We start from the raw sequence: 57,671 nt of genomic DNA on the forward strand, positions 1-57,671 counted from the left end.
CGCCGCAGTCCCCAAACCTTTTTCTGCAGAGAAGCAAGAAGGTTGAGGAAGCAAGGTTGAAGGCAAGGGAGCTTACTCTCGTAAGTGACCGCAGACGGAAGCCGAAGGTGACGAAAAGATTCGCCGCAGTCCCCAAACCTTTTTCTGCAGAGAAGCAAGAAGGTTGAGGAAGCAAGGTTGAAGGCAAGGGAGCTTACTCTCGTAAGTGACCGCAGACGGAAGCCGAAGGTGACGAAAAGATTCGCCGCTTATCTGCAGAAAAAACCGTTGACTTCTGAATGGGAGCAGCGTATAATAAATTTTGTTGCGGTTCACAACAACCGCACTCTTAATGCCGCGGGGTGGAGCAGTCTGGTAGCTCGTTGGGCTCATAACCCAAAGGTCGATGGTTCAAATCCATCCCCCGCAACCAATTTACATATGATAGCTGGTCTGAAAGAATGGTCCCGTGGTGTAGCGGTTAACATGCCTGCCTGTCACGCAGGAGATCGCGGGTTCGATTCCCGTCGGGACCGCCATTTTTTTTGCATAAATTGGCTCGGTAGCTCAGTCGGTAGAGCAACGGACTGAAAATCCGTGTGTCGGCGGTTCGATTCCGTCCCGAGCCACCACTTTTTATGCTGGCCTAGCTCAATTGGTAGAGCAACTGACTTGTAATCAGTAGGTTGGGGGTTCAAGTCCTCTGGCCAGCACCATGATCCCTATCCGCGCAATGGCGCAGGATAGTTTTTTTGTATATGCTGTTATCTGCCGCGCTTTTCAGTGCGGTTTTTTATTATTTCCCGGGAAATACCAGACGCCGGGAGGGAAATATATTCTTACCGGCATCTGTGATAGAATGAAGAAGGAATGCAGAGAAACAGGAGGGTTCTGTATGGACAAGCAAAAGATTCTTGTTGTAGATGATGAAAAACCAATCGCTGATATATTGAAATTTGGACTGGAAAAGGAAGGATTTGATGTCGTTTGCGCGTATGACGGCAATCAGGCGGTGGAGCTTGTAAAAGAGCACGTGCCTGCGCTGATTCTGCTCGACATCATGCTTCCTTATAAAGACGGCATGGAAGTATGCCGCGAAGTTCGCAAAACGTATGATATGCCGATCATTATGCTGACGGCAAAAGACTCGGAGATCGATAAAGTGCTCGGCCTGGAGCTTGGAGCGGACGACTATGTGACGAAGCCGTTCAGCACGCGTGAGCTCGTCGCGCGCGTGAAAGCGAACCTGCGCCGCAAGCAGAAGACCGAGGAAGTCGATACGGATACGAAGAACATTGAGATCGGACCGCTGCTGATTCAGCCGGATGCCTACCTAGTGACAAAGCGGGGAGAGCCGATCGAGCTGACCCACCGGGAGTTTGAGTTGGTTTACTACCTCGGTCGTCACATCGGACAGGTCATGACGCGGGAGCACCTGCTTCAGGCCGTCTGGGGTTATGATTATTTTGGAGATGTCCGCACCGTGGACGTTACGGTGCGCCGCCTGCGTGAAAAAGTAGAGGATAATCCGAGCAGTCCGACGTGGATTGTAACAAGACGCGGAGTCGGCTATTACTTAAGGCAGGCAGATCAGGAGAGTTAATGCATGAACATGAAAAAAATTCGTTTTTATAAATCGATCCACGTCAAAATTGTGGTCATTTATATGCTGCTCATTCTCATCGCGATGCAGGTCATCGGCGTCTATTTTACTCAGCAGCTGGAAGGCCAGCTGGAGAGCAACTTCCGCGATACGCTCAATGAACGCGCCGGACTGCTCGCCTATAACGTGGAGCAGGAGCTGACCGCTGAAGAAGAGGAAGAGGATCAGTCACTGGAAGCACGGATTTCCGCACTGCTTCGAAGCGACGTGTTTAACATGGAAACCGCTGATGTGGAAGTGATTGATCAGAACAGCATTGTGGTGGCTTCGACCAATCCTGCGCAAAGCGTCACGGGACAGCGGGCGCAGGAACTGAGTGTCAAGCAGGCGCTTCTCGGAATTGAGGATACCGAAGGAGAGATTATGCTCAATTCCCTGAACAATCACCGGACGCTCGTCATGGCGCTGCCGGTTACGTCTGACGCCGATGAGGTCGTCGGAGCGGTTTATATCCGGGCTTCAATGGAAGCGATGTATGATCAGATCAATGACATCAGCCAGATTCTGTATGCCGGGACGTTTATCGCGCTCGGTCTGACAGCAGCGCTCGGTATCTTTTTATCCCGGACGATTACTCGTCCGATCGTCGATATGAAAGAGCAGGCGGTCGTTATGGGGCAGGGGGACTTCTCCCGCTACGTAAATGTTTACGGGGATGATGAGATCGGTCAGCTTGCGGAAACGTTTAACGATTTAACCGACAAGCTGCAGGAAGCTCATGCGACGACGGAAGGCGAGCGCCGCAAGCTTGCATCGGTGCTCATGCACATGACCGACGGTGTCATCGCGACCGACCGCAACGGAAACGTGATTCTCGTAAACCGCCGTGCAGAAGAAATCTTCGGGAAAAGCCAGGAGAACCTCGCCGGCAAGGACGTGACCAGCGTACTCGGGCTCGACAAATTTATGACGCTTAACGACTTGTACCGGTTCCAGGATCCGCTGCTGCTCGATTTTGATGCACAGGAGGAAGAAATGATCATCGAGGCCAACTTCTCGACGATAGAAAAAGACAACGGTGCGGAGAACGGTCTGATTGCCGTCTTACACGATGTGACCGAGCAGGAGCGCGTAGAGGAAGAACGGCGCGAATTTGTCGCGAACGTGTCTCACGAGCTTCGCACGCCGCTCACGTCGATGAAGAGCTATCTGGAGGCGCTGCAGGACGGTGCTGTTAATGATCCGGACATTGCGCCGCAGTTTCTGGAAGTGACGTCGAATGAAACCGACCGGATGATCCGTCTCGTCAACGACCTGCTTCAGCTCTCCAAAATGGACAGCAAGGATTACAGCGTGAGCGTAGCAGAGATCGACGCGCCGCAGCTGGTGAACCACGTAATCGACCGGTTTGAGATGACGACGAAAAATCAGGAGATTCAGTTCAAGCGTCGTATTCCGGAGCAGGAAATCACCGTGCAGGGCGATCGGGACAAGCTGATGCAGCTGATGGATAATATCGTCTCCAACGCCGTAAAATATTCGCCGGAGGGCGGTACGATTAACGTATCGCTGAAGCAGGAGCAGGAGCGTCTCGTTGTCAGCGTGAAGGATGAAGGTGTCGGTATTCCGAAAGAAAACATTCCGCACGTGTTCGACCGTTTTTACCGGGTCGATAAAGCGCGGTCCCGTAACCTCGGAGGCACCGGCCTCGGTCTCGCAATTGCAAAAGAGATTGCGATGGCACACGGGGGAAATATCTGGGTCAGCAGTGAATGGGGCAAAGGCACCACCTTCTCCTTCAGCCTGCCGTATGCCCAGGAGGTGGTGACGCAGTAATGCCGTTTATCGAGAACGTCAAAACATTTGTCCTCTGGGCCATGATTTTAACGAGTGTTGTGCTGACCTACCTCGTTTCGACGTATCAGCCGGCATACAACGTTCTGGATCAGGGAGATAATTCGTATATTGAAATAGAAGACATCGGGGAAACCAAATCGTTTACCGAGCTGCTTTATCCGTCTCAGGTGATCAGTCACAGCGGAGAGGAGCGCAGCTGGGTTCATCCGGCAGGAGACAACTACCTGGAGATCATGGAAACGCTGCAGGAATTTGAGCTTGAGGAAATGGAGCTTACGGGCAGTCATCATGCACCGGGAGTGAACCGGTCGTTTAACGGCATGGAGCTCATTTTTGATGAGGCGCTTGAGGGCGACTGGCTGCAGTATCTCGTCGGTATCGATGATGATATGATCTTAATTGACCGCGTCGACCGCATTATCGTCACTGAAACGAGCGGCGGCACACCGTCTGACGTGGCGATCCGGTTTGTGGACATGGAAGCAGAAGAAGTGTACCAGTCCCCAACGTCCGTTACGGTATCAGACCTGGAATCCTTCAGCCAGGGAATCGCTTTGGAAGAAACGGAAGTGGAACCGCGCGTACTAAATGAGCGGGAAGATTCCAACTTCCAGCCGGTCCGCTATCTGCCGGTGGAGCCGGTGATGGAGCGCGTGTTCACGTACGAAACGACGCATATTGCGCCGGACGGGTTTATTCAGACGCTTTTCACCGATCCGGACTACGTACGGCAGTACTTCCAGGAAGGGGAAGACAGCTCGTACACGGACGGTACACGCATGATGGATATGACGAACCGGGGAGCCGTACTGGAATACGTCCGGCCGGATCTCACTGCCGGATCTCAAATTCCGTCGCAGACGATCGTGCGTGCCAGTCAGGAATTTGTGAACGGCCATTTCGGCTGGACAGACGATTACTACGCGACATCCTGGACGGAAGGCAGCAATAACGACCGAGCGTCGTTTACGATGCACGTGCAGGGGATGCCGATATTTGATTCCAACGCCGCAGGAGCGTCTCATTACACGATCGATGTCACCCGTTCCGGAAATGAGATCATCGAATATTCGCGTCCGATGTTTCAGCTGGAGGAACGCCCGTTTGATATCGATACGAACGTCGAACTGCCGCCGTACAGTGAGGTAGAGGCGTATATCGAGGATGAAATGTCCGCGTTTCCATTGGAAGCTGTTGAAGATGCGCGTGTCGCTTATAATATGAGCCGTCAGAATTCGATTGCCGTCTTTGAACCGGTATGGTTTGTCTATGCCCGCGGTCAGTGGCATCAGGTGGACGTAGCGGAAGAGAGCGTTACAGAGGAGGTGCTGCAGGATGGACTGGAGCAGGACTAAAACGATTTTTATCGTCACGTTTATGCTGCTCAACATCTTTCTCGGCTATCAGCTGGCTGAAAAGCAGCGCCACGGTGATATTAACGAAATCGAGCAGATGACGCTCGATACACAGATTGAGGAACAGCGCATCAACATTGAATTCGGAGAATCGGAAGAAGAGCTGTTAGGGGCTCCGATCACCGGTTTTCAGCGCGTATTTGAAGATGACATCACGTTTTTAGAGCAGACGCTGGAACGCCAGGAGATCGAGCTGATCGACAGCACAACGCTCTATTCGGAGCTTGATTCACCGTACAACTTCTCTCCGGCGAATTTGTCTGCAAGCACCGAGGCGTTCATGCAGCAGTATGTGTTCCGGGGAGAGGAATATCAGCTTGCGGCCTACGATGAAGAGGAAGGTCTGATCGGACTGTACCAGACGTTTGAAGGCAGCATGATCGACCAGTACGAGCGCGACAGCTATCACGTGGTGCTTGAGCTGAACGACAGCGACCAGATCGTTTCCTATACGCAGCGCTATTTAACGATCGTCGAGCAAGGGGTGGAAGAAGAGCTTCTGACGCCGATGCAAGTCGTTGAGCGGCTTATTAACGATCCGCAGGTCGGCATCGGTACGGATTCTACGATTTCGAGTGCGACAATCGGCTACTATAACTTGATGGAAGTCGACGCGAACTTTCAAATTTACGCTCCGGTCTGGCGGGTGATTGTCGATGAGGAACCGTTCTTCGTCAACGCCCTCACCGGAGAAGTGCAGAACATTACGAGCTAGAGCAACCAACAGGGGGATGCGCGATGAGTTTATCATTCAGCGTGCTGGCAAGTGGAAGCACCGGCAATGCGATCTATATTGAAACACCGGAGAAGAAGCTGCTCGTCGACGCAGGACTTTCCGGAAAGAAAATCGAAAAGCTGTTCGCGGATGCTTCTCTTTCCATCAGCGCGCTGGACGGCATCCTCGTAAGCCACGAGCACAGCGATCATATTAAAGGAGTCGGCATCCTCGCGAGGCGCTACGGCCTGCCCGTCTACGCCAACGAAAAAACGTGGGCGGCGATGGCGCCGATGATCGGAGCTATCCCGGCGGAGCAGCAGTTTATGTTTGAAACCGGCATGCTGCAGACGTTTGCGGACGTGGACGTCGAAAGCTTTACAGTCAGCCACGACGCAGCCGATCCAATGTTTTTTTCCTTTGTGCATGAAGGGCGGAAGCTGACGATCTTAACGGATACCGGCTACGTGAGCAGCCGCATGATGGCAGCAGCTGAAGAGTCGGACGTGCTCATTTTTGAATCGAACCACGACGTCGGAATGCTGCAGATGGGCCGCTATCCGTGGAGCGTAAAGCGGCGCATTTTAAGCGACGAGGGCCACGTGTCCAACGAGGATGCGGGCATCGCGCTTGCGGATCTCGTGCGAAAGCGCCGGGCGGATATTTACCTCGCCCATTTGTCGAAGGATAACAACATGAAGGATCTTGCACGCATGACCGTCCAGCAGACGATGGAGCTGGAAGGCGCCGCTCCCGGGGAGGATTTTAAGCTGTTTGATACCGACCCGGAAATCCCGACAAAGCTGCGCCGCATTGATTGATCGATTCAGACACTGCCAGAGAACGAGCCGGCGGTGTTTTTTCGTGGAGCACTGCGCGGTGATCTGATTACGGAAAACCTGCCGTTGTTTTTGGAAAATTATCGAAGTGGGTGCGAATAAATAGACGAAAAGCCCTGCTCTCACTAAAATAATAAGTAGAGCGGCGCGTCCGCTTAGGTATAGTGAAGGATGAATGGAATAGGGGAGGTTTTTGACATGGGTTATTATGACGGCGGCACGCGTTCAGGCAAAGAAAAACGCGGTGCCTCTTCCGGAATCGCCGGCTTTATCGGGGCAATAGTCGGTGCGTTGATCGTCGTGTTTTCAATACCCGTTCTCTCATCAACCGGCTTTCTGCCATATGATATCGGTCCTGCCGGGTCAGGCGGCGAAGAGGCAGAGGAATCGGACGCAGAGGACATGACAGAGGAGCAGGTGGAGTCGGTCAGCATTGAACATAACTCGGACGTGACCGAAGCTGTGGACCGCGTGCACGATGCGGTCGTCGGCATCGTCAATATGAATCAGAGCAGCGACATGTTCGGCGGTCCTGCCGGAGAAGGAACGGGCTCCGGCATTGTCTATAAAATCGAAGAAGACCGCGCGTTTGTCGTAACGAATCAACATGTGATTGAAGGAGCGTCTACGGGACAGACGGAAGTGGATGTGACGCTTACAGACGGCTCGCGGGTCCCTGCCGAGTTCGTCGGTGAAGACGAGCTGACGGATCTTGCCGTGCTGACGATTGACGCAGAAGAAGTCGAAACAGTCGCTGACTTCGGCTCCTCTGACACGCTTCGCGCCGGAGAGCCGGCCATCGCGATTGGCAATCCGCTCGCTTTCGAAGGCTCAGTGACGCTTGGCATCATCAGCTCGATCGAACGAAGCATTCCGGTCGATATCAGCGGCGACGGGCAGCCGGACTGGGAGGCAGAGGTCTTGCAGACGGATGCTGCGATCAACCCGGGTAATTCCGGCGGAGCGCTCGTCAACATTCAAGGAGAAGTGATCGGCATCAATTCGATGAAGATCGCGCAAAATGCGGTAGAAGGCATCGGCTTTGCAATTCCGGCCGACCTCGCCCAGCCGGTGATCGAGGATCTGGAACAATATGGAGAAGTGCAGCGTCCGCAGATGGGCATCGTCCTCCGCTCGCTGCAGGAAATCCCGTCCTTTCACTGGGAGAGTACGCTCGGTCTGCCTGAAGACGTGAAAGGCGGCGTTTATATCGAAGGCGTGCAGCCGGATTCACCGGCGCAGGACGGCGGCATGGAAGAAGGTGACGTGATCGTGGAGCTCGACGGCGAAGAAATCCGCGACGCCAATGAGCTGCGCCGCTACTTGTATACAGCTGTGGAGATCGGCGATACAATGGAAGTGACGTTCTACCGGGATGGAGAACTGCAGTCCACAGAGATTACCCTCTCCGAGCAGGTCTTTTAACAAACGAGTCTGGGGATAACTTGTCTCCAGGCTCTTTTTTTGTTTATCCCCGTGGATAAATCGGGTAGAGACAGAACTGTGGATAACTAATTGAAGGAGGGAAACGATGGTTTACAGCTGCAAGGAACACGTGGAGGAAGCGCTTGATGAAACGTTGACAGACGGGGGTCCGCCACCTGTTTTGACGGAAACAGACAGGGAGGAAGCGCATTGTTTTATTTGCGGAAAACCGGCCTTATTCCAAGTGGAAACGTAAGTTGTGCACAATGTTATACACAGTTTTCCACAGCGATGTTTTAGTAAAATAAGGAATTTTACAATATACGAACAGTGATTTCTGGAAAATCGTAGTGGAAAGCGGTTTCAAAACCGAAAGGGGAACAGAGGAAAAGCGGGAAACACCTGTGTATATGTGGATAATAATTGTGGATAACTTTATTATATGGGGATAACCTGTGGAGAAAAACCCACAGGTTATTTTTTTGCATTCTAGTCGTCGAAATCAAAAAGCGACAGCTGCTCGAAGGCAGGCTTCGGTTTTTTAGCGGAGGCTTCCTTGCGTCTGGAGTTGGAGGCATGTTTTTTCAGGCCCTGCTCCGCTTCCTTTACGCCGGCTTCGGAGTCGCGGACGGACCAGAGTACTTCGCGCGCCCGGCGGTTTGCGTCCATAACATCAACGACCGCACCGCAGTACTGACTGTGAAAGAAGGCCGGACTTTTCCAAGGCTCGTGAATGAAATCAGATGAAAATTCCTTCAGCTCGGGAACGTGGCGGCGGATGAAGCGGCCGTCCGGATCCTGCTCGCGCCCCTGCTTGATCGGGTTATAAATGCGGATTGTGTTAAAGCCGGTCGTCCCGGACTGCATCTGCATCTGGCTGTAATGAATGCCAGGCTCATAGTCGAGAAACTGGCGGGCGAGAAACTGCGCCGGCTTCTGCCAGTCGAGCAGCAACGTGTTGCAGATGAACGAGACGAGCATCGCCCGCGAACGGAAGTTGATCCAGCCCGTCTTATGAAGCGAGCGCATCGCTGCATCGATAAACGGAATGCCGGTCCGTCCTTCTTTCCAGCGCGTATACGCGTCCTCGTCCCAGTCGGTGCGGATCGTGTCGAACGCGCGGTTCATGTTGCGCTCCGACAGCTCCGGCTCATCTTCAAGCCGCTGAATAAAATGACAGTGCCAGTGCAGCCGGGAAATGAACGCTTCCAGCTGTCGTCTGTCCTGTGGATTCGGCAGATGCGAGAGCCGCCGCACACTCTCCTGATAGGCACGCCGAAACGACAGGGCGCCCCAGGCGAGGTAGGGGGACAGCCGGCTGCAGGACGTCGAGGAGGAGATCGGATTGCTTAGATGACTGCGGTACTGGTAAAAGCGGTTTTCCAGAAAATCAGTGAGCGTTTCCAGTCCGAGCGATTCTCCGCCCTGCTGCCCGTAGCGGATCGTCTCTCCGGGAAGAGCGAGCTGCTTCGGAAACGTCGTCTGCCGCGTCACTACGGCTGGCAGGGAAGCCGGCGGCGCCGGAATGGCGCCTGGGACAGGCAGGAGCGGAGCCTGCATTTTTTCCTGCCATTTTTCATCAAACTGCTTCCGGTCCCGGAGCCCGCGTGTCACGCCGAAGGAAGGATATTCATGAACCGCAAATCCGCGCTCCTTCATCCAGCGCCTCACCTCCATGTCACGCGCAAACGTATCAGGCTTTCCGTGCTCTTCGTGGGCGTATAGCGTAAGCGGCGTGCCATCCGCGGCAAGCTGCTCAAGCAGGGAGACCATCCCTGTACAGGCCGTATAAAGCTCGCCGCCGAGCCTGCGCACCTCTGTCTGCATCTCCGCGAGACACTCCTCAATGAAGCGCGCATGCCGCTCGGAGAGGTCGCCGTTTTGCCAGAGCTCCGGCTCGATGACGTACACGATCAGCACCGGACCGCCGGCGCGGCACGCTTCTGTGAGCGGCCGATGATCGTGCACCCGCAAATCCCGCTTCAGCCAAACTATCTGCATCGCTCTTCCCCCCTGTTCAAACACTCTACCCTTAACGTACTAAACTAATCTGTAAAAATACAGTATTTTGCGCAGAGCCGTTTACACGGGTGAAGAGAAGGAAAGAGACACCATACACCTTGAATTGAAAGGAGTCTGTTCATGGCACATCAGATTGAAACAGCACCCGGCGTGCATTTGCACGTGGAGGACGAAGGAAGCGGCAAGCCGGTGATCTTTATCCACGGCTGGCCGCTGAACGAAGCGATGTTCCACCGTCAGAAGCAGGCGGTAATCGAAAACGGCTACCGGTATATCGGCATTGATCTGCGGGGCTTCGGCCGCTCCGATCAGCCGGAAGAGAACTACATTTATGATACGTTTGCCTCCGACATTTTAGCGGTCGTCAAAGAGCTGGAGCTCGAGCAGTATACGCTCGTCGGCTTTTCGATGGGAGGACCGGTCGCGATCCGATATGCGGTGAAATATGCCGGTGAACAACTGGAGCAGCTGTTTCTGCTCGGTCCTGCTGCCCCAAGCTTTACGAAGCGAATGGGCTACAGCCTCGGCATGGAAAAGGAAGACGTGGACGACTTGATGGAGGCGATCGACGAAGACCGGGAAAAGGCGCTTCAGGACTTCGGCGGAAACTTCTTTTACCAGGACGTGTCTGAGGAAGCGAAGCAGGAGCTGTTTGATTTGAGCATGCAGGCATCCAAACAGGCGACGATTTCAGCAGCAGAGGCGCTCCGCGATGAGGACCTCCGCGACGAAGCCGGTCACATTCGCGTTCCCGTAACGATCTTTCACGGGCGGCATGACGCGATCTGCGAATACGGCTTCGCAGAAGAACTGGAGCAGCGCATTCCGACGGTAACTGTCGTACCGTTTGAAGAAAGCGGGCACGGACTCCACGTGGAAGAGCCAGATAAATTAAATGACGAACTGCTGCAGCGGCTGTAGGTATCAGCTCCCGGATCACGCATCCGGGAGTTTTTTTCGTGCATGACGGGCAAGCAGGCGGCAGCTTTTTCCAAAAGTCTCTGTCCGCACCTCGGCCTCTTCGCTATAATAGAGGGCAGAAGGGGGTGTCGCGGTGCGGTTCTTTTTGCTGCATGCCGGTCTGCTCGCTGCGGTGTCAGCGGTCATCGCTGTATTCGTACCGCTGCCGTTTGACCGGCCCGTATTTTACGTACTCGGAAGCGTGTTTTTCGGCTTCTATTTTTCGCTCCTGCTCTGGCCGGTTCGCACGATCCCGGTCGTATTGGCCCAGCTGACGTGGGCGCTGCTTGTGATCTGGCTGCTTCCGGCGGGGGACCCGCTGTTGCTGCTCATGGCGGTGCCGCTCATAACGGCAGCAATGCTTGATGACGTATATCCGGTGCTGACAGCGGCAGCCGGTGCGGCTTCGGTACTCATACCGGTCTTTTTTGCCGGCGTATTCGTCTGGGAGCTGCAGCTGCTGTTCCTTGTGTTTACGGCGGCGATCACCGCGCTCACGATGATGTACGTGCGCGACCGCTCCAAGGCGCATGCCGCGGAGCAGACGGCCGTGGAGCTGGAGCGGGAGAACCGCCGGCTCCGCCGCAGCGTGGAGCTGCAGGAACAGGAAGTCCGCGAAGAGGAGCGGATCCGGATTGCCCGCGATATTCATGATTCGGTCGGTCATCAGCTGACGGCGCTCCTCATGCAGGCCGGCGTCTTAAAACGGTCGCTTGCAGGAGAGGAGCAGCTGCAGCTGGACGCGGAGCGAATTGAAGCGACCGCAGGCGAAGCGCTTGAACAGACGCGCGAAGCGGTGCGGCATATGCGCAGCGAAGAGCTGCCGGCCGGCGTGCATGCCGTGCTGCATCTTCTCCGCAAGCTGGAGCGGGAATCACAGATGACGGTGCAGTGGAAGGCGGAGGACGGCTTTTTATCGGCCCCGTTTACGAATGATCAGCGTATCGCCGTATACCGCTTCGTCCAGGAGGGCATGACGAATGCGATGAAGCACGGACGTACGAGAAGCGTCAGCCTGCACGTGCAGATCCGCGGCGGCCGTCAGGCGGTGCTGACGCTGCAAAACCGGACGACGCCGGAAACAGACCGCCCGGCAGGAAGCGGACTGAGAGGCTTAAGCGAGCGCTTTGACGCACTCGGCGGCCGGCTCGTCTGGGAGCACGGCGGCGACGTTTTTACGATGGAAGCCGTTTTTCCGCTTGAAAGGAGGGAGCGCCCGTGAAGCAGGTGCTGTTAGCAGAGGATCAGCAGATGGTGCGCCAGGGACTGAAAATGATGATTGAGGAAACGGGCGAATTCCGCGTCACCGTGGAGGCTGCGAACGGCCTGGAAGCGGTCGAAAAAGGAGCTGGAGCGGCGATCGACGTCGCCGTGCTCGATATCCGCATGCCGGAAAAGAGCGGCCTGGAAGCGTGCCGGGAGCTGATTCACGAGCATCCGGAGCTGCCCGTGCTCATGCTTACGACGTTCGATGATGACGCCTATGCAATCGAGGCACTGGAGAGCGGAGCGAAGGCCTTTATGCTCAAGGACGCCGATGCGGCAAAGCTGATCACTGCCATGAAAAAGGCGATCGAGGGCGGCATCACGATCGATGAAGGGACAGCCGGACGCATCATTCCTGATCTGATGAAGCGGGAGCAGCCAAAGCCTGCGGACGTGCCGCTGACGAAACGGGAAAAAGAAATCACCATGCTCGTCGGAGACGGACGTACGAATCAGGAAATTGCGTCAGAATTATTTTTATCGGTCGGCACGGTAAAAAATCATATCTCGGTGATTTTGGATAAGCTGGAGCTTCGCGACCGGACTCAGCTTGCCATATACGCCATCCGCCACCATCTCGTGTAGCTTTCTGCTATGCGGGATTTTTTTGTGACGGAGGTCATGGGTGCAGGTTAAAAAGAGGTGACCGAAGCTACGTCCTTTTTCTGTGAGACGGTCGTACACTGAGAATAATAAAGGAGGCGGGCGCCATGCTGGAAGTGATGGACGTAACGAAAACATTTAAGGAGCGGACCGCGGTCAGCCGCGTGAATATGTACATCGAGAAGGGAGAAATCGTCGGGCTGCTCGGGCCGAACGGAGCGGGAAAGTCGACGACGATCTCGATGATATCAAGCCTCATTGCACCGACGGAGGGGGAGATTTATGCGGGCGGATTTTCGGTGAAAAAAAACCGGACGACTATCCGCCGCATGATCGGCGTCGTCCCGCAGGAGATCGCCTTGTTTCAGGATTTGACGGCGCTTGAAAATCTGCGCTTTTTCGGACGGGCCTACAAGCTGAAGGGGAGCGAGTTGAAAGAGCGCGTCGCGCACGTGCTGGACGTTGTCGGGCTCACCGAGCGGGCCGGTGAGTTTGTGAAAACGTATTCCGGCGGGATGAAGCGGCGGCTGAACATCGCCGTCGCGCTCTTACACGAGCCGGAGCTGTTGATTATGGATGAACCGACGGTCGGCATCGATCCCCAGTCGCGCAGCTACATTCTGGAAACGGTGCGCGAGCTGAACCGCACGAAGAACATGACGATTATTTACACGAGCCACTACATGGAGGAAGTCGAGTATTTGTGCGACCGGATCTACATTATGGACCACGGCGAGATCATTGCCGCCGGCACGAAGCACGAGCTGAAGGCGATGCTCATGGAAGAGGACAGCATCGTCGTCACTCTCAACCAGAGCGCCGATCAGCTTGCCGAAGCGCTGAAGGCGCGCGACGATATTACCCGCGTGCACGTCTCCGGACATGAGGCGGTCATCGCCGCGAAAAAGGACGCTCCGGTGCTGGAAACGGTCATTCAGCTGACACGAAAAAATGGGGTGGAGCTAAAGTCGGTAGAAGTACGCTCCCCGAGCCTTGAGGATGTGTTTTTGCATCTGACCGGCCGGACGCTCCGGCAGTAGGGAGGAAACGCATATGCTAGGAATGATGCTCGTAAAGGAAGTGAAACAGCTGCTGCGGGAGCGGAGCGAGCTGCTCACGCTCCTGCTGATGCCGGTTATTCTCATTACGATTTTAGGGAGCGCGCTGCAGGGCATGACGTCACCCGGTGCGGCAGGCGCCGGTCAGCTGGAAGCTGCCGTCGTCATCGAAGAACCGCTTGACGTGTCGCTTGCGCAGTTTCAAGATTTGCTCGAAGCAGAAGGCATGCCGCCTGAGATGCAGGAAACATTGCTAGAGGAAGCAGCGGCGGTATCTGTTCCCGAAATGTTTACGGAGATGCTTCAGTCACTGGAAGAGGACGGGGTGCTTGAGGTCAGCATCATAGACGACGCCGCGGATGTTCCGGATGATGCCGCCGGCGTCTGGGAGTTTGACGAAGGCTACCGCGTCGATACGTGGCAGCAGATGTTTTTACAGGACGAGGTGCCGGAGCCGGTGATCGTTCGCGTCGACAGCCAGCTCGGCATCATAGAAGGCATCACCGGGGCGTTTTTTGAGGAGCTGAACTGGCAGAAGGAAGCCGCCTATCTTGCGATGCAGGAGGAGACACCGGTACCGGAAGCGGTGCAGACGGAAGTGGAAACCCGCCAGCTTGACAACCGCTCCGTCATCACGTCCTTTGATTACTACACGGCAGGCATGGCCGTCATGTTCGTACTCTATACGGCTACGTTTCTTGCAAGCACCGCGCATACGGAACGGCGCACGTACGTGTTTCAACGACTGCTCACGTCCAACGTGCCGCTCTGGCTCTACGTTGCCGGCAAAGGCGGCGCCGGCGTGCTGCTTGCGCTCGTGCAGCTTACGGTCATTTTCAGCTTCTCCTCGCTCGTGTTCGGCGTCTCGTTTCAGAGTCTCGGTTTAACCGCCGTGATTGCGCTCGGCCTGGCCTTGACGGTCGGTTCGCTCGCGATGCTGCTCACTGCCGTTAACTACCGGCTGCGCAATGAGCAGGCAACAGCCTTATTCGCAAGTGCGGGCGTGACGATCCTCGCCTTTCTCGGCGGCAGCTTCTTTAACGTCAGCCAGCTGTCGGAGACGATGGCGTTCATCGGCCGCATGCTCCCGAACGGAGCGGCGATGCAGAGTCTGCTTGCGGTTATGGGCGGGGCCGGTGCGGAGCTGATTTACCCGATGTTCGTGTCGGTTTTCGCGTTCTGTATCCTTTGTATTGTTGCCGCAATGCTCGTATTTCCGCGAAAGGAGGATGTCTGAGATGAAAGCAGTCCTGTATCACTACGCCTGTACGATGCGCCGACGTCCGCTCGCCTTTTTCGGGAGCATGCTGCTCGCTATTTTGTTCGCAGCGGTTCTTGGCGGAGGCGGCGGGCAGCTGACCGTCCCGGTTACGAGCGAGGACTTAAGCGACGAGGCACTCGCGGAAACAGCCGAAGACTTTTCAGCCCACGCCGGCGATGACATCGTGCTGCTTCCGACATCGATGGAGCGGATGGAAGAGCGGATCCGCCGCAGCAGTCCCCCGTACGGGCTGATCTTAAATGAAGAGGAAGCGGCCATTCTGCAAGTGTACGAAGCACCGGTGACGGCGCTCTTGATGACCGAGCTTAGAAGCTATTACCGGGAGCAGGGGATGGAAGAAGCGGTCGCCGAGGTGCTCGATCTGGAAGCGTGGCAGGACCGCGTCGATACGTACGGCTTCAGCTACGAGATAGACCGGAGCGAGGGCGGCTTTCCGTATGACCCGGCGCTGCATCCACTGTTCGGCTTCATGCTCTTTTTCATGATTTACGCCGTTGCCTTCAGTATTTCGAGCATCGTCGTCCAGCGTCAGGAAGGGACGTGGGACCGGGTGATTCTGTCTCCGGTCACGAAGCTGCAGCTCTACAGCGGTCATGTGCTGTTTGCCTTTTTATTCGGCTTGACGCAAATGTACATCATTCTCTTTTTGTTCCGCTTCGTGTTTCAGGTCGATTTTCACGGCGGCTTCGGGCTGACGCTTCTCGTCGTGATCCCGTACGTGCTCGCGATCGTATCTCTCGGCATTCTGCTGAGCGGCCTCGTCAAATCCTACAAAATGCTCGACGCGGTCATTCCGTTAGTCGGCGTGACCATCGCGATGCTCGGGGGCGCCTTCTGGCCGATAGAGATTGTGCCATCCGCGCTGCTGCAGCAAATCGGCGTGTTTACGCCGCTTAAGCACGGCATGGACCTGCTCATTGGCAGCACCTACGGCGGAGCGTCGATGGAGAGTCTGCTATTGTCGGCGTCGATTCTGCTGCTCATGAGCGTTGTGTTCGCCGGCATCGGCTTCAACCTGATGGAGCGGCGGTAGCGGCATAAGAAAAAAAGCTGTTCGAACGGGGACATCCCGGGCGAACCGCCTTTTTCGTCTATTCGTATACTCGTGGCACGCGCGGGCTAACGCCGCAGACGATTTCATAATTGATCGTACCCGTTAGTTCGGCGAGCTGGTCGATCGAAAACGTGACGTGGTCATACACGCGCACGTCGAGTCCGGTGACGTCAATCATCGTCTGATCCATGCAGACGCGGCCGACGAGCGGGGCCTCCTGTCCGTTTACGGTAACGGTTGCCTGATTGGAAGCAAGCCGCGGCAGGCCGTCGGCGTAGCCGATCGGAAGCGTCGCGATGTCACGCGGCTCGGTAAGCGTATGCGTGCGGCCGTAGCTGATCGTATGGCCGGCGTCGAGACGGCGGATGGATACGATCTGAGACGTGAGAGTCATCGCCTGCTCGAGCGGAAATGCAAGCGGCATGTCAGGATCCGGGCGCAGGCCGTAAAGGCTGATGCCGACGCGCACCATGTCGAGGTGCTTATCCGGATGCAGCATCGTCCCGGCGCTGTTGCAGCAGTGCTTGACAGGGATCGCTATCCCGGCCTCATCCAGGGCGGCCGCCATCGCTTGAAAGCGGGCAAACTGCTCGTCGGTGTAAGGAGAGGACGGCGTATCGGCTTCGGCAAAGTGGGTGAACATGCCGTCAAGCGCCACGTTTTCCGCCTTAAACAGCGGCACGGCGATCGCGAGCAGCTGCTCCTTCGTCGTGATACCGATGCGGCCCATCCCGGTTTCGATTTTTAAATGAATCCGGATCCGCTGACCGCTTGCGGCGATGCGGAGCGCTTCGTCCCGTGCGTCATCGGCAAAAATGGTGAGCGCAATGTCGTGGTCTGCTGCCGTCTGCATGGATTCCGGTGCGGTGTGTCCCATGACGAGGAGCGGCACGGTGATGCCGGCCTTCCGGAGCGCGACCGCTTCATCCAAAATCGCAACGCCGAGCGACTCCGCCCCGCCTCGGAGAGCGGCTTCTGCCGCTTCCACAGCGCCGTGGCCGTAGCCGTTTGCTTTCACTACTGCCATCAGGCTGCTGCCGGGGGAGAGATGGCTGTGAAACGCACGGGCATTCTGCTCGATGGCGCTCGTGGAAATAGAGGCTGTTGTCTGTCTAAAGCTGTCTGTCTTCATCGTGGACATCCTTTCCTGATCACGTGTCCGCTGAGAAACCATGCGTTTTCAGCTCCTTTTTGTATGTAGTCGAATGAGTAAACGTAAAGAAGAGGGTGCCGGTGATGGCACCCTCTCCAATATATCACTTTTTACGCGAAAATTCCGTCTGCGCCGAGCGCTTTTTCCACGGTGACGTAGTCGTAGCCGAGATCGCGGGCCACTGCTTCGTACGTGACGCGGCCGTTTGCCGTGTTCACACCCTTTGCGAGCGCGCTGTTATCCGCTACAGCCTGGTCGACGCCTTTATTGGCAATCTGCAGCGCGTAGTTCATCGTGACGTTCGTGAGTCCGATCGTGGACGTGCGCGGCACAGCACCCGGCATGTTCGCTACCGTGTAGTGGACGACGCCGTGCTTCGTAAACGTTGGATCGTCGTGCGTCGTAATGCGGTCGACCGTTTCAATGATGCCGCCCTGATCAATCGCGACGTCGACGACGACCGAGCCGTCGCTCATGGACGCGATCATCTCTTCCGTGACGAGCTTCGGCGCTTTCGCACCTGGGATAAGCACCGCTCCGATGACGAGGTCTGATTCCTTTACCGCTTCTGCGATCGTCAGCGGGTTGGACATAATCGTCTGAATGTCGTTGCCGAACTGGTCGTCGAGCTGACGGAGACGGTCCGCGCTCAAGTCGATCATCGTCACGTCGGCGCCGAGGCCGATTGCGATTTTGGCTGCGTTCGTTCCGACGACACCGCCGCCGATAATTGTTACTTTGCCACGCTTCACGCCAGGAATACCGGAAAGCAGAATGCCTTTCCCGGACTTGGGCTTTTCAAGCAGCTGTGCGCCGATCTGGGACGCCATGCGGCCGGCCACTTCGCTCATCGGAGTGAGGAGCGGCAGCGTGCCGTTTACTTCCACGGTTTCGTAAGCGATAGCTGTCACACCGCTTTTCGTCAGCGCTTCTGCAAGCGCCGGCTCTGCAGCGAGGTGCAGGTACGTGAACAGGATCAGTCCTTCGCGGAAATAACCGTACTCGGATGCGAGCGGCTCTTTTACCTTCATCACCATGTCCGATTTTGCCCACACGTCCGCAGCTTCTGCGATCATGTCCGCTCCGGCTGCCTGATAGTCAGCATCTTCAAAGCCGCTGCCGACACCGGCACCTGCCTGTACGAGCACCGTGTGGCCCTGCTTGGCAAGCGTCATCACGCCGGCTGGTGTAATCGCGACGCGGTTTTCACTGTTCTTAATTTCTGTTGGAATACCAATAATCATGGATTCGCCCTCCCAGACTCAGATTCTATCGCAAGTATAGGGGGTGGGGCGGGCACTCCGCATTGTGAGGATCAAAAAACGTGTAAGCGTTTGTTTGTGAAAATTAACGAACGTCTGTGAGTAGTTTCACATCCATGTAAAGCCCGAGCTTTTGAATCGGGTTCTTTAAATCGACGCCGGAAATGTCCTGGATCCGCTTCAGCCGGTAGGTGAGCGTGTTGATATGGCAGTGCAGCCTTGCCGCTGCCTGCGTCATGCTGCCGTCTTCCTCTAAATAGACAGACAGCGTCTCGAGCATGTGCGAATCGTGCTCTGCGTCATACTGCTTCAGCCTGGAGAGAGCCGGATTTTCCTTTAAGTCCGGAAGGAGCCCGGACTGCTCGAGAATATCGACGTAGCGGAAGACCCCAAGCTCGTGATAAAACCAGGCGTCCGCAAGCTCATTCGGAAAGCGTGCCTTCATCGACGCGACGTTTACCGCTTCCTCGAGGCTTGCGGGAAGGCGTGAGAAGTCTTCGGTAAAGCTGCCAATACCGGTGAATAGCGCGACCTCTCCCTGGATCCGCTCCTGCAGAGAAGCCGCAAAACTAGCCGCATCTTTGGCGTCGTCGGTCGTTTTCGGGCGGATGAGCACGTAAACGTGCTGCTCGTCTTGTGTGTGGACCACAATATCGACCTGCTGCGTCGTCTGCAGCGCGTACGTGAGCCGCCGGTAGCTGTCGTTGTTCAGCCCGTCCGCATAAAGAACGGCAACGGCAAGCGGTGTCTGCGTCCGAATCGAGGCCTGCTCGAGCAGGAGGCATATGTCGTCATGGCTGCTGGCCTCTCCGGTGAGCAGCTGCCAGAAAAGCTCCTCGTGACTCTGCTCGCGCCGCTGCTTCTGACGGTTCAGCTGCAACAGCTGGTTTTTGGCCTTGGAGGCAGCGAGCTGCAGCTCCTCCAGCGCTGTTTTATCAAGGCGGCGCTCCTGGTCGATCACCCAGATGTAGCCGAGCACCTCGCCGCGGCGCCGGATCGATACCGCAACGCGGCGGCCGAGGCCGATCGTATCAATCGGATCGATGATCACCGGCTCATCCTGCTGGTTCAGCCGCGGAATGATGCCTTCCTTCCAGAAGCGGTTAATGACCTTCTCCGGCACGCGCCGGCTGATAATCGTGCGGATCCGGGCCTCGTCGGTGCTGTCATGGTGCGAGCTGTAGGCAAGCAGATGATGGTTCGCATCCTCCAGCGTCACCGGCACCTCCAGATGCGCGCTGACCGCATCGACAAATTCTTCTAACGTATCAAACGCCCGGTGGAACGGGTGGTTGGTCATGGTGAGACACCTTCCTTATGCGCGATTTCCAAAAAGCGGTGAGTTCTGCTTCAGGAAAAAAGACTTTGTAGAGAGAAAACAACGGAAGCGTTTTCAAATTGTGTATATGTACGAATGCATTCCGTTTTCCCCATGATAGAATAACACACGTGTGAAAGCCGGGGAATATGCCGGCAGACAGGGGGTCGACAGCGATGATGGACATTCTTGATGCAATTAACGCGGTGCTCTGGGGACCGCCGAGCCTGCTTCTCCTCTTCGGAACAGGCTTATTTTTAACGATTGTGCTGCGCGGACTGCAGTTCCGCAAGCTGATTTACGCGTTTAAAATCGGATTCGGGAAAGAAGATAAGGACGATAAAAACGCTGAAGGGGACGTCAGTCATTTTAAAGCATTAATGACAGCGCTTGCGGCGACGATCGGAAACGGCAACATCGCCGGTGTCGCAACCGCCATCACGCTCGGGGGACCAGGCGCGATCTTCTGGATGTGGATCGTCGGCCTGCTCGGTATGGCGACCAAATATGCAGAGGCCCTGCTTGCGGTGAAATACCGCGTCAAAAACAGCCGCGGCGAATATTCCAGCGGACCGATGTATTACATAGAACGCGGGCTCGGTCCCCGCTTTAAGCTGCTCGCCGTCGCATTCGCCGTGTTCGGCGCTTTTGCCGCGCTCGGCATCGGCAACAGCGTCCAGTCCAATACGATTGCGGGCGTAACGAATGAGAGCTTTGGTATTCCAAACTGGGTGACCGGCGTGCTGCTCGTCCTGCTCGTGAGCGTCATTATCTTCGGCGGCATTCAGCGTATCGCTGGCGTCGCGAGCTTTTTCGTGCCGATCATGGCTTTTCTTTACATGGGAGGAGCGACGATCATCCTTATTTTGAATATGGACATGATCCTTCCGGCGTTTGAACTGATATTCTACTACGCCTTTAATCCGGTCGCAGCGGCCGGCGGCTTCCTCGGAGTCGTGGTTTCAGAAGCGATCCGCCACGGCGTCGCGCGCGGCATTTTCTCCAACGAAGCCGGACTCGGCACGGCGGCACTCATCGCCGGAAATGCCCGCGCCGATCATCCGGTCAAGCAGGCGCTCGTTGCGATGACAGGAACGTTTATCGTCACGATCATCGTCTGTACGATGACCGGCCTGACGCTGCTCATTACCGGCTTCTGGGATCCGTCCGGAGGAGAGCTGTCCGGCGTGGCTCATGACGCCGGCTTAGAAGGAGGCGCGCTCACAAGCGCCGCATTCGCCTCCGTTCTCGGCGGCATCGGGGAATACATCGTCGCCTTTTCCGTCATCTTTTTCGGCTTCTCGACGATCGTCGGCTGGTACGTGTACGGGGAAAAATGCTTTGAGTACATTGCAGGACCAAAAGGAATCGCGGGCTACCGCGTCGTCTACGTCGCAGCCTGCGGCATTGGCACCGTCGCGAACCTCGCGACCGTCTGGGCATTTGCCGACATGGCCAACGCACTGATGATGATTCCAAACCTGATCGCCCTGCTGCTGCTCTGGAAGGTCATCGTCGCCGAAACAAACGACTACTTCCAACGCTTTTACGAACAAGCCGAGCAAGCTGTACGAAAAGCAGGATAAGATGAAAAACTGCCTTTGCGGGCAGTTTTTTTGCTTTGAGAGCCTTATTCGCAAGTGATGGGGACTAATCGCAGAGGGGAGGGCGTTTACGAGGTGGGAACCCCGCTTTATGAGGAGGGAATTGTCGTTTACGAGGAGGTTCTTGCTTTTTATGAGGAAGTAGACGGTGTTTATGAGAAACCGGGAACAGCACCGGGCAGGGTAGGACCGCTTTCGGCCGCTACCGAAAGCATCGACTGTAGAAGCGCTATTCGTAAGTGAAGGGGACTAATCGCAGAGGGTAGGCCGTTTATGAGCAAGGAAACCCGTTTTATGAGGAGGGAAACGTCGTTTACGAGGAGGTTTTTGCTCGTTATGAGGAAGTGCACGGTGTTTATGAGAAACCGGGAACAGATCGGAGCAGGATCGGACCGCTTTCGGCAGCGGCCGAAAGCATCAACTGTAGAAGCGCTATGCGTAAGTAAAGGGGACTAATCGCAGAGGGGAGACCGTTTATGAGCAAGGAAACCCGTTTTATGAGGAGGGAAACGTCGTTTACGAGGAGGTTTTTGCTTTTTATGAGGAAGTGCACGGTGTTTATGAGAAACCGGGAACAGATCGGAGCAGGATAGGACCGCTTTCGGCAGCGGCCGAAAGCATCGACTTTTGGAGCGCTATTCGTAAGTGAAGGGGGACTAATCGCAGAGGGGAGGGCGTTTATGAGCAGGGAAAGCCGCTTTATGAGGAGGGAAACGTCGTTTACGAGGAGGTTTTTGCTTTTTATGAGGAAGTGAACGGTGTTTATGAGAAACCTACTAACAAAAAAAGGCTTCCGGTCCGTTCTGGAAGCCTTTTCGTTACGTCTCTGCCTGCCGTTTTTGCCCGGGGGACTGCTTAACATTGCGGTACAGTCCTCGTCCAAGCCGCAGCAGCACATAAAAGCAGAAGACGTTAAGCGCCAAAGCAAGCATATCTACCGAGGTGCGGCCGCTGATCGGCTGAATGAAAATCCATTGAGCAGGAATTCCGTAGCTGCTCGCGCTTAGGTGGCTTGACGGGACATAAATAAACGCTGTAGCGAGCGTGAGTACATAGCCGATAAAGGGGAGGTTTGTGTGCAGGCGCATGTTTCCACCGAATACGTACACGCCTAAAATCCCTAAAAGAAAAGCAGCGATGATACTGATTGTGACGAAGAAACCGACGGACAGTCCGAACGGTCCGAGACTGAATAGAATGCCGAACAGGACGACTGTGAGTAAAAACAGCACCTGTCGATCCACGTTCATGATGCATCACTCCGTTAGTGTTTTCCATTAGTATGGTAATTGTAACATAATTGGGAAATACCTGCAGGCCACTGCCTTTGCTATACTGAAGGCAGTTTAAAGAAAAAGGAGACAGCCTATGCAATCAGAAAAGGAACTAATGCTAGCAGGGGAGATGTACCGCCCGGAGGATCCGGAGCTCGTGCGGGACCGCGAAATCATTCGCCAGCGTGTACAGGACTACAACTCGACAACGATTGATGAAACGGAAAAGCGGACGGAGATGCTGAAAGAGATGCTCGGCTCGACCGGAAGCACAGTCGTCATGGAGCCGAACGTCCGCTTTGACTACGGCTATAACACCCACGTCGGCGAGAACTTTTTCGCAAACTTCGACTGCACCATTCTTGACGTGTGCGAGGTGCGTATTGGCGACAATTGCATGATGGCGCCGAGCGTGCATATTTACACGGCGACGCATCCGCTTGATTCCGTGCTGCGCAATTCCGGCCGCGAGTTTGGCAGACCGGTGACGATCGGAGACAACGTTTGGTTCGGCGGCGGAGCGATCGTCAATCCGGGTGTCACGATCGGGGATAATGCCGTGATCGCCTCAGGTGCTGTCGTCACAAAGGACGTGCCTGCGAACACTGTTGTCGGCGGTAATCCCGCCAAGGTTATTAAACATATCGCGCCGAACGAATAAACAGCCGGGGGGGGATGCCCTCCGGCTGTTTCCTTATGACTCTAGGTGAAGTTCGCCGCCGGACGTGTCCAGCTGGGTGATCGCGCCTGATTCATCCAAGCTGTAGCGGTACCATTCGCGCGGCTCATTGTAAAAGGATACCTTCGTTACGTGCGCCTTGCGCTCTTCCAGCACGTAGTCGTATTTCGTGTGGATCACCGTGTAGTCCCTTGCCTCATAGCCCATTTCCTCTTCCAAATAGCGCACCGTTTCCGCCTCGACCTTTTCAAGCTCCGCGTCTGTCGATTCCACCGTAATCGCGTAAAAGCTGACGGCAGCGAGGCAGAGGACGAGCGCTGCTATGATTCCCTTCTTCATCCGCATCCGACCTTTCCGAAAAACATCTGTCCATACTTTACGTAATCAAGTAAGCAACTGCAACAGGTGGAGCGGAAAAATATATTAGTACACTAATATTAGTCGATCGTTTCCCAGAACGATTCCGCAAGATCAACCGCGTAGCTGCTGCCGCCGACGTCCTCGGCGTTTTGAATCATAAAGGTTGCGACATACTCATCGTCGTAGCTCGTAAACCAGCCAATCTGCTCGCCGTCCTCGACGGTCTGATCGCTCTTTAGCTCAGCGGTACCGGTTTTACCGGCAATGTCACGCGCCCAGCCGCTGCGATAGGCCGTGCCGTCTTCCTCCTGCGTCACCGCCTCGAGCGAGTCATGCACGACCGCGGCCGTTTCCGGACTGAACAGCTCGGTTTCGCCGCCGTCGCCGAACAGCACCGGCTCAATCATCGTACCGTCATTGACGAATGCGGTATAAAGAGCCGTGATATGCACCGGAGCTATTTCAACTTCCCCCTGGCCGTAGCCGGAGTCCGCCAGCAGAATCTCGGTATCGAGTCCGTCATTTGCCAGCTGGGCGTCATGTACCGGAAAGTCATAGCTGAAGCCGCCGTCCATCCCGAACGTTTCCCCCCAGCTTTCCATAGCATCCGCTCCGATTTCAAGCGCCTCCTGAGCAAAATAAATGTTGTCGGACAGCTGCATGGCGGTCGTGAGATCCACCTCGGTTTCGCTGTCATTCACGCGCGTAATCGAATAGCCGCCCCAGCTGTCGTCCGCCTGCCACTGCTCGCCTTCGATCGTGCGCGTCGCTGACGGATCGAGCGTTTCTTCCTCCAACCCGATCGCGGCCGTAAACGGCTTCCAGATCGACCCTGGCGAATACGCGTTTTGGAAACGGCGCTCAAACAAGACATCGGTCGTCTCCAGCTCATCGGCGCGCGGGTCCGGGAGCTGCAGGTAGCGCAGATTGGCGTCAAAAGCCGGAGTGCTCACAAGCGCGAGCGTGTCGCCAGTTTGCGGATCGAGCACGACCGCCGCACCGGAGTCTTCCTCTAAAATCTCATAGACGTCCGCCTGCAGCTCCGCGTCAATCGTGAGCGTCACGTCTTCGCCGTCTACGGGCGCTTCCTCCTGAATCACGTCACGCACGTCGCCGTCCTCATCGGTCACCGCAAGCCGGAAGCCGCTTTGTCCGCGCAGCTCTTCTTCAAGCAGAAGCTCGACGCCGTTTTTCCCGATATACGACTCCGACTGGTAGCCGGTCGTCTCCTCCAGCTCCTCTCCGGTGATCGGACCGATGTGGCCGACCAGATGCCCGGTTTCTGCACCATACGGGTATTCCCGGCCATCTTCACGGTTTAAGAGCACTCCGGGAATTTCCGTCAGCTCGTCAACGCGGTCGTCGGTGAGCGCGATCGTCTGAATCGGTGCGAACCAGTCCGGGTTGTCCGGATACATCTCCGCCCGGGCGAGCGCATCTTCGGCGTCAATGCCGAGTACGTCCGCAAAGGCTTCAGCGCTCTCCTCAACGTCCTCTGCTGCTTCCGGCACGATGCCCGCTTCATAAATCTCACCGTTGACCGCAAGCGCTTCGCCGTTTCTGTCCCAAATCTCGCCGCGGATCGGTTCCTCGCGGCTGATCGCAAGCCGGTCGTTCGGCTGCTGCATCCCATAAAAGAAGTGCGCCGGCTCCCAGATGACTTGCCACTCGGTTTCCTCATCAGCTACTTCCACCTGCTCCACGAGCACGTCTGTCGTAACAGAAATATCGCCGGCTTCAGTCGTAAACACCGTTTCGACTTCGTAGGTGATGCTGTCGATTTCGCCGTAGTCCGGCGGTTCTTCTTCCGTGTACTCCGGCGTTGTGACGCTGCCAGTTTCCAATTGAATACCCGCGTCCCCGTACACCGTTTCATAGCGCTCCGCAAACTCCCAGTCAATATCAGCTATCGAATCCGCATCAATTTCTGCTTCCATTGCCTCGAAGTCACCGGACGACCAGGCGTTTATGTAAGGTGTGAGCGTCGTTTCCTGCGGGTTTTCCGGCTCCTCCGAGCAGGCCGCAAGCAACACGACCACACCAAGTGCTGCAGCTTTTTTCATGCTGAATGCCCCCTTAAAGCGATCTCTACTACGTACTATACAGGAGTATAGACGGAAACTCGATGCAGAAGGGTGCGCAACTCCGGAAGAAAAAGGAACCTTTATCATTCATGTAGATGTGTAGACGAGTCTACATGTAGATGATAAGGAAACGTGTTGTTTCACGTGAAACAGGTTAAACCCGATATGGTAAGCTGAAGAAAATAAACGGGAGAGAGGGAAAGTCATGCAGATCACGATTATCAGCGTCGGCAAGCTGAAGGAGAAATACTTGAAACAGGGGATAGCGGAATTTGAAAAGCGGCTCAGCGCCTACTGCAAGCTGCAGCTTGTGGAAGTGAGCGACGAGCAGGCACCGGAGACGATGAGTGAGAAGGAAATCGAGCAGGTGAAGGAGAAGGAAGGGGAGCGGATCTTACAGAAGATCAAGCCGGGACATTACGTGTACGCGCTCGACCTAGGCGGAAAGCAGCGCACATCAGAAGCCTTCGCCGATGAACTCGACAAACTCTCCATCCACGGCAAAAGCCAAATCGCCTTCGTCATCGGCGGCTCCAACGGCCTAAGCGAAAGCGTGCTTAAGCGAGCAGACGCCAGCATCAGCTTCTCAAAAATGACCTTCCCGCACCAGCTCATGAAACTGATCCTCATCGAGCAAGTGTATCGCGCGTTTCGGATAATGAAGGGAGAGCCTTATCATAAATAAAAGGTGTTTTTACGGTATAGTGATACTCCAAAAAATAAAATAAACTGTGATATGCTGTGAGTAATAAATCTACGTAAGCCTGCATTTCGTTGAATGGAGATAAATAGATGAGAGATGTTAGCACTTGGTTAGTTACAGGGTATGGTGAAAATAGTACGTTGGAGAAGTTAGATCTCCTTTCACCAGACCATGAAGATTATGTCATTAAATTCCCGCGAGATTTGATGGAGAGAGAACAAATTGGGAAGACGTAAATGAAGTAATTGCAGCAAAAATTGCCTCTCTGTTAGATATACGTTCAGTTGAGGCAGAGGTAGCTTATCGAGATGGTAGAAGAGCATGTTTAATGAGAAATTTCAGATCTCAATTAAATGCGGAGATGGGCGAAACGGCAGCTTCTTTGTTTTACAGCGAATTGGGAGAGAAGTATACTCACTTACAGAATAGTACGGATAAAAATGAGAAATTAATGAAACAGTTTTTTGAGCTGTTTGAATGGTTCTCATTAAGCAAGGTGTTAAAAGAAGAATTTATTTAAATGAATCTATTTGATATTTTGATCGGGAACCAGGATCGGCACGGACATAACTGGCAGATCCTTCATATTGAAGGAAGAAGAGTATTTGCTCCGCTATATGATAATGGAGCTTCCTTAGGGTGGCAGCTCTCTGAAGTAGAAGTAGAGTCATTAATAGCTGATGAAGTGAGAATGAATACATTTTTTAAAAAGACCCAGGTTAAAATGGGAATGGATAATAAAGAAACGCCCCGTATAAAAGCGAAGCAAGTTTTAGTTTATATTTGTGCGCATTATAAAAAAGAAGCTAATACTTTTTTTGAGCGATTGTCCCAATTTGATATGGAAGAGTATCGACGCTTTTTAGAAGGATTTCCTTTAATTACTCCAGAAAGAAAACAATTTTTACACAAGCTAATCGAATTTCGCAAGGCGAAAATGGAAGAGATCTACAGAAAGGAGGGGGTTTAAATGAAAAAGGTTAAATCATTGCTAGTAGTGTGGAAAAACTCAGTGAACAACTTATATTATCATGTTGGCACGTTGACCTATAATGGAGAAAACTACTCGTTCCAGTATACTCATTTTAGTGATTCTCCTAGGACAGTAAAAGAAGCTCAGAAGGAAGGCTATCAACTTCATCCTGCCTTCCCAGAGTTGAAAAAGAAGTATGAATCTCCCGATCTGTTTCCAGCTTTTGATCGTCGTATTCCGGATAAATCCAGGGTAGGTTTTCAACATATACTAAACGAACTTCAGCTTTCCAGTTATGCCGATCGAATGGATATATTAAGAGAAACACGTGGAGCTTTAGCTGGTGATCCTTATACGTTTGAAGAGCCACTCCGTTTAGAGGACAATAAGATAAACAGTCGATTTTATATTAACGGAATGCGTCATCAGGATCTGCCTAAAACGCTTTTTGAAAACCTTACTATTGGTGAAACCTTAGCCGTGGAAATCGCGGAGGATAATCCAGTAGATAAATATGCAGTGAATATCTTTACCTCTCAAGGACTTTTATTGGGCTTTGTACCAGGTATTTACGCTCAAGCTATTTATTCACTATTGAAACAAGGAAAAGAAATTGACCTTCGTATCAAAGCATTAAAGCCAAATTATGCTCCACAATGGTGGGTTCAAGTCCAATTAGAAACGTTTCTGGATCTTAGTAAAGATGATAGAGAGCAAAAGAAAATTTTCGAGAGCTTTCTTTTTCAGGATACGGCCTGACTTAGTTAACTGTTCGAATCAAATATGTTGCTCATCATTGAAACTAATAAAAGGGGATGCCCGGTCTATTATATAATTGACCGGGCATCCCCTTTTCACGTCTTTGCACGCATTTACTTTTCTTTCCTGCAATTGTATAGTATGTGTGCTTACGTTTACGGAAGATGGGGTGAGGTTGTGCGTATTTTACTGGTGGAGGATGATCGGACGATTGCGTCGGGGCTGGAGTATTCGCTGCAGCAGGATCAGTTTGAGACGGTGCTTTGTGTGGATGCGGCGTCGGCGAAGCGGGTGATTCGGGAGGAGCATGAGACGATCGGGATGACGCCGAAGTCCTTCAGAAAGATGATCAACTACGAGAGCATCTTTTACGGCATCAAGGCACTGCTTTACGGCATTCCAAGCAGCATTGGCATCATGTACCTGATTCATCTGTCTGTGACAAATACCTTTGACTACGGCTTCACACTGCCTTGGATGAGTCTGCTGTACGTTGGACTGGCCGTCTTTGCCATCGTCGGGGCCGCTATGCTCTATTCATTTTCAAAGATTAAAAAAGATAACATCATTGAAGCAAGAGAACATCTAATTTAAGTAATTTATTCAGCAAAAATAGAAATAACAGAGCCACTCATGCAATCACAAACCGCACCATGAAAGATGAACATTACGAACGCTGTGGAACGAAGGCGAGGACACCCAAAGGATTAGCGCAGTGCGAGAATCCATGTTGGCGACACGCTCTTTCGCCAATAGTAGTCGGGAACAAGTACTTGGGTAAGCCTTCGCCGAGAGTGGAACAGCTTGATGTACGTTGGTTGAACGAGCAATTTTCAAGGTAGGGGTTTAGATTATGCCTTTTGTTATTTATTATTGTAATTAGATATAAATAATTACGTATTGATCATTGATTCAAAGGAGCGGTACTTAAAATGAGTGACTATAAATATAAAGGGATTCCTTTAAGTCCTGGAATTGTAGAAGAAATAATTGTTTTACTTTTTGATAAAAAACGAGTTAGCAGGGATGAAATAGTAACCTCAGTGTTAGAATATCACCGTAAACAAGGTGGAGCAGAGCCTAAATCTGCTAATTTTCCAGCCTCCGTAAAAAAAGCTCTTCAAAATTTAGCGAGAAAAGAAAATGCTAATAATATTAAACAGGGGTATTGGGAAATATCAATGGCTAATGATAATAGTGAAAAGGATTTGAATCACGAGAAACTTCCCGCCATTTCTACATATTCTGAAGTACCACAGAATTACGTTCCTGAAAAACTACCTAATGAACTGGACGTTAGATATAAATTTGGTGAAGGAAATTCATCTGTTTACTTATACTATTTCGATAGCTACAAAGAGCTTGCTGAAAGTAAAAAGCAATCAAGTTGGGCTTGTAAAATTGGAATGTCAGATCGACACCCTGAAACTAGGATTTTATCTCAATTTGGAACTTCTTTACCAGAAAAGCCGACAGTAGATTTTATTATGTATACGGATAACGCTCCCTTAATTGAGTCGATTATTCACTCGATCTTAAAAATCCGTGGTAGCGTGAGAACAGAGGCACCAGGTAAAGAGTGGTTCAACACAAATCCTGAAGAAGTATTATCCATTATTAGCTTTTTAGAAGATAAATAGATAAATATAAAGTGTTTTCTTTGACTCATGAGAACCAATAACGATTGTAAATTATGAGTTTTTAGGTATTGATTATTTATAAAAGACAGCTCCCGCTCTGGAAGCTGTCTTCTCTTCTTTACATCTTAAAGTCGATGACCATCCGGCCTTGGATTTTGCCTTGCTCCATCTCTTCGAAGATGTTTTGTACGTCCTCGAGCGGTCGGGTTTTGACGACGGGAACGACTTTGCCTTCAGCGCCGAACTGGAAGGCTTCTTCGAGATCTTTGCGGGTGCCGACGAGGGAGCCGATGACCTCGATGCCGTCCAGCACGAGCCGCGGGATGCTGAGGTCCATCGTTTCCGTCGGCAGACCGACAGCAACGACTTTGCCGCAGGCGCGTACGGCATCTACAGCGGAGTTGAAGGCGGCTTTAGAGACGGCGGTTACGACAGCGGCATGGGCACCGCCGCATTGCTCCTGCATGATTGCTGCGGCGTCTTCTGTTGCAGGATTAATTGTCATATCCGCGCCGCTTTCTTTAGCGAGCGCCAGCTTGTCGTCGTTGATGTCTACCGCAACGACATTTGCGTTAAATACGTGCTTCGCGTATTGAATCGCCAGGTTACCAAGGCCGCCGCAGCCGTAAATTGCGATCCATTCGCCCGGCTTGGCGTCTGCGACTTTGATCGCCTTGTACGTCGTGATGCCTGCACACGTGATGCTGCTTGCCTGCGCCGGGTCTAGTCCGTCCGGCACCTTCACGGCATAGTTTGCGGTCACGATGCATTTTTCCGCCATGCCGCCGTCGACGCTGAAGCCGGCGTTCTGCACGCTGCGGCAGAACGTTTCGCGGCCGGTCGTACAGTATTCGCAGCGTCCGCACGCTTTATACAGCCAGGCGATGCTGACCCGGTCGCCGACAGAGAGACTCGTCACGTCATCTGCAATTTCCGTGACGATCCCGATACCCTCGTGGCCGAGCGTGCGTCCGGCTACGTCGCCGAAATCACCGGCAGCTACGTGCACATCCGTGTGGCAGACGCCGCAGTACTCAATTTCGACTAGTGCTTCCCCGGACTCAAGCGGACGAAGTTCCTTTTCCGTGACTTCCACATTGGCTCTGCTCGCTGGATTAACCGTAACTGCTTTCATTGGTGATCACTCCTTTTTTAGGTAGAAAACACGACAGCTTTTACACCTTTACTATAGCACGCAATTGGTAAAATATGATTGTGAAATATTGAACAAATTCGTAACGTTTCGTCGGATGTTTTAACAAAAAAAGAGCCGCTCACTGCGGCCCTCCGTTTGCCTCGTGGCAGGCTTCCATGCGTTCATACATGTCCTCGTGAAAGGCCTCCCAATCTGCGTCCTCCATGTGGGTTTCCCAGTCATCTCCATACATCATCGGTCCGAAACGCTCTCCCATCATGCGTCCGTACTCCTCATCCATCATGTGGCCGCGGCCGTTCATCATCCCGCCGCCCTGCATCATCTCACCAGGCTCTGCGTCCTCCATCATGTCGTCATTCATCATTTGCCCGTGTCCGCCCGTCATCCACGGCATGCCAAAGGTTCCGTTTGGCTGTGCAGCGGTTGCACCAGCTGCAAGCAGACCAATCACAACAATCACAACGATGGCAATGATCCAGTTTCGCATGCTGACCGCCTCCTTTTTTAATTTCAGGAAGGAGATCCCTTCCTTCTGTCTCCAGTATAGAAAAGAGTTATGTAGATCGTATGAAGATGCGGCCGCTTTTTTCATTTGCATGCTATACTTTTGCTAACAACTCAGCGGGGGAGGGGAGCGGCATGCACGTGCTTGTGATTGAGGATGATCCGACGATGGCCGAGGTGATGGAAGCATATCTGAAGCGGGAAGGGCACGAGGTGACATGCGCCGCCAACGGGCAGAAGGGTCTCGACCTGTTTCGAAGCCTCCACCCGGATTTTCTTATTTTGGACTTGATGCTTCCGGATCTGTCCGGAGAAGCAATCCTCACCGCCGTGCGCAAAGACTTTGACACACCGGTGCTGATTTTAAGTGCCAAATCGGCAGAAGAGGAGCGCGTGCAGGGCATGGTGCTCGGCGCGGACGATTATGTCGTGAAGCCGTTCAGCCCGCGTGAGGTGATCGTACGCATGCAGGCAATCATGAGGCGCGTTGGAAAACGGGATACAAGTGAGGTCTGGTCCTTTGCCGGTAAAGCGCTCGTCATTCACCTGCGGGAGCGGACGGTCAGCGTAGAAGGCAGCGAGGTCCACTTGACCCCGATCGAGTACCGGCTGCTTACCGCCATGGCGGCGCATCCGGGCTGGGTGTTTGAACGGGCAGAACTGCTGGAGCGCGTACAGGAGGATTTGTTTTTTGACGGCTATGAGCGGAGCATTGACGTGCATATAAAAAATCTGCGTAAAAAAATCGAATCCGATCCGAAGCACCCCCGGTTTATCGAAACGGTATTTGGCATGGGCTATCGCTTTAAAGGTGAGCGCGATGTTTAATACCGTGCAAAAGCAGACCTTTTTCTTTGCCATGCTGATCGCCGTTTCCGGCATTCTGCTCATGGGAGCGGTGCTGCTTTGGGCAGTGGAGCGAAACTTTGGCGACTACGTCAGCGACCGTCAGGAGCAACTCGTTGAGGAGGCGGCTGCTCAGATCGAATCGGAATACGCCGAGCGGGGATCGCTCGAAAGCATTCCGCCGATGCTGTTTCATTCCCTCATGATGGAAGAGGGGATGAGTGCGAGACTTTATGATGAAGCAGGAAATCCGGTGCAGACGGGCATGATGCATCAGCAGATGATGACCCAGGGGGACGGGGAAGAGAGAGCCTACCGCCTGGAAGCAGACGGTGCTCTGATCGGCGTGCTCGAAGTGACGTATCCGTCGGGGCTCGGCGGAGCGGAACAGCAGTTCCTGCAGGACATGGTGCTGTCGATGCTGATCGTTCTGCTCGTGCTGATCGGTGCCGCTGCATTTTTCAGCCACGTCGCTTCACGCCGGCTGACCGGCGGCCTGCGAAGCGTAGGGGAGGATGTCCTCGCGCTGCAGCATAAAGAGCGGCAGATTCCAAACAGGACGTACGGTGTTCAGGAGCTGGATGATCTGGCGGCCGGTGTCGCAGCACTCGCCCGCTCGCTGGAGGAGGAGGATGAGCGCAGACGCCGTTTTACCGGAGACCTGGCACACGAACTGCGGACACCGCTCGGGGCGCTGCGAAGTCAGCTTGAAGCATTTCAGGACGGCGTGCTCGAGCCGACGGAGGAGCGGCTCGAGCGCAGCCACGACGAGCTGATGCGTCTCGTTCGTCTCGTCGGAGAAATGGAGCAGCTGTACGAGTCGGAGCGGGAAGACAAGCCGCTGCAGCAAAAGCGCGTCGATCTTCGTGCCTTTATCCGGTCACTGGAGGCTGACATGGAGGCGATTTTTCAGGAGAAGGGAGTCGCGCTGCAGACAGTCTGTGACGCTGATGCCGTGCAGGCCGACCCGGATAAGCTGAGGCAGATCGTGACCAACCTGCTGCATAACGCCTGGAAGTTCACTCCGGTATCAGGAACCGTCGTGCTTGAAGCGAGAGAGGAAGCAGATCACGTCGTGATACAGGTAGCTGACGAAGGTCCAGGCCTGTCCCCGGAGGAGGAGCATCGCGTGTTCGACCGGTTTTACCGCGGCGACGCCTCGCGCAGCCGTGAAAAGGACGGTCTCGGCATCGGGCTCTCCATCGCCGCTGCACTTGCCAGAGCCCACGGCGGCATGATAACCGCTGAGAACAAAGCAGCAGGAGGAGCCGTGTTTCGCCTCAGCCTGCCGAAAGAAACGTAAAGCCCCGATCATTCGCTCAATGATCGGGGCTTTTTAGAAGTGTTTCACGTGAAACGCGCTTTAGAAGATACGTCATCGACTGCGTACTTTTTTTCTTAAGCCCCGAGGTATACTTTCCTGTATGATACACATATACACATGAAAACGAGGAGGACGAGGCGATGGCGGACAAGAAGGCTGCGGAGCTAGTGGGAAAGCTGAAAAAAGAAGAACTGCTGGATCTCGTGCGAACGTGGATGCATGCATATCCGGAGCTTGAAAAGGACGTGGAACTGCGGCTGGGTGACGGAAAAGATGAGGTGAAGCTTGCGGGGGAGCTGATTACGAAGCACTTTACCAGTGCCAAGGGCTCCTATGGCTTTATCACTGCTTCCCGCTCTCATGAGGCATTTTCCGGTATTTACCAAGTGTTGGAGCATGCAAAGGCCCTTGCCGATCAAGGGGAATACGAGCGGGGGGTGAAGCTGAATCTGAAGGTGCTCGGCCGTGCGGTTGATTCCCTGCAGTTTATGGACGACTCCAATGGAGAAGTATCGACTGCAGCCAGTCTGACGATGAATCAGTTGACGCGCTCTGCCGAGGAGGCAGACGACAGCACGGCAGGCACGCTCTTAACGCTAATACTGAAAGAGGCACGTTTGAAACGCTACAACGGCTGGAGCGATTTCCGCATCGAGCTGCTCCGAGTTTCCCTGCCTGTGATGCGTGGCGAGAAAAAACGGCACGAGAAAGTAGAAAAGGCGCTGGATGACGCGGCAGAGGCGGCGAGGCAAACGTCTTATCCGGATTACGAGCTGGAACAGCTGGAGCTGCTACGCGCCTGTATCCTTGATGAAGCGGAGGGAAAAGAGGCAGGAAATGCCTTCCGTCAGGAGCGGATCAATGAGCATCCGGACTTCGTGCTGGAGCTCGCTGCCTACTACCTGGATCGGGAAGAGTGGGACAATGCCGAGGCGATGATCGAAACGGGAAAACGTCATAAAAAGCTCGTGCACATTCAACAGTCCCTGCTGGAAACGGAGCGCCGGCTTTACAGTCTTACCGGCAACCGAGAGAAAGAAAAAGAATCGCTTCGGAACATGCTCCTGGCACGAAACATGATGCTGGAGATTGAAAAGACGTATCAGCAGTGGAAGGAACTGCACGAGGATAGCGAGTGGGAGACTGCATTGAAGCAGCTGTTAAACGAGCTTTCTGCCAGTGATCCGCTCGCGATTCATATCGGTATGGAAGAGGACAAGCCGGAGGTGCTGCTTGCTGGCTGTGAAAAGGATTTGTGGAAGATTCGGGAGCTCGGTCCACGTCTGCAGCCGGTTTATCCGGACATAGTGCGGGAAATGTTCAGCCAGCTAGTTGATCACGGAGCTAGGATGGCAACGAACCGCAAGCAGTACCGGGCGCTCTGCCGGCTCGTGAAGCAGTGTGCCAAAGTAAATGGCAAGGCGCAAGGAATCGAGCTGATCGCCAAGCTTCGAAACGAGTACCCAAGGCGGTCAGCCTTAATGGAAGAACTCGAAAAAACAGAACAAGCCGTCGCCCGTTTCACGTGAAACGGAAACATTGCCCGGGGAAAATCCCGGGCTTTTTCGCGCTGGATGAATTCCAGTAAAAAGCCTGTAATAACAAGGGTTTCCACCGTTCAGAATCTTGCAGACAATTCTGAACCTATTCGGAATGTAAGCGTATTCATTTTTTGTGAAAGCCCTTGTATACTTTGATTACAGCAGGGAGGTGAGCAACGTGAATGCGAGAAGGCGTCAGCTGGTGCAGATGATGATCAACGGCCAGATGCAATTTAAGCTGAAGGACTGCGAGGCGATGTTCAACGTCGGGGAGCGGACGGTCCGCTACGATTTAGAGCATGTAGCCGGATGGCTGGAGGATTATGACGTGACGTTTACGCACGCATCGGGACAAGGCTACTGGGAGCTTGCCAGAGCACTTGATGCAGATAAACGGCGCGAGCTGGATGAAGCGATGAACCTGTACGGAAGATCCGACGCAGCAGAAGAACGATACCTGTTAATTGCGTACGAGCTGCTTATTGAAACGCGCAGTCAGTCACTTAGGGAGCTGGCAGAAGAGCTGGAGGTCAGCCGCGGAACGGTATTGCAGGAGATGGAAAAGGTTGAGCAGCTGACAGACATGTTTTCATTAACGTTGGAACGGGGACGCAAAGGCTTTACCATTCTCGGCTCTGAAAAAGCGAAGCGGCTCGCGCTTCTAAGTGTGATGAGCAGATTAGAAGCAGCCTGGAACAGCATGAATCCGGTGCCGTACCTGAACTGGTCGGAAATTTCGATGAAGGAAATGGAGAAAGCCGTCGCGCTGACAGAGGAACTGCCGGAGACGATCAGTCCGACCGCCTTTTTAAAGGTCTGGATGCTGCAGCTGCAGCGGATGCGGTCAGGCGAGCTGCTGCAGGAGGAACAGCCGAAAGCGGAACCTTGGTTTGAAGAGGTGTGGCACGAGTTTTGCCGGACGGTCGGAGTTGATACGACAGAGCGGAATATGGCGTTTGCCTGCTGTTATTTGAAAGCGACTTCAAACCTGTATCCGAAGGACGTGCCGGACTACAACGACGATCCAGTGTTTCTTGCGTTCGTTGAAGAAACCAGTACGCGTATGGGTTTGACCGGCTACAGCGACGAACAGATCCGCTACATTTACCGCGAATGGCAGGCGTTTCACTACGCCGGCGAATGTAAGATCCGCTATTTGCATCCGCTGAAAAAGAAAGTGGAAGAACAGTATCCCTTCATCGTCTTCCACGTGCAGGAGGCGCTCGGAACCGGTCCCGAACGAACGGCTGATGACATTATTCCCATTGCGATGAGCTTTGCGGCGATTTATGAAAAGGCTTCCTTTGACAATGAGCGCTACCAAATCTGGGTTATGTGCCCGGGCGGTATCGCAGCGGGACGATTGTTAACTGCGTCTCTTATGAAGCATTTTCCGGAGCTGGACGTCAAGCGCACCGCAGCGGTGTCGATGCTGCATAAGGATAACGGCTGGGACAAGCCGGACTTTATCGTTTCCACCGTGACGCTGCCCGATTCTCCGTACCCGTACGTGACGATTAATCCCGTCATGACGCGTGATGAGATCACCAAGGTCGAACACTTTATGAAAGACCTCGAGGAGAAAAGGGGCGCTGCCAAGCTGACAGAGACGACGCCTTCTGTGCAGGCACTGATACCGGCGTCGCGCACGGCGGTAATGGACACGACCGACCTGGACGAGATTTTGGAAACCGGTGTGGCTCTGCTAAAAGAGGATGACATCGTCGAAACGGCTTTTCTGGAGGACATTCGCAAAACGGTGATCGACAAGGCGTACTTGTACGAAATCGTCCCGGGACTTCTGTTTGTACACACGCACTCTAATCACGTGAACCGGCCCGGCTTCAGCCTCGTGCAGCTAGAAGCGCCTTACCGATCGGAAAAATTGCATTCACACGCTGTCCTGTTTATGGCAACACCGGACAAGTATGCACACCTTCCGCAGCTGCAGTATTTGTATCAGCTGCTTACAAACAGCGATAGTATGCAGCAGCAGCTGCACGGCGAAATAAAACATGAACAATGAGGTGGAACAATGATGACAGATTTTCAAGTGGATACGCGCTGTATCCAATGGCAGAAAGAAGCGGTCAACTGGCGCGAGGCGATTGCCGTAAGCGCGGAGCCGCTTGTCCAGAATAACTATGTCGCTGATTCCTACGTCGAGGCGATGATCTCCAACATCGACGAGCTTGGACCGTACATTTTGATCGCACCGAATGTGGCGCTGCCGCACGCACGTCCGGAAAACGGCGTGAGCCGGGCAGGCATCTCACTGACGGTGTTTCAGGAGCCGGTTCCATTTCCGGCAGACAGCGAGGGCTCGGTGAAAACGGCGCGGGTGTTTATCTGTCTAGCGGCAGTCGATTCCGATTCCCACCTGAGCATGCTCCAAAAAATTTCCGGGTGGATCGATGACAGCAATCTGATGAAGGACCTGCTTCATGCAGGCTCCGAAGACGAAGTGAAACAGCTGCTCACAAGCAGCCAAAATTAAACGAAGAGGTGACGACCATGAAAGTATTATGTGTATGTGGAATGGGATTTGGATCAAGCTTGATGTTGAAAATGACGGCAGAAAAAGTGCTGAAAAACAAGGACGTAAAGGCAGACGTGGAGGCCGTCGACTTTGGAACGGCGCAGAGCGTTACGGCGAATCTCATTTTGACGAACAATGAATTTGCATCCCAGCTGCAGGGCGGCCAGGCATTTGTTAAAGCGATCGTCAACATGGCAAGCGAGCAGGAAGTAGAAAGTGCGATTGAGGAGTTTTTGAGCAAATAGGCTTTAAGGGGGCATGATCGAGAATGGGGTTCTTTGAATTTTTGATGAATGAGATTTTGAGCCTGCCGGAAGTGCTGGTCGGTCTGATCGTCATGACCGGGCTGCTTCTGCAGAAGGCTGACTTCTCGAAGGTATTCGCAGGTACAACGAAAAGCATCATCGGCTTCCTGATTCTTGGTGCTGGTGCCGGCGTGGTCATTGGGTCACTCGACTCTCTCGGCGGCATCATTCAGGACCGGTTCAACATTCAAGGGGTTATTCCGAACAACGAGGCGATCGTCGCGATTGCCCAGCAGACGCTCGGAACGGAAACAGCGCTGATCATGGGCTTTGGTTTTCTGGCTAACATTTTGTTCGCGCGATTTACACCGCTGAAGTACATTTTCCTGACTGGTCACCATACGTTTTTCATGGCGGCACTGTTATCCGCGGTGCTCGGAACAGCCGGCATGAGCGGGATTACGCTTGTGACGACCGGGTCACTGATTCTAGGCGGGGTGATGGTCCTGATGCCGGCACTTGCGCAGCCGTTTATGCGTAAAGTAACCGGCGGCGATGAAATCGCGATGGGTCACTTTGGCACGATCGGTTACTTTTCTGCAGGACTTGTCGCAAAAGCAGTCGGCAACGAGAAGAAGACGACAGAGGACATTAAAATTCCAGAGCAGTGGTCCTTTTTACGGGACTCCCTTATTTCAACGGCACTCACGATGGTTGTCATGTTCCTGATTCTTGTTCTCATTGCCGGTCCTGAGGTTGTCGGCACGTATGCAGGCGACCAGAACTATATCATGTTCGTACTGATGCAGGGGATCACGTTCGCAGCAGGCTTCAGCATCATCATGTACGGGGTACGCATGATCCTGACAGAGATCGTACCAGCGTTCAAAGGAATTGCTGAAAAGCTTGTTCCCGGTGCGAAGCCGGCGCTTGATGTACCAATCATTTTCAACTATGCGCCAACAGCCGTGATCATCGGCTTCATCTCCAGCTTCATCGGCGGACTGATCGGCATGGCGATGCTCGGCATCTTCTCGCTGGCGCTCATCATTCCAGGACTCGTGCCACACTTCTTCACAGGTGCAGGAGCCGGAGTCTCGGAAACGCCGTCGGCGGACGCGTCGGAGCCGCGGCAGGCGGATTCACAAACGGGATTCTTATCAGCTTCATCCCGGCCTTCCTGCTGCCGGTGCTTGGCGGACTGGGCATTGAAAACACCACGTTCGGCGACTCCGACTTCGGTGTCATCGGTATTCTGATTGGCTCACTCGCCAACTTATTTGGCGGATAATAAAAACGACCGGTCTGCACGAAGCAGGCCGGTCGTTTTTTGTGACGGACAGTATGTTATGGATACAGACCAGGTGACAAACAGAAAATTCTTCGATCGTCGAGGGCGGGGAGCCGGCGCAGTCAGCTCTGTTCCGGATACTTCTTGCCGTTCTTCTTTATCTTTTCCTCAATGATCTCCTGCACGTCGAGCTCGAGCTCGTCGCACATCATCAGGGCGTAGATCATGACGTCGGCGATTTCGTCGCGGATGTTGTCGATGTTTTTCGTTACAGCGTCCTCGCTTGAAAGCCACTGAAAATCCTCCAGCAGCTCAGCTGCCTCAATCGAGAGGGACACGGCGAGATCCTTTGGATTGTGGTACTGCCGCCAGCCGCGGGCATCGCGGAAGTCGTTGATCTGATTGATTAACTGCTGCCAATCATTCATTGTCGTTCCTCCTGTAGTTCCAGCATACGTTCGCGCAGACATGGGTCGGTCGGATAGATGCAGAGACCGTGAATGCCGCGCTTCATGAGCACGTTCAGGGAGTTCAAAATGATCTGCTCCTTTACTTGCGCGATCTCTTCTTGCGTCATGTCGTTTCTCGACTGAAAGGCACCGGTATCCCGGTAGGCGTTCGTGTCAATGCGGATGCGGTCGTTTTCTTTATCATAGCGGATCGACGGTCCGAGTACGACCCCCGTGTAGTTCAAATCAAAGCCCTGCACCGTATAAATAGAGCCGACTTCATAAATCGTTTCCGGCTGTTCGGCCCACGTCACATCATCCTGCGTGCGGTTCCACGGCATGTTAAGGCCGGCTTCATCGACGAGATAATCTGCTCCGTCTTTTTTATGCAGATAGTCAAATGTCGAAACAATCCTCGCGAGGCCATACGCCTCATTATGCGCTTCGATCTCCTTGCGAAACGCATCCGGATCGGCAAATACTTGCAGCTGAAAGGTTGTATCTGTACGATCGGGAATTGGCTTCAGTTCTTTCGCGACAAATGCGTCGATCCATGCCTTAGCGGGAGCATCAATGTTCATACGCATCTGGTCGGTCAGCCGCATTCGCTCAGCCTGATATGTGCCCGTAATTTCTTCCATCAGCCGGTCGTTCCAGTAGCTTTTCAGCTTCAAAACCTGCATCCGGTCAAAAATGACGATCGTGACGCGGCTCCGTTTAATAATTTCCTGCAGCTGATTGTCATAGTGAAAATTGTTGTAGGCGTCGGGCTTTGAGAGCAGCAGGTGTGCTTCGTCAACGAGCACGATATCCGCCTTCGCATCGTCTCTGTCCATTTTGTTAATAAACGAAGTCGGCTTGTCAAAGTGCTTTTTCTTCAGATTGGGCAGGCTCCCGGTCATGCTTTTGTATGTTTTCAGCATTTCCCCGTGATTGACGAGCAGCCGGTTTTCCGTTTGATAAAGCGAAGAAGAAGCCTCATCGGCAAGATCCTGAATTGTGTTAAACAAGGAGCTTAGCAAGACGCTTTTTCCCGTTCCGGCATCGCCTTCGACGATAAACACGTGATGCCCGTCTGTCTGCGCGTGTTTCTCACAGAAGTCCAGCACGCGCTCCTTTACGTCCAGCTGCTCCGGCGTCAGCTCTTTGTAAGGAGAGAGCTTGTAGACGTCTTTGTTCTCAAGTGCATCAATCGTTCCGTCCACGATCTGTTCATTGCGGAGCCGCTCCCAAATATCCCGGAACAGCGTGTCGTTGTAATAGCTTTTGTCGTAATAATTATGCATTTGCCGCGACGCCGTCTGACTCACATTTTGCAGCTCATAGCGGCTGTCGGCGATAAATAAATTAATCAGCCTCGACTCAATGTTATACGTCGCCGACTGATTCAGACGGCGGTGGCCAATTAAAATCTGCTGGTCGAGTCTGCTGCGGCGGTCGTCAGCCAGGTGCTGCCGCAGTCTGCGCGCCGCCTGCACCGTCTGCCCAATGTAGGCAGCCGGCTTTTTGCGGTTGTTATGCAAAATATAGACGATCGGGTAGTTCGTCAAATGCTCCGATTCAATCCCGCTCACCGCACGCTCCTCGAAAGGTCCCGTTTCAATAATCAGTTCATCCATGGAAGAAGTCTCCTAAAAAAGAATTAAACTTATCATAGCACAGGCAGAGCATATTGATACATGATAGGCAGGTAAACTAGTCAAAATGGCATAATTATTCATCATTCATTAACAATGTTCATAAAATATTAACATTTGGGTTGTTTTATTTATTTTTCTGTTCTATACTCACTTTATACAAATTCTGATGCGTGATTGGGAAGAGATGAAGAGACAACCCATTCGTGCAGATTCTATCAAAAGATAGAAGTCTGTGCGGGTAAGGGTTGTCTCTTTTTTGTGCTTTTTGAAACCGCATACATAAACGGAGGGATTTAGCATGAAAAAGGCAACAATGGTTCTTAGTGCTTTAACGGTAAGTATGTTGGCGGCTTGTGGTGGAAACAGTGACGGAGCGGAAGGGAATGGAGATGCCGGCAGCGTAACGGTCTATTCTCCAGAAACTCCGGAAATGACAGAGGATCTGGCTCAGGCATTTGAAGAAGAAACAGGCATTGAAGTGAATGTAAGTTATGCAGGGACAAATAACCTGGTTAACCAGATGATCGCTGAAATGGATAACCCACAGGCTGACGTATGGTACGGAGGCGGCGGTATCCTCCCGTTTGAGTCAGCTATTGAGCAAGGATTTATTGAACCATACACTCCTGAAGCAGTAGAGGACTGGGAGGCATATGAGAATGATATTAAAGTGCGTCACGAGGATTGGATGTGGACTGGGGTAGAAGTTTTCGTACTAGGCCTTGTTTATAATACAGAGCTTGTAGATGAAGACGAGCTTCCGGATACATGGGATGATCTGCTTGATGAGCGTTGGACAGACGAACTGCAAATGCCAAATCCAGCAGCATCCGGTACGGCTACGCTGCTTGTTTTAAGCCAGTTGATGGAAAAAGGCGAAGAGGAAGGCTGGGAATATTTTGACCAGTTGTATGAGCAGATGAATGCGATGCCTGACTCTGGCGGCGCACCGTCTCAGGCAGCTGGAACAGGTGAAGCACAAATTGGTATCGGCTTTGATTTCATGGCGTACCAGATGCAGGAGCGAGGCGAGTCTGTTGAGTTTCACGTACCAGAGGACACTCCGATTCTCGTGAATCCAGTATCACTTGTAGAAAATGGACCTAACCCTGAAAACGGAAAGAAATTCATTGATTTTATGCTTTCTGAAAGAGGACAGGAAATCAAAGCAGACTGGAAGCATATTCCTCTTGATCCAAATGTAGAATCTCAATCTCCACTTACGATGGAAGAACTTCAGGATAATGCCATGGATCTGGATATTGACTGGGTCGTGGACAACTATGACGACGTGCGTAATCAGTGGAGAGAACGGTACCAGTAAACCGACAATATCAATTCTAGGAGGGCATCCATATGGGATCTGTCAAAGTGAAAAATCTAGTGAAAAAATACGATAAAGCAACTGCACTAAAAGGCGTGAATCTCGATATCAAAGAGGGCGAATTTTACGCCCTCCTTGGTCCTTCTGGCTGTGGGAAGACGACCACCATGCGCTGTATTGCCGGGTTTGAAAATCCCACATCCGGAGAAGTGCTGATCGGGGAGAAAGTTGTAAACAGCGTACCTGCCAATCGAAGAAACTGTGGAATGGTTTTCCAGAGCTACGCCCTTTTCCCGCACTACAATGTATTTGAAAATGTTGCTTACAGCCTGACTATTCGGGATTTATACAATGGTTCGTTTGGTCAAAGAGCGAAGACATTTGCTCGATTAATACATAAGAAGCTGGGTAAGCCATCCAAGGAAATCCAGGAAAAAGTGCATGATGCACTGAAATATGTGGAGCTGGATCATCTTGCTGACCGCGGCGTTAATGAACTTTCAGGTGGGCAGCAGCAGCGGGTTGCCTTAGCCAGAGCGCTCGTAATGGAGCCTTCTGTCCTGCTGATGGATGAGCCGTTATCAAACCTGGATAAGAAGCTCAGAAATACGATGAGAACAACAATCCGAAAGATTCAGCAGGATTTAAAGATCACGACGATTTTTGTTACACACGATCAGGAAGAAGCAATGAGCATGGCAGACCATGTCGCTGTCATGCGAGATGGGGAGATTGTACAGATGGCTACCCCGACAGAGCTGTATAGTAATCCAAAAGATCCATTTGTAGCTGATTTCGTCGGCTCCTCCAATATTTATCAAGGTAAAGTAGTAGACCGAAAAGAGAACGGTGATTCCATCGTTAAAGTGAACGACAATACGATATTAGAATCAACTACGCATACGGATAAAGAAGATGTCGAAGTGCTGGTTAGACCTGAAGGTATCGAAATATTAAAGAACGGCAGAATGGAAGACCACAATGTACTGGAAGCGACTGTTAAGATCAGCACCTACCTTGGACCAACCATTCGCTATGATATTGAACTGGCAGGAATGGAAGTGATGGTAGAAGAGGAATTCCAGCCTAATACTACGCTCTTCAAAGAAGGGGATGTCATCAAGGTTTTCCTGCCTGCTGAAAGGGTGTTGCTGATATGAGTAAAGGAACAGAGCAATCGCCAAAGCAGTCCAGGCTCAAAAATTGGCTCTTATCGATCGACAGCCTCAAAATAATGAAATGGGTTGTCTATCTGTTTTTCTTTTTGTTTTTGGTACTTCCATTAATTTCAGTTTTTCTAGTTAGTTTCACTGGACAACCAGTCAACTTATTAGGGTCTTTAGTTAATCCTGATATTATGGCAACCAATATCGAGCGTTTAAGCAATGCTTCGTTGGAACATTACGCAAGTTTATTAGGCGGGGGTACTTATTTTTCTGCCTTACAAAACAGTCTTGCTTTGGCTATTGGGGTTTCTATTCTGGTCATTATTATGTGTATCCCGCTGGCATATGCATTTGCAAGAACGACCATGCCGTTTAAAAAAACCCTTGCTGCTTTATGTACCATTCCGCTTATTGTTCCAACTTTTATTTCCGCAGCCGGGTTCATCATTATGTTTGGTCGTACTGGATGGGTCAACACGCTGTATCAGTCACTAGGGTTTGATGGTCTGCTTATCAATGCCTATTCGATGACCTCGATCGTACTGATTCAAGTATTCTTTTTCTTCCCTTTTGCTTTGTGGCCAATGGTAGCAGCGTTTAAAATCGCTGATATCTCCTTGGAAGAAGCATCCAACAACATGGGGGCTAAAAATTGGAGCACGATGGTATTTATTACGTTCCCATTAGCGATTCCCGGTATTATCTCGGCCGCATTGCTTATTTTCACAGTCAGCTTCTCTGATTTCGGGACGCCGATCATTTTAGCACCGGATGGACTCAACTTGATTGTTGTAGAAGCTTATCGTGAAATTTCCGGTTTCTTTAACTGGGCCGGTGCTTCCATCTTGACTATTGTGATGGTAGCAGTTGCAGCAATCTTTTTCTGGCTTCAGCGATTCATCACCCGGAATATGGATTATGGAACGCTCTCAGGAAAACCGAAAGGAACAAAATTAAACGACAGCAAAGTCGTGACTCGTTCCCTGTTCGTTTATACGTGCATCGTACTCGTACTGCCGATGCTGGCTATTTTCTCGGTTATGATTCAATCATTTGCAACGACTTGGGGCACGGGGCTTCTTCCGAGAGGCTTCACAATGGATCACTACACTACGGTGTTTACGCGCTCTGGTGACAACATCATGAACAGCCTCCTGCTCGCAGGTGGAGCTTTAATTATCAGTGTCATTGTAGCTACATTGGTTTCTTATTTTGTTGTACGCGAGAATACCTCGAAGCTGGATTTCATGTCTTCGATTCCGCTGATTGTGCCGGGTATTGCTCTTGGTATCGCATATATCCAAACATTTAACACGGCGCCTCTTCAGCTGACAGGCACTGCATTCCTGCTGATTGTAGCGTACGCGATTCGTCGAATGCCTTATATGATTCGTTCTACAATGGGGACGATGATGGCGATAAAATCAGATATTGAGGAAGCAGCCGTCAATTTAGGAGCTTCGAAGCTGGTGGCCATAATTACGGTAGTCGGACCGCTGATGCTTCCGGGTATTGCGGCGGGATCGATTCTCGTGTTCGTTACCGTTATCAAAGAAACGAGTATTACCGTTCTGATGGCACCATCCGACTGGGCACCGATGAGTTTAATGGTTTTCCAGAACCTTCTCCGCGGTGAAGTATACACAGCTTCTGCAATGGCGATGCTGATTATTGCACTTGTTATCATCTTGCAGAGCATTGCCAATAAAATGACGAAGAATTCCTTGTACTAATTATGGCAGGGAAAGGATTGATTGTAGACCTGGACGGCACCGTCTACTGGCAGGATACGCCGATTCCTGGAGCTGTAGCGGCGTTGAATAACTTAAAAAAACAAGGGCATCATATCTGTTACCTGACCAATAATGCGACAAAGACAACAGCAAGTTATTTAGTTAAGTTGAGAAGCATGGGGCTGGAGGTAGAGGGAAAAGATATTCTGACAGCGCCTCTCATAGCGGGCAATTATCTAAAAAATCAATTGCCTGCCTCAAGCCAAATCTGGGTAGAAGGGGAGTCGGCATTAGTTGAGGTACTGACAGAAGCCGGCCTCATTCTGGCTAAATCTCCGGAACAAGCAGAGGCTGCTATTTTTGGCGGTGGGCCGTCGTTTTCACATGAGAAGCTGACTCGTTTACTAAAGGCTTACCTTGCTGGAGCAAAGATGTATGCAGTTAATCCCGATGTGACCTGTCCAATTGAGACTGGATTGATCCCTGATACAGGAGCTTGGGCAGCTGCCTTAAAAAGTATGATGAAACCACAGGATAATATAACTATTATTGGCAAACCGTCTGAAATCACAGCAAAACAGATCTTACAGCACCTGAAACTGCCAAATCATGACTGTTTTGTTATTGGAGACAGATTGGACACAGATATTCGCATGGCAAATCAGTTCAACATGCACGGTATTTTGGTCTTGACTGGAGTATCTAACTACTCGGATGTTCACAATAAAACTACCTATAAACCAAATACTGTATTGACAGCGCTATCAGAGCTAACTAGTCTTGATAATTGTAACTAATTCAAGAGAGGCTGGTTTTGAAATTGAAAACTGAAAAATCTGACCACATTGTAGACATGGTTGAATCACAAGTTATTGCAGCTATCAGCAGAGAGGATCAAATTGAGCAAGCTATTCAAAGCAAATGCAACATGGCGTTTCTGCTGACCGGAGATATCTGCGGCATGGAAGATGTCGTTCGCAGACTGCAAAACGGAGGGATGTCTGTATTCATCCATCTGGATTTGATTGAGGGCTTAAAAAGTGACAAAAAAGCAGTGGAATTCATTGCTCAAAATATTAAGCCGGAAGGAATTATTACAACGAAGCCGTTTCTTGTGAAAATAGCGAAAAGCATGAACCTCATTACGATTCAGCGATTGTTCATTCTTGATACGACAGCTTTTCAAAAAGGTCTTCAGATGATTGAAAATTCGAAGCCGGATGCAATTGAGATTCTTCCTGGTATTATTCCAAAAGTGGTCGATCGGATTGCAAAACAGAATGACATCCCGATTATTACTGGCGGACTTCTGGAAACAAAGCAGGAAGTCATGAACTGTCTGGAAGCAGGGGCATTAGCAACTTCTGTCGGCTGCACAGACTTATGGAATACAGAATTATAAATTCAGAACGGGTAAAAAATGAGCTGTGGCTAAACTATTAGCTACTTGCTTACCATATTTCGTAACCTCTGTCTGCTGGATACTATGCAGCAGACAGATTTTATTAAAGTGTTAACGCTTTTCCTGCGTTAGTGTGATGAAGGAAGTGATCGGATGGTTCAGGAAAGCCAGGCAGCCTTCTCAATTGCTAGCGAACCGGTAAACTATCCGGAAGAGCAGTTGAAACAGGCATTATTAAACTGCGATACGATGCAATGTTATCTTTCTGGCGCTTCCAGTGTGATGCAGTTAACCCATTTTCAGAAATTGCTCATTGAGGCAAGCGGTAAAAAGGGCATGAACATCTATGTGGCCTCAGATGTTGATAGTCGTAACAATGCTTTTACAGATAATCTCTGCCGCTATGAGCAGCTTGAACCCGGGAAGCTGGATTTTCAAACTCTTATCGTGACAGAGCACATCGTTTATTTTGAAAGGAAAGAACAGCACGCAGAATCCGGCATGACGGGTCCGTTCGCTCACACGTATTATTCCAATGATGAAGAAGTGGTGAGCATTTTTGCAGCAGTGTTTAAGCAGGCCTTCCAGCCAAGTGAAGTACAAAAGGATGGATCGCTGCAGCAGGTTACCAGACAGGCAGAAGCGTTTCGTGAAGCAATCACTTTATGTATTCAATCCTTTGAGGGGTGTCTGTCCACCGAAAGACAAGCATTAAGAGAAGAGCAGTTGTCAGCCTGGAGAGAAGAAGCGAAACAAACGTTAAGATCGCATGCAGCTATTTCGGAAGTGCTTATTTCATTTAGCTCGGATACTACATACGGCGCAGATTTTGTAACAGATATTCTGCAGTTAAACCAGTCTATCGCGGATTGTCAGGATCTGCTTCATTCTGATGCATTAATCGATTCATCAGCAAGCATCGTCGAAAAAAAGGAAAATGAAGGTGCAATTCATGCGGAACTGATAGAGACACCAGACGGGGTGTATGACCATTTGATCGGCTCCGATGAAGAGGAATTTGAGTCTGAATCTTATATGCGTGAAATTGAATTGATGCTGAAAGAGCTGCAGGATTCGGCCAGAGAAACAAATTTTCAAACGTATCCGGCACACCTGTATTTATTGGATCGAATGCTCTTCGTATCGTACTATCTGCACCGAATTATCGTTTTCCTGAAATACGAATAATCACACGATCAAGAGTATGTCATTCGGGCATACTCTTTTTCATCAGCTTGACTTCTGCATATAAACACGTAAGAATGAGAAAAGTTTAAAAAGGAGTGATGAGCACATGGCGAAAAGAGAACAGGAAACGGCCCGCTTTTTACAGACCCTGGTGACAGCGGTGGTCAGATCAGAAGACGAAAAGACAGGATTGAAGACAGCGGAAGCTTGTGAAGCAGGCGGACTCACTTCGCTTGAAATTACGTTTACGACCCCGGGAGCGGCAAACATTATTCGCAGTCTGCAAACAAACTGTGATCCATCTGTCATGATTGGTGCAGGCTCCATCCTGACGAAGGAGGAAGCCGAGAGAGCCATCCAAGCTGGAGCAGAATATATCGTTGGCCCTAATTTTGATGAGGAGATTGCAGCTTTAACGATAGCTGAAGAAATTCCGTACTTCCCCGGCTGCATGACGATTAACGAAATGATTCACGCCACTAAAAATGGAGCTTCGATTATTAAGTTATTCCCTGGGAATCATTTCGGACCAGGATTTATTAAAGCAGTTCGCGACCCCGCTCCTCACTTGCAGATCATGCCAACCGGCGGTGTAAACCTCGAGAATATGGATGACTGGTTTCAAGCTGGGGCTGCAGCAGTTGGAATTGGGGGCGCCCTTAACAAGCCTGCAGCAAAGGGGAAGTTTGATGAAGTCAAAGCATTGGCAGCTAAATTTAGCGAATATCGCAACTAATTTGAAAAAAGGGTTGAAAAATGTATCCGCTTTCAACTATAATCGAATTTAATAAACCGGTTTACTAAATCGATTTATCCAATTTGGGGGTCTTAAATGAAAAAGGTAACCTTACAGGATGTGGCTGATCATGCTGCTGTTTCTAAAAGTACAGTCTCCCAGTATTTGAACGGCCGGTATACGTATATGGGAGAACGGACGAAGCGAAGGATTGAGGAATCGATCCGGACTCTTCAATATCAGCCAAATGCTATTGCAAGAAGCTTAAAACAAAAGAAGACGACGACGATTGGTGTGATTATGGCAAACATTCTGCACCGTGTTTCCACCCAGACTTCTCGAGCGATCGAAGACTTTTGTCACGCTAAAGGCTACCACGTTATTCTCTGTAACGCAGATGACGACTCTGAGAAAGAGAAACAGTATATCGAGATGCTGAAAGCAAAACAGGTAGATGGATTTATCATTTATCCTACGGCCTCGAACGAAGAAATGTATAAATCATTGCTGGATGAAAAATATCCCGTTGTTTTTTTAGACAGAAAAGTGAAAGCGCTATCTATTCCGACGCTTACGTTACGAAATGAGGAAGCGATGGACTGGGCGATTGAACACCTTAAAAATCAAGGCAATGAAAGCATCGCCTATATCAGCTCCCCCTTAACAATCAGCCCGCGAACAGAACGGTATGACGGATTTTTATCGTCGATGAAACGACACGGATTAACGATCCAGCAGGATTTGATTTATACGGACAAACTTTCTGATTCGACAAGCTTTTTAAAGAAAATATTTTCGCCAGGTCATTTCCCAGACGCCATCTTATCAAGCAACGACCGATCACTGGTACCCGTTTTGGATTATTTAAAAAAGACTTTCAAGGGAGTGCCGGAGCATTTGTCAATCCTGACGTTCGATGAAGTAGAATACGCTGAATTCTTTCAGCCGAGTATTACAACGGTCGAGCAGCCAGCGTTTGAAATGGGAACGAAAGCAGCTGAACTGCTAATTGATCAAATTGATCATGATGGACTGCAACACTTGGATGATTATTACTTTGGGTTTCAAGGCAAGCTTAATATTCGTGAATCATCACTAAAAAGAGGGAGAGATTAACGTGAAAAAATATTGGATGACACCATTGAGTATTGTTGCTGGAGCTGCTGTGCTGGTCGGATGCGGGAACGACGGAAATAACGGAGAAAATGAAGGGAATCCTGCTGATAATAATGGAGAAGCTGAGGAAAATGCAGAAACCAATGCAGATGCTGACGGAGAAAGCATCAACCTGATTGCGGCGACTCAGCTGGATGCAGAAAGTCCATTTGCAGTTGGATTCGAGACGTTTAAAGAGGTCATTGAAGAAGAAAGCGGAGGCTCCATCACAGTTGAAATTCACACAGATGGAGCGCTCGGAGGAAATGAAGACGAGCTTGTACAGAATATGGAGACAGGATCAGTAGACCTTGTTGTTGCTTCACCAGGCTTCATGGCCCAAGCTGCCAATCAAGTAGACTTTTTTGCAATGCCTTATCTCTTTGAGAGCAATGAGCACTGGGAAGAGGTCGTTGACGGAGAGGTTGGAGAATCTGTCGCATCTCAGGTGGAGGATAACTCTAACTTTAAGATACTTGGCTACTGGTCAGCCGGAGTGCGAAATTACTACGGCTTTGAGCCGATTGAAACACCGGATGATCTGCAAAATGTGCAAATTCGAACCCAGGATTCCCCTGTTGTAACAAATACGTGGGAAGCACTAGGTGCAAACCCAACAAGTGTAGCATGGGATGAGTTGTATCAGGCACTTCAGAACAGAGTAGTAGATGCATCAGAGAACGATTTCACCAACATTTATCAGGCAAGTCATCACGAAGTAACGGACAACATTTCGTTGACTGAACACGACTACACGACACGATTCTTCTTTACGTCGGATGAAATTTACAGCAACTTATCTGAGGACCAGCAGGCAGCATTTGATACGGCCGCAGAAGAGGCAACGAATGCGGCAAGAGAATCAGACAGAGACCTTGCTGATGAATCCCGACAAGCGATTGAGGATAGTGGCGTCGAAATCAATGAGGTAGATCAAACGCCATTTGTAGAAATGACAGAAGATGTGCGTCAGGATGCCGCTGAATCATTAAATATGGTTGACGAATTTGAAACTGTTGAAGCGATGAGAGAGGGAGAATAAAGGGCTGTTAAAGCCCTTTTTTCTTTACAGCTCTGAAGAATAGAGGTGGGTAGCAGTGAAAAAAGCCATCGACTTTGTTGGCTCCTTATTTTTAAAAGCAGCGGCGCTTTTCTTTCTTGTTTTTATCGTTTGCGTGATTCTCCAGGTAGCTTCCCGATACGTGCCGGGAGTGCGAATACTGTGGGCTGGTGAACTGGCAACGTATGCATTTATCTGGATGATCTTTCTTGGGGCAGCGATCATGGTTCGCGAGAAGGGACATTTCACCGTTGGACTGGTGATCGATAACATCAAGGGGCTGCCTTTGTTTCTCGTCCAGTCACTAACACATGTGCTGATCATCATCTTCGGAGCAGTCATGATTTATGACGGGTACGGGTTGACGATGCAGTTTTGGGAGTGGAATTTGAATAACCTGCCGCAAATCAGACAAGGGTATACGTGGATGGCCATTCCGGTTTCAGGTGCGGCGATGATCCTGTTCGCGATTCAAAACTGGTGGGAAGATTTATGGACCTTGAAGTCCAATAGGAAGGAGGAAACAGTATGACTGGATTATTTCTGGTTTTTCTATTTCTCTTCCTCATGATCATCGGTGTTCCAATTGCATTCGTCATTGGGATTGTCAGCTACGTCGGTTTCTTCATATTAGATGCCATTCCTTTACAGGCTGTTGTACAGCAAATGTTTTCCGGTTTAGAGTCGTTTATTCTGTTAGCCGTTCCACTTTTCATTTTAGCGGCAAATATCATGAATCAGGGGCAAATCTCTGAGAAGCTAATTCGCTTCGCGGTTTCCCTTGTCGGACATATTCGTGGCGGCCTTGCTCAAGCCAACATTGTTGTATCAATGTTCTTCGGCGGAATCTCCGGAGCATCAACAGCTGATACTGCAGGAGTTGGGAAAATACTGATTCCAAGCATGATAAAGGAAAAATACAGTCCGGGTACTGCAGTGGCAGTGACGGCTTCTTCCTCAACCATGGGAATGATTATTCCTCCAAGCATCCCAATGGTGATCTACGGAAGCATTGCCGGCGTTTCAGTAGGGCAAATGTTTATGGGAGGCGTGATTCCCGGCCTAACGATCGGGATAGCCCTCATGGCGCTGGTCGGCGTTATTTCACACCGTCATCAATATCCAAGACACGAGCGGTTGAAAGTAAAAGAAATTGCGATGCAGGGACTTAAAAGTCTGCCTCCGCTGCTGACGCCACTGATTATTCTTGGCGGAATTGTAGGCGGGATTGTCACACCGACGGAAGCAGCTGTGATTGCTTGTATCTATGCCTTCGTTTTATCATATTTTGTTTATAGAACGATTCGACTGAAGGATATGCCGGACATCATTTACGATACACTCAAGCTTAGCTCCTTAACGCTGTTTGCTCTTGCAACAGCCACTTCGTTAGGCAGGTTAATCAGCTATTACAATGTACCGGCTGTAATAGCCGGATTCTTTGATAACGCATTGCCTTTCGACTGGATGTTTATCGTAGCAGTCATTCTGTTGTTTCTATTTGTCGGCATGTTTATGGATACCGTTCCATCTATCATTCTCTTCGTTCCAATTGTACTGCCTTCAGCAATGACACTTGGATTAGACCCTATTCACTTTGGGGTACTGATCATGGTATGTCTGGCTGTCGGTTTAGTAACCCCACCGTATGGACTCTGCCTGCTATTGGCTAGTAAAATTGCTGATTTGCCAATTGGTAAATCGTTTTACGCTACGATTCCATACATTTTAATTATTCTGCTGGTTATTTTGCTTATTGCATTTGTACCACAGTATTTCATGTGGCTGCCGAACTTGTTTAATATTTAAGTGTTCGGGCAGCCGCCCGCTTGCCAGGGACTATTAATGAAGAAACACAATCATGATTGAGGTGACCATTTTGCGTGATGTAGTGACAATCGGAGATGCCATGATAACGATGAATCCGGTTCAGAAGGGGCCGATGAGATTCTCACATACCTTTGAGCGAAAGGTTGGCGGAGCAGAGTTAAACGTTATGCTGGGAGCAGCCAGGCTTGGATTATCAACTGGCTGGATCAGCAGAGTCGGCAATGACGAATTCGGACAATACATTCTTAACTTCATGCGAGGAGAAGGCGTGGATACAACGAATGTCGTCATGGAAGATAAGTACAACACGCCGGTCAATTTTAAAGAAATTCGCGAAAATGGATCTGGTAGTACCTACTATTATCGTTTTCCTTCACCAACGGAGACAATTGATGAAGAATCTATTTCTCAGTCCATGATTACTGAAGCTAAAATCCTTTACGTAAGCGGCGTTTTCCCTTCCTTGCGTGAGAAAAATGTAGAGCTGGTGCTGCAAGCTATGAAGCTGGCGAAAGAAAATAATGTAACCGTAGTAATGGATCCGAATATACGTTTGAAGCTATGGACGGCAGAAGAAGCAAAGCGGTCCTTAATTAAGCTGATGTCTGCTGCTGACGTCATTTTAAGCGGAAAGGAAGAAGCGGATCTGCTATTCGGCAAACAGTCAGCGGAAAAGCATATTCAATCCTTCCAATCCTTAGGTATTCAAAAAGGAGCATTAAAGCTCGGTGAAGAAGGAGCTGTCGGATTTGACGAGACAGACTCCTTCCTTCATTTACCTGCCGTAAAAGCAGACAGTGTCGCAGATACAGTTGGTGCTGGTGATGGATTTAATGCTGGATATATGTACGGTATGGTTCAAAACTATTCATTAAGAGAAACCCTCCGGTTTGCTAATCAAATTGGCAGTATGGTTGTCGCTGTATCTGGTGACAATGAAGGTCTGCCTTATTTATCTGAAGTTGAGCAAGTTATAAATGGGGAACAAAAGGTTGAACGATAGGAGGTAAAGAAGTGAAGCTTCAGCTGGCACTGGATCGATTAACTCTTGAAAAGTGTCTACAGGTGTTAGAGGAAACGAAGGATTCGATTGATATTATTGAAGTCGGAACTGGTGTCATTAAAGAATACGGTATGTCTATTGTAAGAGAAATCCGGGAAAGATATCCGAATAAAGTGCTGCTCGCAGATATGAAGACATGTGATGCTGCAACACATGAAACAAAACAGGCTCTGCAAGCAGGCGCTGATATTACGACAGTGATGGCATTCAGTGATGATGCAAGCATCCGTCAGGCATTAGAAGCTGCCGAGGAAATGAACGGGGAAGTAATGCTCGATCTGTTAAATACGCCTGAATCGAGAGTTCAGGACTTGCACAAGCTGGGTGTAGAGCTCGTGTCCCTTCATATTGGCAAGGACCAGCAAAATACTCAGAAGCTTGGTAAAAAGGATTTTGACAAACTAAAGCCGTTTCCGGCTGTAAAAGTAGCAGTGGCCGGAGGGCTAGACGCTGAAACGGTCACAGAAGTAATAGTTTATAACCCGTCTATCTTAATAGTCGGCAGCGCTATTACTGGTGCAGATAACCCGGCTGAAGCTGCGAAGGCCGTAAAGGAGGCGATGCAGAATGAATGACATTACGGACAGAATAATCTCCGAGATTACATCAGTCACTGAAAAGACACTGGAGCTCAATGATTTCGACGAGCTTGTCGGATTCGTATCTTCTGCAGAAAGATTATTTATAGCTGGAGAAGGCAGGTCGGGCCTGGTAGGCAAGATGATTGCTATGCGCTTGATGCACGCTGGTTATCATGTGTATGTAATAGGTGAAACAATCACCCCAAGTATTACAGAGAACGATTTATTGATCGTTCTCTCAGGTTCAGGCACGACGAAAAATTTGGTGGAAATGGCGAAAACAACCTCAAAATCAAATGCTAAAATCGTATCGTTTACAACAAACGCTGATTCCGAAATAGCAAATCTTAGTCATATTACAGTGAGGGTGCCAGCTGCTACAAAGCACAGACGAAAAGATGAACCGGAGACGATTCAGCCTCTTGGAAACCAGTTTGATCAAAGTCTCCATATCATATTGGATGCCTTCATCATTTATTTGGCCTCCAATACGGAAAACAAGGACCAGAAGTCGTGGAAAGACCGGCATGCAAACTTAGAATAGCTTCTTGTTTAACAGACTCAAACCACTAATGGTTCTCACACTTTTCTTCCTATTTAAATAACCGAAAGCGTTTTATTATCGTGCTATCAGTGATAAACTATTACGTGTAGCAAAATGAACTGGAAAAGGTGTGGAACCTGGTCGAATGTCATTGTTTCGCTGTCGTCTTTTGAAGCGGCTGCATCTTTTCCGAAAAACGTAAGGAGTAGGAAGAGATTATGAGCAGAGAGCAAAAACAAGCAGATGTACTATTAATAGGTGCCGGTATCATGAGTGCGACGCTTGGTTCCCTGATGAAGGAGCTTGCTCCGGATTGGAACATCAAAGTGTTTGAAAAGCTCGGCAGTGCCGGTGAGGAAAGCTCGAACGAATGGAACAACGCAGGAACAGGACATGCGGCACTGTGCGAGCTGAACTATACGCACGAGCAGCCGGACGGCTCGGTTGACATCACGAAGGCTGTGAAAATCAACGAGCAGTTTAATGAGTCAAAGCAGTACTGGTCGTACCTCGTTAACAGCGGCAGAATCACGAACCCGCGCGATTTTATCGGGGCCCTTCCGCACATCAGCTTCGTGCAGGGAGAGGACAACGTTCAGTTTCTGTACCGCCGCTTTGAGGCGATGAAGGCGAACCCGCTGTTTGATGACATGGAGTTTTCCGATGATCCGGCTGAGCTGAAGAAGTGGATTCCGCTCATGATGGAAAACCGGGAGCTTGACATGCCGGTAGCGGCAACGCGCATCGAAGGCGGAACGGATGTGAACTTCGGAGCACTCACGCGCGTGCTGTTTGAGCAGCTTGAAGAAAAAGGTGTGGAATTAAACTACAACCGCACGGTGGAAGACCTCGCCCAACAGGAAGACGGCCGCTGGGAAGTAAAAATTACGAATCATGAAAGCGGTATCGTTGAGCATCACACGGCGCGATTCGTCTTTATCGGAGGCGGAGGCGGAAGCCTTCACCTGCTGCAGAAGTCCGGCATTCCGGAAGGGAAAGGCTACGGCGGATTTCCCGTGAGCGGCATTTTCATGTCGTGCTCCAACCCGGAAGTCGTCAAAAAGCACTTCGCTAAAGTATACGGGAAAGCACCAGTCGGCGCTCCGCCGATGTCCGTGCCGCATCTGGACACGCGCTTTATCGATAACAAGGAATCTCTTCTTTTCGGTCCGTTTGCCGGCTTCTCGCCGAAATTTTTAAAGGAAGGCTCCTACACCGATCTCATCACGTCGATCCGTCCGAACAACGTGACGACGATGCTTGCAGCCGGTGCGAAAAACACGGCGCTCACCGCATACCTGATCAAACAGGTGATGCAGTCGAAGGAAAAGCGGATCGAAGCGCTGCGTGAATTCATTCCGGACGCGAAAAGCGAGGACTGGGAAATGATCACAGCCGGTCAGCGGGTGCAGGTGATTAAGGATACGGAAAACGGGAAAGGCACGCTTCAGTTCGGTACCGAGGTTATTAACTCTGCCGACGGGTCGATTGCCGCCCTGCTCGGCGCGTCGCCTGGAGCCTCCACGGCTGTATCGGTGATGCTTGATATCATCGAGCGCTGCTTCCCGGACCGCGTGAAGGAATGGGAGCCAAAGATAAAAGAAATGGTGCCATCCTACGGATTAAAGCTGTCAGAGCATCCGGAGCTGATCCGCGAGCTGCAGGCGAAAACCGACAAGGCACTCGGTCTGATAGTAGACCAGGAAGCAGAATCAACCTTGTAATCAATGAGAAAGAGGAGCCAGTCAGTCAGCCGCTGACTGGCTTTCTTCCGTTAAGAAGGAGGCGTCACCCATGAAAATCGCGATATACCAGCCGGAGATTCCTGATACGATTGTGACAGCGGAGGCTCGAAACCAGCACGTGAAACGGCTCGCCCAAGCCATCCGCCTTCACGCAGCCAAGGAGCCGTTTGACATGATCGTCCTGCCGGAGCTTGCGACGATCACTTACAGCCGCGAAGCGTTTCTCGCTTTGGACGAGCTCGCTGAACCAGTAGACGGCATGTCCGCCGCTGTCTTCAAGCAAACGGCGAAAGAACTAGAAGCGACGATCGTTTTCGGGCTGCCGATCAACGAGAACGGCCAGTTTTTTATCGCCCAGGTCGTCATCGATCATACGGGACACGTTGCTGCGATCTATCGAAAACGGCACCTCGCCCAGTTTGGTGCTTCAATGGAGCGGGATTTTTTCAGCCGCGGCACAGACATCTGCACGTTTGACTGCAAAGGTGTCCGCGTTGGCCTGATGATCTGCTACGACATCCGCTTTCCGGAGCACGCCCGCCGGCTCGCATGGGAGGAGGGCGCTGATGTCCTGCTGCATCCGTCTGCGTTTTCAAAGGATGATACGTACCCGAGCTGGCACGCGTTCGTTCTGACGAGAGCGGTGGAAAATCAGGTGTACCTGCTGAGCGTGAACCGTGCAGGTGCGATGTGGGGCGGTTCCGTCATGCAGCCTCCGTGGA

54 protein-coding genes, 4 tRNA genes and 3 pseudogenes (1 of these 61 running past the window's edge) are annotated in these 57,671 nt (G+C 51.3%); 50 read left to right on the forward strand and 11 right to left on the reverse strand.

The window, feature by feature from the left end:
• Positions 1-335: 335 nt before the first annotated feature.
• From HCN83_RS10245 to HCN83_RS10295, 11 genes are all read left to right on the forward strand, one after another.
• Positions 336-412, forward strand: a tRNA-Met gene (locus HCN83_RS10245).
• Positions 413-442: 30 nt separating this feature from the next.
• Positions 443-518: transfer RNA gene (locus HCN83_RS10250), tRNA-Asp, on the forward strand.
• Positions 519-535: 17 nt separating this feature from the next.
• A tRNA-Phe gene (locus HCN83_RS10255) sits at positions 536-611 on the forward strand.
• Positions 612-619: 8 nt separating this feature from the next.
• Positions 620-695: transfer RNA gene (locus HCN83_RS10260), tRNA-Thr, on the forward strand.
• Between the two features lie 179 nt (positions 696-874).
• A complete protein-coding gene (gene yycF, locus HCN83_RS10265) occupies positions 875-1,582 on the forward strand; it encodes a response regulator YycF (protein ID WP_168006958.1) in 708 nt (235 codons plus the stop codon).
• Positions 1,583-1,591: 9 nt separating this feature from the next.
• The gene (gene walK, locus HCN83_RS10270; RefSeq protein WP_168007062.1) at positions 1,592-3,418 is read left to right on the forward strand and encodes a cell wall metabolism sensor histidine kinase WalK; all 1,827 of its coding nucleotides are present in this window, start codon (positions 1,592-1,594) and stop codon (positions 3,416-3,418) included.
• Positions 3,418-4,794 carry a YycH family regulatory protein gene (locus HCN83_RS10275; RefSeq protein ID WP_168006960.1) on the forward strand — a complete coding sequence of 459 codons (1,377 nt, stop codon included), beginning with the start codon at positions 3,418-3,420 and terminating at the stop codon, positions 4,792-4,794. Before walK ends, HCN83_RS10275 begins: the two co-directional genes overlap by 1 nt.
• A complete protein-coding gene (locus HCN83_RS10280) occupies positions 4,775-5,569 on the forward strand; it encodes a two-component system regulatory protein YycI (RefSeq protein ID WP_168006962.1) in 795 nt (264 codons plus the stop codon). The genes HCN83_RS10275 and HCN83_RS10280 overlap by 20 nt, the downstream gene beginning before the upstream one ends.
• A 23-nt stretch (positions 5,570-5,592) precedes the next feature.
• On the forward strand, positions 5,593-6,390 hold the full coding sequence (locus HCN83_RS10285; RefSeq protein WP_168006964.1) for an MBL fold metallo-hydrolase: 798 nt from the start codon (positions 5,593-5,595) through the stop codon (positions 6,388-6,390).
• Positions 6,391-6,606: 216 nt separating this feature from the next.
• A complete protein-coding gene (locus tag HCN83_RS10290; protein ID WP_168006966.1) occupies positions 6,607-7,833 on the forward strand; it encodes a S1C family serine protease in 1,227 nt (408 codons plus the stop codon).
• A gap of 106 nt (positions 7,834-7,939) precedes the next feature.
• Positions 7,940-8,089 carry a CxxH/CxxC protein gene (locus tag HCN83_RS10295; RefSeq protein WP_168006968.1) on the forward strand — a complete coding sequence of 50 codons (150 nt, stop codon included), beginning with the start codon at positions 7,940-7,942 and terminating at the stop codon, positions 8,087-8,089.
• Between the two features lie 233 nt (positions 8,090-8,322).
• On the opposite strand, the gene HCN83_RS10300 is transcribed toward HCN83_RS10295, so the two are convergent.
• The gene (locus HCN83_RS10300) at positions 8,323-9,834 is read right to left on the reverse strand and encodes an FAD-binding domain-containing protein (RefSeq protein ID WP_168006970.1); all 1,512 of its coding nucleotides are present in this window, start codon (positions 9,832-9,834) and stop codon (positions 8,323-8,325) included.
• Positions 9,835-9,975: 141 nt separating this feature from the next.
• Here HCN83_RS10300 and HCN83_RS10305 point away from each other — a divergent pair, with 141 nt between their 5' ends.
• The 6 genes from HCN83_RS10305 to HCN83_RS10330 all read left to right on the forward strand — a co-directional run bounded on the left by HCN83_RS10305 (position 9,976) and on the right by HCN83_RS10330 (position 16,057).
• Entirely contained in the window at positions 9,976-10,776 is an 801-nt protein-coding gene (locus tag HCN83_RS10305) for an alpha/beta fold hydrolase (protein ID WP_168006972.1), read from the forward strand.
• Between the two features lie 133 nt (positions 10,777-10,909).
• A complete protein-coding gene (locus HCN83_RS18775) occupies positions 10,910-12,037 on the forward strand; it encodes a histidine kinase (protein WP_168006974.1) in 1,128 nt (375 codons plus the stop codon).
• Complete coding sequence (locus HCN83_RS10315; RefSeq protein WP_168006976.1) at positions 12,034-12,666, forward strand: response regulator; 633 nt, start codon at positions 12,034-12,036, stop codon at positions 12,664-12,666. The genes HCN83_RS18775 and HCN83_RS10315 overlap by 4 nt, the downstream gene beginning before the upstream one ends.
• A 125-nt stretch (positions 12,667-12,791) precedes the next feature.
• Positions 12,792-13,724, forward strand: a complete 933-nt coding sequence (locus HCN83_RS10320) for an ABC transporter ATP-binding protein (protein WP_168006977.1) — start codon at positions 12,792-12,794, stop codon at positions 13,722-13,724.
• Between the two features lie 13 nt (positions 13,725-13,737).
• A complete protein-coding gene (locus HCN83_RS10325; RefSeq protein ID WP_168006978.1) occupies positions 13,738-14,979 on the forward strand; it encodes an ABC transporter permease in 1,242 nt (413 codons plus the stop codon).
• Position 14,980: 1 nt separating this feature from the next.
• Entirely contained in the window at positions 14,981-16,057 is a 1,077-nt protein-coding gene (locus tag HCN83_RS10330; protein WP_168006979.1) for an ABC transporter permease, read from the forward strand.
• A 58-nt stretch (positions 16,058-16,115) separates the two neighbouring features.
• Here the strand turns inward: HCN83_RS10330 and alr are convergent, their stop codons facing one another.
• The 3 genes from alr to HCN83_RS10345 form a co-directional block, all read right to left on the reverse strand.
• Positions 16,116-17,210 (reverse strand): alanine racemase, encoded by a 1,095-nt coding sequence (gene alr, locus HCN83_RS10335; protein ID WP_168006980.1) that lies wholly within the window; start codon positions 17,208-17,210, stop codon positions 16,116-16,118.
• Positions 17,211-17,341: 131 nt separating this feature from the next.
• Positions 17,342-18,475 (reverse strand): alanine dehydrogenase, encoded by a 1,134-nt coding sequence (ald, locus tag HCN83_RS10340; protein WP_168006981.1) that lies wholly within the window; start codon positions 18,473-18,475, stop codon positions 17,342-17,344.
• A gap of 103 nt (positions 18,476-18,578) precedes the next feature.
• Positions 18,579-19,793 (reverse strand): PucR family transcriptional regulator, encoded by a 1,215-nt coding sequence (locus HCN83_RS10345; protein WP_168006982.1) that lies wholly within the window; start codon positions 19,791-19,793, stop codon positions 18,579-18,581.
• Positions 19,794-19,990: 197 nt separating this feature from the next.
• Here HCN83_RS10345 and HCN83_RS10350 point away from each other — a divergent pair, with 197 nt between their 5' ends.
• Both HCN83_RS10350 and HCN83_RS10355 read left to right on the forward strand, forming a co-directional pair.
• A complete protein-coding gene (locus tag HCN83_RS10350) occupies positions 19,991-21,397 on the forward strand; it encodes an alanine/glycine:cation symporter family protein (RefSeq protein WP_205774601.1) in 1,407 nt (468 codons plus the stop codon).
• 57 nt (positions 21,398-21,454) lie between these two features.
• Positions 21,455-21,658, forward strand: a complete 204-nt coding sequence (locus HCN83_RS10355) for a hypothetical protein (RefSeq protein ID WP_168006984.1) — start codon at positions 21,455-21,457, stop codon at positions 21,656-21,658.
• 575 nt (positions 21,659-22,233) lie between these two features.
• Here HCN83_RS10355 and HCN83_RS10360 read toward each other — a convergent pair.
• Positions 22,234-22,665 carry a hypothetical protein gene (locus HCN83_RS10360; protein ID WP_168006985.1) on the reverse strand — a complete coding sequence of 144 codons (432 nt, stop codon included), beginning with the start codon at positions 22,663-22,665 and terminating at the stop codon, positions 22,234-22,236.
• Between the two features lie 118 nt (positions 22,666-22,783).
• Here HCN83_RS10360 and HCN83_RS10365 point away from each other — a divergent pair, with 118 nt between their 5' ends.
• Positions 22,784-23,350, forward strand: a complete 567-nt coding sequence (locus tag HCN83_RS10365; protein ID WP_168006987.1) for a sugar O-acetyltransferase — start codon at positions 22,784-22,786, stop codon at positions 23,348-23,350.
• Positions 23,351-23,383: 33 nt separating this feature from the next.
• Here the strand turns inward: HCN83_RS10365 and HCN83_RS10370 are convergent, their stop codons facing one another.
• Together HCN83_RS10370 and HCN83_RS10375 are read right to left on the reverse strand one after the other, a co-directional pair.
• Positions 23,384-23,707, reverse strand: a complete 324-nt coding sequence (locus HCN83_RS10370) for a hypothetical protein (RefSeq protein ID WP_168006989.1) — start codon at positions 23,705-23,707, stop codon at positions 23,384-23,386.
• Positions 23,708-23,805: 98 nt separating this feature from the next.
• Positions 23,806-25,791 (reverse strand): penicillin-binding transpeptidase domain-containing protein, encoded by a 1,986-nt coding sequence (locus HCN83_RS10375; protein WP_168006991.1) that lies wholly within the window; start codon positions 25,789-25,791, stop codon positions 23,806-23,808.
• Between the two features lie 226 nt (positions 25,792-26,017).
• Here HCN83_RS10375 and rlmH point away from each other — a divergent pair, with 226 nt between their 5' ends.
• The 7 genes and pseudogenes from rlmH to HCN83_RS10410 all read left to right on the forward strand — a co-directional run bounded on the left by rlmH (position 26,018) and on the right by HCN83_RS10410 (position 29,887).
• Positions 26,018-26,497 carry a 23S rRNA (pseudouridine(1915)-N(3))-methyltransferase RlmH gene (gene rlmH, locus HCN83_RS10380; protein WP_168006993.1) on the forward strand — a complete coding sequence of 160 codons (480 nt, stop codon included), beginning with the start codon at positions 26,018-26,020 and terminating at the stop codon, positions 26,495-26,497.
• A 346-nt stretch (positions 26,498-26,843) separates the two neighbouring features.
• Positions 26,844-27,035: a hypothetical protein gene (locus HCN83_RS10385; protein WP_168006995.1), complete on the forward strand. Its 192-nt coding sequence runs from the start codon at positions 26,844-26,846 to the stop codon at positions 27,033-27,035.
• A complete protein-coding gene (locus HCN83_RS10390) occupies positions 27,036-27,485 on the forward strand; it encodes a hypothetical protein (RefSeq protein WP_168006997.1) in 450 nt (149 codons plus the stop codon).
• Positions 27,486-28,247 carry an HIRAN domain-containing protein gene (locus HCN83_RS10395; protein WP_168006999.1) on the forward strand — a complete coding sequence of 254 codons (762 nt, stop codon included), beginning with the start codon at positions 27,486-27,488 and terminating at the stop codon, positions 28,245-28,247. It begins immediately after the preceding gene.
• A 177-nt stretch (positions 28,248-28,424) separates the two neighbouring features.
• Positions 28,425-28,553: pseudogene (locus tag HCN83_RS18780) on the forward strand (DNA-binding response regulator); the annotation flags it as partial.
• A 3-nt stretch (positions 28,554-28,556) separates the two neighbouring features.
• Positions 28,557-28,841 (forward strand): annotated as a pseudogene (locus HCN83_RS18420) (FtsX-like permease family protein); the annotation flags it as partial.
• Between the two features lie 338 nt (positions 28,842-29,179).
• Positions 29,180-29,887, forward strand: coding sequence for a GIY-YIG nuclease family protein (locus HCN83_RS10410; RefSeq protein WP_168007001.1), 708 nt, complete (start codon positions 29,180-29,182; stop codon positions 29,885-29,887).
• Between the two features lie 118 nt (positions 29,888-30,005).
• On the opposite strand, the gene adhP is transcribed toward HCN83_RS10410, so the two are convergent.
• Both adhP and HCN83_RS10420 read right to left on the reverse strand, forming a co-directional pair.
• On the reverse strand, positions 30,006-31,022 hold the full coding sequence (gene adhP / locus HCN83_RS10415) for an alcohol dehydrogenase AdhP (RefSeq protein ID WP_168007003.1): 1,017 nt from the start codon (positions 31,020-31,022) through the stop codon (positions 30,006-30,008).
• Between the two features lie 139 nt (positions 31,023-31,161).
• Entirely contained in the window at positions 31,162-31,530 is a 369-nt protein-coding gene (locus tag HCN83_RS10420) for a hypothetical protein (protein ID WP_168007005.1), read from the reverse strand.
• Positions 31,531-31,682: 152 nt separating this feature from the next.
• Between HCN83_RS10420 and HCN83_RS10425 the strand changes: the two genes are divergently transcribed.
• The 7 genes and pseudogenes from HCN83_RS10425 (at position 31,683) to HCN83_RS10455 (ending at position 39,333) form a co-directional block, all read left to right on the forward strand.
• Positions 31,683-32,375: a response regulator transcription factor gene (locus HCN83_RS10425; RefSeq protein ID WP_168007006.1), complete on the forward strand. Its 693-nt coding sequence runs from the start codon at positions 31,683-31,685 to the stop codon at positions 32,373-32,375.
• Positions 32,368-33,696 (forward strand): sensor histidine kinase, encoded by a 1,329-nt coding sequence (locus HCN83_RS10430; protein ID WP_168007007.1) that lies wholly within the window; start codon positions 32,368-32,370, stop codon positions 33,694-33,696. The genes HCN83_RS10425 and HCN83_RS10430 overlap by 8 nt, the downstream gene beginning before the upstream one ends.
• Before the next feature lie 161 nt (positions 33,697-33,857).
• On the forward strand, positions 33,858-35,246 hold the full coding sequence (locus tag HCN83_RS10435; RefSeq protein WP_168007008.1) for a hypothetical protein: 1,389 nt from the start codon (positions 33,858-33,860) through the stop codon (positions 35,244-35,246).
• Between the two features lie 190 nt (positions 35,247-35,436).
• On the forward strand, positions 35,437-37,284 hold the full coding sequence (locus tag HCN83_RS10440; RefSeq protein ID WP_168007009.1) for a PTS sugar transporter subunit IIA: 1,848 nt from the start codon (positions 35,437-35,439) through the stop codon (positions 37,282-37,284).
• Positions 37,285-37,296: 12 nt separating this feature from the next.
• Positions 37,297-37,755, forward strand: a complete 459-nt coding sequence (locus HCN83_RS10445; RefSeq protein ID WP_168007010.1) for a PTS sugar transporter subunit IIA — start codon at positions 37,297-37,299, stop codon at positions 37,753-37,755.
• 17 nt (positions 37,756-37,772) lie between these two features.
• Positions 37,773-38,042, forward strand: coding sequence for a PTS sugar transporter subunit IIB (locus tag HCN83_RS10450; RefSeq protein ID WP_168007011.1), 270 nt, complete (start codon positions 37,773-37,775; stop codon positions 38,040-38,042).
• Between the two features lie 23 nt (positions 38,043-38,065).
• Positions 38,066-39,333: pseudogene (locus HCN83_RS10455) on the forward strand (PTS ascorbate transporter subunit IIC).
• A 122-nt stretch (positions 39,334-39,455) separates the two neighbouring features.
• On the opposite strand, the gene HCN83_RS10460 reads toward HCN83_RS10455, so the two are convergent.
• Positions 39,456-39,761, reverse strand: coding sequence for a nucleotide pyrophosphohydrolase (locus tag HCN83_RS10460; RefSeq protein WP_168007012.1), 306 nt, complete (start codon positions 39,759-39,761; stop codon positions 39,456-39,458).
• Complete coding sequence (locus tag HCN83_RS10465; RefSeq protein WP_168007013.1) at positions 39,758-41,401, reverse strand: DUF2075 domain-containing protein; 1,644 nt, start codon at positions 41,399-41,401, stop codon at positions 39,758-39,760. The genes HCN83_RS10460 and HCN83_RS10465 overlap by 4 nt, the downstream gene beginning before the upstream one ends.
• 319 nt (positions 41,402-41,720) lie before the next feature.
• Here HCN83_RS10465 and HCN83_RS10470 point away from each other — a divergent pair, with 319 nt between their 5' ends.
• From HCN83_RS10470 to HCN83_RS10545, 16 genes are all read left to right on the forward strand, one after another.
• Positions 41,721-42,746 (forward strand): ABC transporter substrate-binding protein, encoded by a 1,026-nt coding sequence (locus HCN83_RS10470; RefSeq protein WP_168007014.1) that lies wholly within the window; start codon positions 41,721-41,723, stop codon positions 42,744-42,746.
• Between the two features lie 32 nt (positions 42,747-42,778).
• Positions 42,779-43,906 (forward strand): ABC transporter ATP-binding protein, encoded by a 1,128-nt coding sequence (locus tag HCN83_RS10475; protein ID WP_168007015.1) that lies wholly within the window; start codon positions 42,779-42,781, stop codon positions 43,904-43,906.
• The gene (locus HCN83_RS10480; protein ID WP_168007016.1) at positions 43,903-45,645 is read left to right on the forward strand and encodes an ABC transporter permease; all 1,743 of its coding nucleotides are present in this window, start codon (positions 43,903-43,905) and stop codon (positions 45,643-45,645) included. The genes HCN83_RS10475 and HCN83_RS10480 overlap by 4 nt, the downstream gene beginning before the upstream one ends.
• A 2-nt stretch (positions 45,646-45,647) precedes the next feature.
• The gene (locus tag HCN83_RS10485) at positions 45,648-46,442 is read left to right on the forward strand and encodes an HAD-IIA family hydrolase (protein WP_168007018.1); all 795 of its coding nucleotides are present in this window, start codon (positions 45,648-45,650) and stop codon (positions 46,440-46,442) included.
• A gap of 17 nt (positions 46,443-46,459) precedes the next feature.
• On the forward strand, positions 46,460-47,047 hold the full coding sequence (locus tag HCN83_RS10490; protein WP_246238192.1) for a glycerol-3-phosphate responsive antiterminator: 588 nt from the start codon (positions 46,460-46,462) through the stop codon (positions 47,045-47,047).
• A gap of 153 nt (positions 47,048-47,200) precedes the next feature.
• Positions 47,201-48,235, forward strand: coding sequence for a hypothetical protein (locus HCN83_RS10495; protein WP_168007020.1), 1,035 nt, complete (start codon positions 47,201-47,203; stop codon positions 48,233-48,235).
• A 106-nt stretch (positions 48,236-48,341) separates the two neighbouring features.
• Complete coding sequence (eda, locus tag HCN83_RS10500) at positions 48,342-48,971, forward strand: bifunctional 4-hydroxy-2-oxoglutarate aldolase/2-dehydro-3-deoxy-phosphogluconate aldolase (protein ID WP_168007022.1); 630 nt, start codon at positions 48,342-48,344, stop codon at positions 48,969-48,971.
• 96 nt (positions 48,972-49,067) lie between these two features.
• Positions 49,068-50,087, forward strand: a complete 1,020-nt coding sequence (locus HCN83_RS10505; protein WP_168007024.1) for a LacI family DNA-binding transcriptional regulator — start codon at positions 49,068-49,070, stop codon at positions 50,085-50,087.
• 1 nt (position 50,088) lies between these two features.
• Positions 50,089-51,168 carry a DctP family TRAP transporter solute-binding subunit gene (locus HCN83_RS10510; protein WP_168007026.1) on the forward strand — a complete coding sequence of 360 codons (1,080 nt, stop codon included), beginning with the start codon at positions 50,089-50,091 and terminating at the stop codon, positions 51,166-51,168.
• A gap of 55 nt (positions 51,169-51,223) precedes the next feature.
• Positions 51,224-51,718 (forward strand): TRAP transporter small permease subunit, encoded by a 495-nt coding sequence (locus tag HCN83_RS10515; protein ID WP_168007028.1) that lies wholly within the window; start codon positions 51,224-51,226, stop codon positions 51,716-51,718.
• Positions 51,715-52,995, forward strand: coding sequence for a TRAP transporter large permease (locus HCN83_RS10520; protein ID WP_168007030.1), 1,281 nt, complete (start codon positions 51,715-51,717; stop codon positions 52,993-52,995). Before HCN83_RS10515 ends, HCN83_RS10520 begins: the two co-directional genes overlap by 4 nt.
• A gap of 52 nt (positions 52,996-53,047) precedes the next feature.
• On the forward strand, positions 53,048-54,019 hold the full coding sequence (locus tag HCN83_RS10525; RefSeq protein WP_168007032.1) for a sugar kinase: 972 nt from the start codon (positions 53,048-53,050) through the stop codon (positions 54,017-54,019).
• A gap of 11 nt (positions 54,020-54,030) precedes the next feature.
• The gene (gene hxlA, locus HCN83_RS10530) at positions 54,031-54,654 is read left to right on the forward strand and encodes a 3-hexulose-6-phosphate synthase (protein ID WP_168007034.1); all 624 of its coding nucleotides are present in this window, start codon (positions 54,031-54,033) and stop codon (positions 54,652-54,654) included.
• Positions 54,647-55,204, forward strand: coding sequence for a 6-phospho-3-hexuloisomerase (hxlB, locus tag HCN83_RS10535; RefSeq protein WP_168007036.1), 558 nt, complete (start codon positions 54,647-54,649; stop codon positions 55,202-55,204). The genes hxlA and hxlB overlap by 8 nt, the downstream gene beginning before the upstream one ends.
• 218 nt (positions 55,205-55,422) lie before the next feature.
• Positions 55,423-56,928, forward strand: coding sequence for a malate:quinone oxidoreductase (locus HCN83_RS10540; RefSeq protein WP_168007038.1), 1,506 nt, complete (start codon positions 55,423-55,425; stop codon positions 56,926-56,928).
• A 70-nt stretch (positions 56,929-56,998) separates the two neighbouring features.
• Positions 56,999-57,671, forward strand: the 5' portion of a protein-coding gene (locus tag HCN83_RS10545; protein ID WP_168007040.1) for a carbon-nitrogen hydrolase family protein. It continues 125 nt past the right edge of the window; the window shows 673 of its 798 coding nt (coding positions 1-673); its start codon is at positions 56,999-57,001; the stop codon falls past the right edge of the window.

It is taken from the genome of Alkalicoccus luteus, from assembly GCF_012034335.1.
Classification (GTDB): Bacteria; Bacillota; Bacilli; order Bacillales; family Salisediminibacteriaceae; genus Alkalicoccus; species Alkalicoccus luteus_A.

Bases quoted from the DNA above. Each gene is read 5' to 3' on its own strand.
- yycF (WP_168006958.1), top strand. From the start codon at position 875: ATGGACAAGCAAAAGATTCTTGTTGTAGATGATGAAAAACCAATCGCT.
- walK (WP_168007062.1), top strand. From the start codon at position 1,592: ATGAAAAAAATTCGTTTTTATAAATCGATCCACGTCAAAATTGTGGTC.
- HCN83_RS10275 (WP_168006960.1), top strand. From the start codon at position 3,418: ATGCCGTTTATCGAGAACGTCAAAACATTTGTCCTCTGGGCCATGATT.
- HCN83_RS10280 (WP_168006962.1), top strand. From the start codon at position 4,775: ATGGACTGGAGCAGGACTAAAACGATTTTTATCGTCACGTTTATGCTG.
- HCN83_RS10285 (WP_168006964.1), top strand. From the start codon at position 5,593: ATGAGTTTATCATTCAGCGTGCTGGCAAGTGGAAGCACCGGCAATGCG.
- HCN83_RS10290 (WP_168006966.1), top strand. From the start codon at position 6,607: ATGGGTTATTATGACGGCGGCACGCGTTCAGGCAAAGAAAAACGCGGT.
- HCN83_RS10295 (WP_168006968.1), top strand. From the start codon at position 7,940: ATGGTTTACAGCTGCAAGGAACACGTGGAGGAAGCGCTTGATGAAACG.
- HCN83_RS10300 (WP_168006970.1), bottom strand. From the start codon at position 9,834: ATGCAGATAGTTTGGCTGAAGCGGGATTTGCGGGTGCACGATCATCGG.
- HCN83_RS10305 (WP_168006972.1), top strand. From the start codon at position 9,976: ATGGCACATCAGATTGAAACAGCACCCGGCGTGCATTTGCACGTGGAG.
- HCN83_RS10320 (WP_168006977.1), top strand. From the start codon at position 12,792: ATGCTGGAAGTGATGGACGTAACGAAAACATTTAAGGAGCGGACCGCG.
- HCN83_RS10325 (WP_168006978.1), top strand. From the start codon at position 13,738: ATGCTAGGAATGATGCTCGTAAAGGAAGTGAAACAGCTGCTGCGGGAG.
- HCN83_RS10330 (WP_168006979.1), top strand. From the start codon at position 14,981: ATGAAAGCAGTCCTGTATCACTACGCCTGTACGATGCGCCGACGTCCG.
- alr (WP_168006980.1), bottom strand. From the start codon at position 17,210: ATGAAGACAGACAGCTTTAGACAGACAACAGCCTCTATTTCCACGAGC.
- ald (WP_168006981.1), bottom strand. From the start codon at position 18,475: ATGATTATTGGTATTCCAACAGAAATTAAGAACAGTGAAAACCGCGTC.
- HCN83_RS10345 (WP_168006982.1), bottom strand. From the start codon at position 19,793: ATGACCAACCACCCGTTCCACCGGGCGTTTGATACGTTAGAAGAATTT.
- HCN83_RS10350 (WP_205774601.1), top strand. From the start codon at position 19,991: ATGGACATTCTTGATGCAATTAACGCGGTGCTCTGGGGACCGCCGAGC.
- HCN83_RS10355 (WP_168006984.1), top strand. From the start codon at position 21,455: ATGGGGACTAATCGCAGAGGGGAGGGCGTTTACGAGGTGGGAACCCCG.
- HCN83_RS10360 (WP_168006985.1), bottom strand. From the start codon at position 22,665: ATGAACGTGGATCGACAGGTGCTGTTTTTACTCACAGTCGTCCTGTTC.
- HCN83_RS10365 (WP_168006987.1), top strand. From the start codon at position 22,784: ATGCAATCAGAAAAGGAACTAATGCTAGCAGGGGAGATGTACCGCCCG.
- HCN83_RS10370 (WP_168006989.1), bottom strand. From the start codon at position 23,707: ATGAAGAAGGGAATCATAGCAGCGCTCGTCCTCTGCCTCGCTGCCGTC.
- HCN83_RS10375 (WP_168006991.1), bottom strand. From the start codon at position 25,791: ATGAAAAAAGCTGCAGCACTTGGTGTGGTCGTGTTGCTTGCGGCCTGC.
- rlmH (WP_168006993.1), top strand. From the start codon at position 26,018: ATGCAGATCACGATTATCAGCGTCGGCAAGCTGAAGGAGAAATACTTG.
- HCN83_RS10385 (WP_168006995.1), top strand. From the start codon at position 26,844: ATGAGAAATTTCAGATCTCAATTAAATGCGGAGATGGGCGAAACGGCA.
- HCN83_RS10390 (WP_168006997.1), top strand. From the start codon at position 27,036: ATGAATCTATTTGATATTTTGATCGGGAACCAGGATCGGCACGGACAT.
- HCN83_RS10395 (WP_168006999.1), top strand. From the start codon at position 27,486: ATGAAAAAGGTTAAATCATTGCTAGTAGTGTGGAAAAACTCAGTGAAC.
- HCN83_RS10410 (WP_168007001.1), top strand. From the start codon at position 29,180: ATGAGTGACTATAAATATAAAGGGATTCCTTTAAGTCCTGGAATTGTA.
- adhP (WP_168007003.1), bottom strand. From the start codon at position 31,022: ATGAAAGCAGTTACGGTTAATCCAGCGAGCAGAGCCAATGTGGAAGTC.
- HCN83_RS10420 (WP_168007005.1), bottom strand. From the start codon at position 31,530: ATGCGAAACTGGATCATTGCCATCGTTGTGATTGTTGTGATTGGTCTG.
- HCN83_RS10425 (WP_168007006.1), top strand. From the start codon at position 31,683: ATGCACGTGCTTGTGATTGAGGATGATCCGACGATGGCCGAGGTGATG.
- HCN83_RS10430 (WP_168007007.1), top strand. From the start codon at position 32,368: ATGTTTAATACCGTGCAAAAGCAGACCTTTTTCTTTGCCATGCTGATC.
- HCN83_RS10435 (WP_168007008.1), top strand. From the start codon at position 33,858: ATGGCGGACAAGAAGGCTGCGGAGCTAGTGGGAAAGCTGAAAAAAGAA.
- HCN83_RS10445 (WP_168007010.1), top strand. From the start codon at position 37,297: ATGACAGATTTTCAAGTGGATACGCGCTGTATCCAATGGCAGAAAGAA.
- HCN83_RS10450 (WP_168007011.1), top strand. From the start codon at position 37,773: ATGAAAGTATTATGTGTATGTGGAATGGGATTTGGATCAAGCTTGATG.
- HCN83_RS10460 (WP_168007012.1), bottom strand. From the start codon at position 39,761: ATGAATGATTGGCAGCAGTTAATCAATCAGATCAACGACTTCCGCGAT.
- HCN83_RS10465 (WP_168007013.1), bottom strand. From the start codon at position 41,401: ATGGATGAACTGATTATTGAAACGGGACCTTTCGAGGAGCGTGCGGTG.
- HCN83_RS10470 (WP_168007014.1), top strand. From the start codon at position 41,721: ATGAAAAAGGCAACAATGGTTCTTAGTGCTTTAACGGTAAGTATGTTG.
- HCN83_RS10475 (WP_168007015.1), top strand. From the start codon at position 42,779: ATGGGATCTGTCAAAGTGAAAAATCTAGTGAAAAAATACGATAAAGCA.
- HCN83_RS10480 (WP_168007016.1), top strand. From the start codon at position 43,903: ATGAGTAAAGGAACAGAGCAATCGCCAAAGCAGTCCAGGCTCAAAAAT.
- HCN83_RS10485 (WP_168007018.1), top strand. From the start codon at position 45,648: ATGGCAGGGAAAGGATTGATTGTAGACCTGGACGGCACCGTCTACTGG.
- HCN83_RS10495 (WP_168007020.1), top strand. From the start codon at position 47,201: ATGGTTCAGGAAAGCCAGGCAGCCTTCTCAATTGCTAGCGAACCGGTA.
- eda (WP_168007022.1), top strand. From the start codon at position 48,342: ATGGCGAAAAGAGAACAGGAAACGGCCCGCTTTTTACAGACCCTGGTG.
- HCN83_RS10505 (WP_168007024.1), top strand. From the start codon at position 49,068: ATGAAAAAGGTAACCTTACAGGATGTGGCTGATCATGCTGCTGTTTCT.
- HCN83_RS10520 (WP_168007030.1), top strand. From the start codon at position 51,715: ATGACTGGATTATTTCTGGTTTTTCTATTTCTCTTCCTCATGATCATC.
- HCN83_RS10525 (WP_168007032.1), top strand. From the start codon at position 53,048: ATGATTGAGGTGACCATTTTGCGTGATGTAGTGACAATCGGAGATGCC.
- hxlB (WP_168007036.1), top strand. From the start codon at position 54,647: ATGAATGACATTACGGACAGAATAATCTCCGAGATTACATCAGTCACT.
- HCN83_RS10540 (WP_168007038.1), top strand. From the start codon at position 55,423: ATGAGCAGAGAGCAAAAACAAGCAGATGTACTATTAATAGGTGCCGGT.